This window comes from Bradyrhizobium sp. S69, assembly GCF_009766005.1.
GTDB lineage: Bacteria > Pseudomonadota > Alphaproteobacteria > Rhizobiales > Xanthobacteraceae > Bradyrhizobium.
Genome location: NZ_LMUK01000016.1, coordinates 49,355 through 103,699 on the forward strand (window position 1 = coordinate 49,355; position 54,345 = coordinate 103,699).

General features: G+C 61.3%; 57 protein-coding genes and 1 tRNA gene (1 of these 58 running past the window's edge). 35 read left to right on the forward strand and 23 right to left on the reverse strand.

Going from position 1 to position 54,345, the window contains the following annotated elements:
* Position 1: 1 nt before the first annotated feature.
* A complete protein-coding gene (locus GSQ88_RS05200) occupies positions 2 to 310 on the forward strand; it encodes an NIPSNAP family protein (protein ID WP_159006320.1) in 309 nt (102 codons plus the stop codon).
* Between the two features lie 69 nt (positions 311 to 379).
* Positions 380 to 1,195, forward strand: a complete 816-nt coding sequence (locus GSQ88_RS05205; RefSeq protein ID WP_159006321.1) for an isocitrate lyase/PEP mutase family protein — start codon at positions 380 to 382, stop codon at positions 1,193 to 1,195.
* Positions 1,196 to 1,263: 68 nt separating this feature from the next.
* Here GSQ88_RS05205 and GSQ88_RS05210 read toward each other — a convergent pair whose 3' ends face one another.
* Complete coding sequence (locus GSQ88_RS05210) at positions 1,264 to 1,683, reverse strand: hypothetical protein (protein ID WP_159006322.1); 420 nt, start codon at positions 1,681 to 1,683, stop codon at positions 1,264 to 1,266.
* A 177-nt stretch (positions 1,684 to 1,860) separates the two neighbouring features.
* On the opposite strand from GSQ88_RS05210, the gene GSQ88_RS05215 reads away from it, so the two are divergent.
* Positions 1,861 to 2,502 carry a trimeric intracellular cation channel family protein gene (locus GSQ88_RS05215; RefSeq protein WP_159006323.1) on the forward strand — a complete coding sequence of 214 codons (642 nt, stop codon included), beginning with the start codon at positions 1,861 to 1,863 and terminating at the stop codon, positions 2,500 to 2,502.
* 10 nt (positions 2,503 to 2,512) lie between these two features.
* Here GSQ88_RS05215 and GSQ88_RS05220 read toward each other — a convergent pair whose 3' ends face one another.
* On the reverse strand, positions 2,513 to 3,742 hold the full coding sequence (locus tag GSQ88_RS05220) for a cytochrome c (protein WP_159006324.1): 1,230 nt from the start codon (positions 3,740 to 3,742) through the stop codon (positions 2,513 to 2,515).
* Positions 3,743 to 4,032: 290 nt separating this feature from the next.
* On the opposite strand from GSQ88_RS05220, the gene GSQ88_RS05225 reads away from it, so the two are divergent.
* Together GSQ88_RS05225 and GSQ88_RS05230 are read left to right on the forward strand one after the other, a co-directional pair.
* Entirely contained in the window at positions 4,033 to 7,524 is a 3,492-nt protein-coding gene (locus GSQ88_RS05225) for an indolepyruvate ferredoxin oxidoreductase family protein (RefSeq protein WP_159006325.1), read from the forward strand.
* A 113-nt stretch (positions 7,525 to 7,637) separates the two neighbouring features.
* Positions 7,638 to 8,012, forward strand: coding sequence for a hypothetical protein (locus tag GSQ88_RS05230; protein WP_159006326.1), 375 nt, complete (start codon positions 7,638 to 7,640; stop codon positions 8,010 to 8,012).
* Between the two features lie 475 nt (positions 8,013 to 8,487).
* Here GSQ88_RS05230 and GSQ88_RS05235 read toward each other — a convergent pair whose 3' ends face one another.
* Positions 8,488 to 10,167, reverse strand: coding sequence for a carbamoyltransferase family protein (locus tag GSQ88_RS05235; RefSeq protein ID WP_246735064.1), 1,680 nt, complete (start codon positions 10,165 to 10,167; stop codon positions 8,488 to 8,490).
* A gap of 946 nt (positions 10,168 to 11,113) precedes the next feature.
* Here GSQ88_RS05235 and GSQ88_RS05240 point away from each other — a divergent pair.
* From GSQ88_RS05240 to GSQ88_RS05280, 9 genes are all read left to right on the forward strand, one after another.
* Entirely contained in the window at positions 11,114 to 12,262 is a 1,149-nt protein-coding gene (locus GSQ88_RS05240; protein WP_159006328.1) for a thiolase family protein, read from the forward strand.
* Complete coding sequence (locus tag GSQ88_RS05245) at positions 12,262 to 12,651, forward strand: Zn-ribbon domain-containing OB-fold protein (RefSeq protein ID WP_159006329.1); 390 nt, start codon at positions 12,262 to 12,264, stop codon at positions 12,649 to 12,651. The genes GSQ88_RS05240 and GSQ88_RS05245 overlap by 1 nt, the downstream gene beginning before the upstream one ends.
* 179 nt (positions 12,652 to 12,830) lie before the next feature.
* Positions 12,831 to 13,691, forward strand: coding sequence for a MaoC family dehydratase (locus GSQ88_RS05250; protein WP_159006330.1), 861 nt, complete (start codon positions 12,831 to 12,833; stop codon positions 13,689 to 13,691).
* A gap of 156 nt (positions 13,692 to 13,847) precedes the next feature.
* Positions 13,848 to 14,726: an SDR family oxidoreductase gene (locus GSQ88_RS05255; protein WP_159006331.1), complete on the forward strand. Its 879-nt coding sequence runs from the start codon at positions 13,848 to 13,850 to the stop codon at positions 14,724 to 14,726.
* Positions 14,727 to 14,816: 90 nt separating this feature from the next.
* Positions 14,817 to 15,773 carry a dihydrodipicolinate synthase family protein gene (locus tag GSQ88_RS05260; protein ID WP_159006332.1) on the forward strand — a complete coding sequence of 319 codons (957 nt, stop codon included), beginning with the start codon at positions 14,817 to 14,819 and terminating at the stop codon, positions 15,771 to 15,773.
* A 197-nt stretch (positions 15,774 to 15,970) separates the two neighbouring features.
* Positions 15,971 to 16,771 carry an NUDIX hydrolase gene (locus GSQ88_RS05265; protein ID WP_159006333.1) on the forward strand — a complete coding sequence of 267 codons (801 nt, stop codon included), beginning with the start codon at positions 15,971 to 15,973 and terminating at the stop codon, positions 16,769 to 16,771.
* Positions 16,772 to 16,901: 130 nt separating this feature from the next.
* Complete coding sequence (locus tag GSQ88_RS05270; protein WP_159006334.1) at positions 16,902 to 17,813, forward strand: DMT family transporter; 912 nt, start codon at positions 16,902 to 16,904, stop codon at positions 17,811 to 17,813.
* A gap of 99 nt (positions 17,814 to 17,912) precedes the next feature.
* Complete coding sequence (locus GSQ88_RS05275) at positions 17,913 to 18,890, forward strand: Bug family tripartite tricarboxylate transporter substrate binding protein (protein WP_159006335.1); 978 nt, start codon at positions 17,913 to 17,915, stop codon at positions 18,888 to 18,890.
* 141 nt (positions 18,891 to 19,031) lie between these two features.
* Complete coding sequence (locus GSQ88_RS05280; RefSeq protein ID WP_159006336.1) at positions 19,032 to 21,707, forward strand: PAS domain S-box protein; 2,676 nt, start codon at positions 19,032 to 19,034, stop codon at positions 21,705 to 21,707.
* 36 nt (positions 21,708 to 21,743) lie between these two features.
* Here GSQ88_RS05280 and GSQ88_RS05285 read toward each other — a convergent pair whose 3' ends face one another.
* Positions 21,744 to 22,091 (reverse strand): GrlR family regulatory protein, encoded by a 348-nt coding sequence (locus GSQ88_RS05285; RefSeq protein ID WP_159006337.1) that lies wholly within the window; start codon positions 22,089 to 22,091, stop codon positions 21,744 to 21,746.
* 264 nt (positions 22,092 to 22,355) lie between these two features.
* On the reverse strand, positions 22,356 to 22,739 hold the full coding sequence (locus GSQ88_RS05290) for a VOC family protein (RefSeq protein WP_159006338.1): 384 nt from the start codon (positions 22,737 to 22,739) through the stop codon (positions 22,356 to 22,358).
* Positions 22,740 to 22,989: 250 nt separating this feature from the next.
* Here GSQ88_RS05290 and GSQ88_RS05295 point away from each other — a divergent pair, with 250 nt between their 5' ends.
* Positions 22,990 to 23,592 carry a hypothetical protein gene (locus GSQ88_RS05295; protein ID WP_159006339.1) on the forward strand — a complete coding sequence of 201 codons (603 nt, stop codon included), beginning with the start codon at positions 22,990 to 22,992 and terminating at the stop codon, positions 23,590 to 23,592.
* Positions 23,593 to 23,719: 127 nt separating this feature from the next.
* The gene (locus GSQ88_RS05300) at positions 23,720 to 24,172 is read left to right on the forward strand and encodes a hypothetical protein (RefSeq protein WP_159006340.1); all 453 of its coding nucleotides are present in this window, start codon (positions 23,720 to 23,722) and stop codon (positions 24,170 to 24,172) included.
* A 234-nt stretch (positions 24,173 to 24,406) separates the two neighbouring features.
* Here the strand turns inward: GSQ88_RS05300 and GSQ88_RS34890 are convergent, their stop codons facing one another.
* The 6 genes from GSQ88_RS34890 to csgH all read right to left on the reverse strand — a co-directional run bounded on the left by GSQ88_RS34890 (position 24,407) and on the right by csgH (position 27,933).
* Positions 24,407 to 24,562, reverse strand: coding sequence for a hypothetical protein (locus GSQ88_RS34890; RefSeq protein ID WP_174247922.1), 156 nt, complete (start codon positions 24,560 to 24,562; stop codon positions 24,407 to 24,409).
* Positions 24,563 to 24,676: 114 nt separating this feature from the next.
* The gene (locus GSQ88_RS35510; RefSeq protein ID WP_159006341.1) at positions 24,677 to 25,624 is read right to left on the reverse strand and encodes a lytic transglycosylase domain-containing protein; all 948 of its coding nucleotides are present in this window, start codon (positions 25,622 to 25,624) and stop codon (positions 24,677 to 24,679) included.
* Positions 25,625 to 25,925: 301 nt separating this feature from the next.
* On the reverse strand, positions 25,926 to 26,726 hold the full coding sequence (locus GSQ88_RS05310) for a CsgG/HfaB family protein (protein WP_246735065.1): 801 nt from the start codon (positions 26,724 to 26,726) through the stop codon (positions 25,926 to 25,928).
* 107 nt (positions 26,727 to 26,833) lie between these two features.
* Positions 26,834 to 27,118: a curli assembly protein CsgF gene (locus GSQ88_RS05315; RefSeq protein ID WP_159006343.1), complete on the reverse strand. Its 285-nt coding sequence runs from the start codon at positions 27,116 to 27,118 to the stop codon at positions 26,834 to 26,836.
* Positions 27,119 to 27,148: 30 nt separating this feature from the next.
* A complete protein-coding gene (locus GSQ88_RS05320) occupies positions 27,149 to 27,649 on the reverse strand; it encodes a hypothetical protein (protein ID WP_159006344.1) in 501 nt (166 codons plus the stop codon).
* Positions 27,634 to 27,933 carry a curli-like amyloid fiber formation chaperone CsgH gene (csgH, locus tag GSQ88_RS05325; RefSeq protein ID WP_159006345.1) on the reverse strand — a complete coding sequence of 100 codons (300 nt, stop codon included), beginning with the start codon at positions 27,931 to 27,933 and terminating at the stop codon, positions 27,634 to 27,636. Before csgH ends, GSQ88_RS05320 begins: the two co-directional genes overlap by 16 nt.
* A gap of 248 nt (positions 27,934 to 28,181) precedes the next feature.
* Here csgH and GSQ88_RS05330 point away from each other — a divergent pair, with 248 nt between their 5' ends.
* Positions 28,182 to 28,682, forward strand: coding sequence for a hypothetical protein (locus tag GSQ88_RS05330; RefSeq protein WP_246735066.1), 501 nt, complete (start codon positions 28,182 to 28,184; stop codon positions 28,680 to 28,682).
* The gene (locus tag GSQ88_RS05335) at positions 28,663 to 29,016 is read left to right on the forward strand and encodes a helix-turn-helix domain-containing protein (RefSeq protein WP_246735068.1); all 354 of its coding nucleotides are present in this window, start codon (positions 28,663 to 28,665) and stop codon (positions 29,014 to 29,016) included. Before GSQ88_RS05330 ends, GSQ88_RS05335 begins: the two co-directional genes overlap by 20 nt.
* Before the next feature lie 113 nt (positions 29,017 to 29,129).
* Here GSQ88_RS05335 and GSQ88_RS05340 read toward each other — a convergent pair whose 3' ends face one another.
* The 3 genes from GSQ88_RS05340 to GSQ88_RS35515 all read right to left on the reverse strand — a co-directional run bounded on the left by GSQ88_RS05340 (position 29,130) and on the right by GSQ88_RS35515 (position 31,898).
* Entirely contained in the window at positions 29,130 to 30,518 is a 1,389-nt protein-coding gene (locus GSQ88_RS05340; protein ID WP_159006347.1) for a beta strand repeat-containing protein, read from the reverse strand.
* A 194-nt stretch (positions 30,519 to 30,712) separates the two neighbouring features.
* Positions 30,713 to 31,153 carry a hypothetical protein gene (locus GSQ88_RS05345; protein WP_159006348.1) on the reverse strand — a complete coding sequence of 147 codons (441 nt, stop codon included), beginning with the start codon at positions 31,151 to 31,153 and terminating at the stop codon, positions 30,713 to 30,715.
* A gap of 226 nt (positions 31,154 to 31,379) precedes the next feature.
* Complete coding sequence (locus GSQ88_RS35515) at positions 31,380 to 31,898, reverse strand: hypothetical protein (protein WP_246735067.1); 519 nt, start codon at positions 31,896 to 31,898, stop codon at positions 31,380 to 31,382.
* Between the two features lie 145 nt (positions 31,899 to 32,043).
* Here GSQ88_RS35515 and fabA point away from each other — a divergent pair, with 145 nt between their 5' ends.
* Positions 32,044 to 32,574, forward strand: a complete 531-nt coding sequence (gene fabA, locus GSQ88_RS05355) for a bifunctional 3-hydroxydecanoyl-ACP dehydratase/trans-2-decenoyl-ACP isomerase (protein WP_159006393.1) — start codon at positions 32,044 to 32,046, stop codon at positions 32,572 to 32,574.
* A gap of 223 nt (positions 32,575 to 32,797) precedes the next feature.
* The gene (locus GSQ88_RS05360; RefSeq protein WP_159006349.1) at positions 32,798 to 33,460 is read left to right on the forward strand and encodes a protein-tyrosine phosphatase family protein; all 663 of its coding nucleotides are present in this window, start codon (positions 32,798 to 32,800) and stop codon (positions 33,458 to 33,460) included.
* Between the two features lie 437 nt (positions 33,461 to 33,897).
* Here GSQ88_RS05360 and GSQ88_RS05365 read toward each other — a convergent pair whose 3' ends face one another.
* Together GSQ88_RS05365 and GSQ88_RS05370 are read right to left on the reverse strand one after the other, a co-directional pair.
* Positions 33,898 to 34,374, reverse strand: a complete 477-nt coding sequence (locus GSQ88_RS05365) for a hypothetical protein (RefSeq protein WP_159006350.1) — start codon at positions 34,372 to 34,374, stop codon at positions 33,898 to 33,900.
* Between the two features lie 51 nt (positions 34,375 to 34,425).
* Positions 34,426 to 34,755, reverse strand: a complete 330-nt coding sequence (locus GSQ88_RS05370) for a hypothetical protein (RefSeq protein WP_159006351.1) — start codon at positions 34,753 to 34,755, stop codon at positions 34,426 to 34,428.
* Positions 34,756 to 35,270: 515 nt separating this feature from the next.
* On the opposite strand from GSQ88_RS05370, the gene GSQ88_RS05375 reads away from it, so the two are divergent.
* The 8 genes from GSQ88_RS05375 (at position 35,271) to GSQ88_RS05410 (ending at position 43,834) form a co-directional block, all read left to right on the forward strand.
* Entirely contained in the window at positions 35,271 to 35,627 is a 357-nt protein-coding gene (locus GSQ88_RS05375) for a hypothetical protein (protein WP_159006352.1), read from the forward strand.
* 779 nt (positions 35,628 to 36,406) lie between these two features.
* Positions 36,407 to 37,507, forward strand: coding sequence for a dimethylsulfone monooxygenase SfnG (gene sfnG, locus GSQ88_RS05380; RefSeq protein WP_159006353.1), 1,101 nt, complete (start codon positions 36,407 to 36,409; stop codon positions 37,505 to 37,507).
* A gap of 21 nt (positions 37,508 to 37,528) precedes the next feature.
* On the forward strand, positions 37,529 to 38,440 hold the full coding sequence (locus GSQ88_RS05385; RefSeq protein ID WP_159006354.1) for an ABC transporter ATP-binding protein: 912 nt from the start codon (positions 37,529 to 37,531) through the stop codon (positions 38,438 to 38,440).
* Positions 38,440 to 39,330 (forward strand): branched-chain amino acid ABC transporter permease, encoded by an 891-nt coding sequence (locus GSQ88_RS05390; protein WP_159006394.1) that lies wholly within the window; start codon positions 38,440 to 38,442, stop codon positions 39,328 to 39,330. The genes GSQ88_RS05385 and GSQ88_RS05390 overlap by 1 nt, the downstream gene beginning before the upstream one ends.
* A 2-nt stretch (positions 39,331 to 39,332) precedes the next feature.
* Entirely contained in the window at positions 39,333 to 40,382 is a 1,050-nt protein-coding gene (locus tag GSQ88_RS05395) for a branched-chain amino acid ABC transporter permease (protein ID WP_159006355.1), read from the forward strand.
* 34 nt (positions 40,383 to 40,416) lie between these two features.
* Positions 40,417 to 41,745, forward strand: coding sequence for an ABC transporter substrate-binding protein (locus GSQ88_RS05400; protein WP_159006356.1), 1,329 nt, complete (start codon positions 40,417 to 40,419; stop codon positions 41,743 to 41,745).
* Positions 41,746 to 41,820: 75 nt separating this feature from the next.
* Entirely contained in the window at positions 41,821 to 42,612 is a 792-nt protein-coding gene (locus GSQ88_RS05405; RefSeq protein WP_159006357.1) for an ABC transporter ATP-binding protein, read from the forward strand.
* A 25-nt stretch (positions 42,613 to 42,637) separates the two neighbouring features.
* On the forward strand, positions 42,638 to 43,834 hold the full coding sequence (locus GSQ88_RS05410; protein WP_159006358.1) for an acyl-CoA dehydrogenase family protein: 1,197 nt from the start codon (positions 42,638 to 42,640) through the stop codon (positions 43,832 to 43,834).
* A gap of 20 nt (positions 43,835 to 43,854) precedes the next feature.
* Here the strand turns inward: GSQ88_RS05410 and GSQ88_RS05415 are convergent.
* Positions 43,855 to 43,931, reverse strand: a tRNA-Arg gene (locus tag GSQ88_RS05415).
* A gap of 303 nt (positions 43,932 to 44,234) precedes the next feature.
* A complete protein-coding gene (locus GSQ88_RS05420) occupies positions 44,235 to 44,711 on the reverse strand; it encodes a hypothetical protein (protein WP_210253750.1) in 477 nt (158 codons plus the stop codon).
* Positions 44,712 to 44,802: 91 nt separating this feature from the next.
* Between GSQ88_RS05420 and GSQ88_RS35160 the strand changes: the two genes are divergently transcribed.
* The 3 genes from GSQ88_RS35160 to GSQ88_RS05440 all read left to right on the forward strand — a co-directional run bounded on the left by GSQ88_RS35160 (position 44,803) and on the right by GSQ88_RS05440 (position 47,344).
* Entirely contained in the window at positions 44,803 to 45,276 is a 474-nt protein-coding gene (locus tag GSQ88_RS35160) for a hypothetical protein (protein ID WP_210253751.1), read from the forward strand.
* A 560-nt stretch (positions 45,277 to 45,836) separates the two neighbouring features.
* Complete coding sequence (locus tag GSQ88_RS05435) at positions 45,837 to 46,304, forward strand: hypothetical protein (RefSeq protein WP_159006361.1); 468 nt, start codon at positions 45,837 to 45,839, stop codon at positions 46,302 to 46,304.
* The gene (locus tag GSQ88_RS05440) at positions 46,301 to 47,344 is read left to right on the forward strand and encodes a serine/threonine-protein kinase (RefSeq protein ID WP_159006362.1); all 1,044 of its coding nucleotides are present in this window, start codon (positions 46,301 to 46,303) and stop codon (positions 47,342 to 47,344) included. Before GSQ88_RS05435 ends, GSQ88_RS05440 begins: the two co-directional genes overlap by 4 nt.
* Positions 47,345 to 47,765: 421 nt before the next feature.
* Here GSQ88_RS05440 and GSQ88_RS05445 read toward each other — a convergent pair whose 3' ends face one another.
* Both GSQ88_RS05445 and GSQ88_RS05450 read right to left on the reverse strand, forming a co-directional pair.
* Positions 47,766 to 48,215, reverse strand: coding sequence for a hypothetical protein (locus GSQ88_RS05445; protein ID WP_159006363.1), 450 nt, complete (start codon positions 48,213 to 48,215; stop codon positions 47,766 to 47,768).
* Between the two features lie 131 nt (positions 48,216 to 48,346).
* Complete coding sequence (locus tag GSQ88_RS05450; RefSeq protein ID WP_159006364.1) at positions 48,347 to 48,679, reverse strand: hypothetical protein; 333 nt, start codon at positions 48,677 to 48,679, stop codon at positions 48,347 to 48,349.
* A gap of 522 nt (positions 48,680 to 49,201) precedes the next feature.
* Between GSQ88_RS05450 and GSQ88_RS05455 the strand changes: the two genes are divergently transcribed.
* Entirely contained in the window at positions 49,202 to 49,663 is a 462-nt protein-coding gene (locus GSQ88_RS05455) for a hypothetical protein (RefSeq protein ID WP_159006365.1), read from the forward strand.
* Between the two features lie 185 nt (positions 49,664 to 49,848).
* Here GSQ88_RS05455 and GSQ88_RS05460 read toward each other — a convergent pair whose 3' ends face one another.
* Both GSQ88_RS05460 and GSQ88_RS05465 read right to left on the reverse strand, forming a co-directional pair.
* Positions 49,849 to 50,133 (reverse strand): histone, encoded by a 285-nt coding sequence (locus tag GSQ88_RS05460; RefSeq protein ID WP_159006366.1) that lies wholly within the window; start codon positions 50,131 to 50,133, stop codon positions 49,849 to 49,851.
* A gap of 85 nt (positions 50,134 to 50,218) precedes the next feature.
* Entirely contained in the window at positions 50,219 to 51,685 is a 1,467-nt protein-coding gene (locus GSQ88_RS05465) for a cryptochrome/photolyase family protein (protein WP_159006367.1), read from the reverse strand.
* 116 nt (positions 51,686 to 51,801) lie between these two features.
* Between GSQ88_RS05465 and GSQ88_RS05470 the strand changes: the two genes are divergently transcribed.
* The gene (locus GSQ88_RS05470) at positions 51,802 to 52,203 is read left to right on the forward strand and encodes a DUF2177 family protein (protein ID WP_159006368.1); all 402 of its coding nucleotides are present in this window, start codon (positions 51,802 to 51,804) and stop codon (positions 52,201 to 52,203) included.
* 118 nt (positions 52,204 to 52,321) lie between these two features.
* Here GSQ88_RS05470 and GSQ88_RS05475 read toward each other — a convergent pair whose 3' ends face one another.
* Entirely contained in the window at positions 52,322 to 52,981 is a 660-nt protein-coding gene (locus GSQ88_RS05475) for a peroxiredoxin (RefSeq protein ID WP_159006369.1), read from the reverse strand.
* 381 nt (positions 52,982 to 53,362) lie between these two features.
* On the opposite strand from GSQ88_RS05475, the gene GSQ88_RS05480 reads away from it, so the two are divergent.
* Together GSQ88_RS05480 and GSQ88_RS05485 are read left to right on the forward strand one after the other, a co-directional pair.
* On the forward strand, positions 53,363 to 53,944 hold the full coding sequence (locus GSQ88_RS05480; RefSeq protein WP_159006370.1) for a hypothetical protein: 582 nt from the start codon (positions 53,363 to 53,365) through the stop codon (positions 53,942 to 53,944).
* A gap of 105 nt (positions 53,945 to 54,049) precedes the next feature.
* Positions 54,050 to 54,345, forward strand: partial view of a type II toxin-antitoxin system HigB family toxin gene (locus GSQ88_RS05485; protein ID WP_159006371.1) — the 5' portion only. The gene runs 7 nt beyond the window's last position; only the first 296 of its 303 coding nucleotides appear in the window; the start codon lies at positions 54,050 to 54,052; the stop codon falls past the right edge of the window.

A 54,345-nucleotide genomic window follows, 5' to 3' on the forward strand; every position in this document is an offset into this window, starting at 1 on the left:
CGTGACCATCACCGTTTTCATCCGCTACCAGATCGATCCGTTCAAGCGCGCATTGTTCGAGGAATATTCCAAACGCTGGCTCACGATCATCCCGAAGGCGGGTGGCGATCTGCTCGGTTACTGGATGCCGCACGAGGGCACCAACAACATCGCGTTCGCGCTGATTTCCTTCGAAAGCCTGGCGGCTTACGAGAGCTACCGCGCGCGGCTGCGCAGCGACAGCGAAGGCATGGCGAATTTTGCCTTTGCCGAGGAACATCAATTCATCCTGGCGGAAGAGCGGACGTTTTTGCGCAAGGTCGTCGCATAGCGCGGCGCTGGCGCCCGATGCCGCGCGTCGCTATCTTGGCGGGCAGATCACAACAAGGGAGAAAAAGCCATGGCGGTCACCACAGCCGACAAGCGGGCGACATTCCGCAACATGCATCAATCCGGATGTTTCGTGCTGCCCAATCCCTGGGACGTCGGCAGCGCTTTGGCCTTACAGCATCTGGGCTTCAAGGCGCTCGCGTCCACCAGTGCGGGCTTTGCCTGGTCAATCGGCAAATCCGACAACCGCGTGACGCTCGAGGATGTGTTGCAGCATCTCGACGCGCTCTGTGGCGCGGTCGATCTGCCCGTCAACGCCGATTTCGAGGGCGGCTTCGCGCACGAGGCTGACAAGGTCGGCATCAACGTCGCGCGCGCCGTCAGGACGGGCGTTGCCGGATTGTCGATCGAGGATTCGACCGGCGATGCCGAAAAGCCGCTCTACGAGCGCGAACTCGCGATTGCGCGCATCAAGGCGGCGCGGGCCGCGATCGACGCCGACCAGAGCGGCGTGCTGCTGACTGGCCGCTGCGAGGGTTTTCTGGTCGGCCGCGACGATCTCGACATGGTGATCGACCGGCTCAAGGCGTATGCGGAGGCCGGCGCGGATTGCCTCTACGCGCCCGGCATCAAGACGCGAGAACAGATATCGGCGGTGGTGAAGGCGGTGCATCCGAAGCCGGTCAATCTTCTGATCGGCGCGTCCGGTCTCTCGGTCAAGCAGGCCGAAGAACTCGGCGTGCGCCGCATCAGCGTCGGCGGTTCGCTGGCGCGCACGGCGTGGGCCGGTTTTATGCGCGCGGCGCGCGAGATGGCGGAGCATGGGACGTTCGCCGAGCTTGCCAATGGCTATTCCGGCGGCGAATTGAACAAGATGTTCAAGTAGTACGCCGTCCACAACAGCGCGGCGGGCGGTGAAACGCCCGCTGCGTCAATTCAGGCGGCTCTTATCCGCTACCGCTGTTCCGAGTGATTGAAGGGGTTGGCCCTCTGGGTCGTGTCGCTCGGGGTGGGGCTCGGCGGCGGCGGACGATTGGCGGCAGCGCCCGTGGTGACACCCGGCGCGGAGTTGGCGCGCGGCGTCACGTCACGCATGCCCGGAGGCGCCGGCGGCGGTTGCGTATTGTCCTGCGCCGTCGCGGCGACCGGCGTAGTGCCGGCCTGTTCGACCGAAGAATTGTTCAAGCCATAAAATACCGCGCCAAGCACGACGGCGATGCCCACGGCGAAGATCGCGATCTTGCCGCCGCTGGCCCGGCCCTCCGCGAGTTCGGGATCAGGCTGCAATCGATTGTCGAGGCGCGTGGGGTCGCGCAAATCGTCGCCGGCAAGCGGCGGACGCATGAGCTCGTCCGGAATGCGTTGGTTGGCCATCGATGGGTTCCTCCGTTGGCTTCCGTTACTAACGGCCGCGGCCCGCCCCAGGTTCCTGAGCGCGTCCGATTTCCGGGCCTGTTCAGGATGGAACCCGCGACGTAAGTTCCAGCTCCAGTTCCAAACTCAGTTCCAAGCTCAGTTCCAAGCTCAGTTCCAAGCTCTTGGGGGATTGCGATGCGGGCTCTGCCGCCGGGCGATATCGTTCTCTACGGCCTGTCGCTGGTGGCGATCGCGGCACAGGCGATGACCGCGGCGCTGGCTGCGGGGCGGCGCAGCATGGACTGGGTCGGCGTCTGCCTTTTGGGCTCGATCACCGCGCTCGGCGGCGGCACCATCCGCGACGTCCTGCTCGGGCATTACCCGCTGCTGTGGGTGGAGAACCCGTCTTATCTCGCCCTGACCGGGCTTGCCGCCTTCGTGACCATCCTGGTCGCGCGGCTGGTGCATCGGTTGAACCTGGCGTTTCTGGTGCTCGACGCCATCGGGCTTGTGGTGTTCACGATGGCCGGCTGCGATGTCGCCTGGCAGATGAACGAGCCGCTGACGATCGTGATCGTGTCGGGGATGATCACCGGCTGCGCCGGCGGCGTGTTGCGCGACATCCTGTGCAACGACGTGCCGCTGCTGTTTCGCTCCGAACTTTACGCCAGCGTCTCCGTGGTCACCGGGCTGTTCTACGCCACCGCGTTCGGACTGAAATTGAACGACGAGACCTGGACCACGCTGACCTTTGTGCTCGGCCTGTCGTTTCGCCTGCTGGCGATCCGCTACAAATGGCAAATGCCGAAATTCGTCTTCAACGAGGACGGGCGGTAAGGGGGCACGGTCATTTGCGCGCGGCCGCCACCTGCGAAGCCGTCACCGCGGAGGCGGAGTTGCCCCAGGAATTGCGGACATAGGTCGCGACATCGGCGATCTCCTGATCCGACAAATCCTTCGCGTAAGCCGGCATCGATCCGGTATTGGGCGCGCGCGGCGTAGTTACGGTCTGCGCGCCCTCAAGGATGATGCGCAGCGTGTTGGCGGGGATCGCCGATTGCAGATTGGCATTGCCGGGCAGCGGCGGATAGATCCGCGGCGCGCCGGAGCCATCGACTTCATGGCAGGCGATGCAGGCGCGCTTGTAGATCCGCGCACCGTCGCTCATTTGCGTCGCCGCGGGCGGCACGACATTCGGCTCCGGCGCGCCGGCCGGCAAATCCTTCAGGTAGACCGCCATCGCACGAACATCGCCATCGCTCATGTTGGAGGTCGAATCGACCACGACCTCGGCCATCAATCCGCCGGCATGGCTGCGGCCGTTGCGGCCGCTTTGTAGATACTCGACGATATCGTCGACGCTCCACGATTTCAGTCCGCTGCGTTCCGCGCCATCGAGCCGCGGCGCGAACTGGTCCTGCACCAGTCCACCACTGAGCGCGCGGGCGGGCTTGTCGGCGCCGAACACGTCCTTGGTGGTGTGGCAGGCGCCGCAATGGGCCGCACCTTCGACCAGGTAGCGGCCGCGATTCCACTCCGCGCTCTTGTGCTGGTCGGGCTGGAGGATACCGGGCTGGAAGAACAGCCAGTCCCAGCCGCGCATCACCACGCGATAGTTCAGCGGCCAGCGCAGTTGCGGCGGCGATGGTGCGTTCGTGACCGGCGCCAATGTCGCCAGATAAGCCTTGATCGCCAGAATGTCCTGGCGGGTCATTTTGCTGAAATAGGGATAAGGGAACGCCGGGTAATAGCGCGAACCGTTCGGCGCCACGCCGTTACGCAGCGCTTGATAGAAGTCCTCGTCGCTCCAGCCGCCGAGGCCGGTCGCGCGATCCGGCGTCAGATTGGCCGAATAGATGCCGCCGAATGGCGTCTCGATCCGCTTGCCCCCGGCGAACGGTTTTAAGGGATCGGCGGTATGGCAGCCCGCGCAATCCCCCGCAGTGGCCAGCGCCTTGCCGCGCGCGAGGGTGTCGGCGGAGGTTTGGGCCTGAGCGGCTTGGGCCCGGGCTTCGCCCAAGGCGAACTTCGTGCCGAACGCAGTGCACAAAAGCAGAGCCGGCAGAATCGCTCGCATCGCACCGTATCGTCGCTGCACCAATAAAATCTCCCAAACCTCATTATAACGCAAAACCGGGACGAACGATCGCGCCACGCCATTTCGTGGCCAAGCGCCGTTACGACACAAACCGAAATAAAACGCCGCTATTCCCGGCACGAAATTGCGATCTGCTTCCTGCGGGTCTCCATTGCCCAGATTTCTGATGCGCGGCCTGCGAAAACCGACATAGACTGGTTCTAAGGAATTGAACAATTACATAAAAACCCGCAAGCGGCCGCTGCTTGCCCGGGTTTAAAGAGGGTGGAATGGGAATCAACCAAGGTCCGATCAGTCTCGATCAGAAATACACCCAGGGCTCCGGCCACGTCTTCCTGACCGGGATTCAGGCGCTGGTCCGGCTGCCGATGGCGCAGATCCGCCGCGACCGCGCCGCAGGCCTCAATACCGCGGGCTTCATCTCCGGCTATCGCGGGTCGCCGCTCGGCGGCTATGACCAGCAATTGTTCGCCGCGCGGAAACATCTCGAACAGTACAACGTCAAGTTCCAGCCCGGCGTGAACGAAGACCTCGCGGCCACCGCGATCTGGGGCTCGCAGCAGCTCAATCTGTCGCCCGGCGCCAACCATGATGGCGTGGTCGGCATCTGGTACGGCAAGGGCCCCGGCGTCGATCGTTGCGGCGACGTGTTCCGCCACGGCAATGCGGCGGGCTCGGCCAAGAATGGCGGCGTCCTGTGTCTGGCCGGCGACGATCACGGTGCCAAATCCTCCACCGTGCCGCATCAGTCCGACCACGCCTTCATCTCGGCGCTGATGCCCTATCTCTATCCCTCGAGCATCCATGAAATGATCGAGATGGGGCTGCTCGGGATCGCGATGTCGCGCTATTCCGGCTGCTGGGTCGGCATGAAGGTGATCACCGAAACCGTGGAGACCACGGCGGAGATCGACCTCTCCGACGAGATGAAGCCCTTCATCATTCCGACCGATTTCGAGATGCCGCCGGGTGGCCTGAACCTGCGCTGGCCCGACGACCGTTACGACCAGGACCGGCGCTTGCAGGACTACAAGGGCTTTGCCGCGATCGCGTTCGCGCGCGCCAACAAGGTCAACCGTATCACCATGGATTCGCCGAACGCGCGCTTCGGCATCATGGCGTCGGGCAAGAGCTACGAGGATATCCGCCAGGCGCTGCGCGAATTGGGGATCACCGAGGAAGTCGCCGCCAAGATCGGCTTGCGGCTCTACAAGATCGGCATGCCCTGGCCGCTGGAGCCGCAAGGCGTGCGCGAGTTCGCGGTCGGCCTTGAAGAGATTTTAATCGTCGAAGAGCGCCGCGAGATCGTCGAGAATCAAGTCAAGCAGGAATTGTTCAACTGGCGCGACGACGTCCGCCCGCGCATCATCGGCAAGATGGACGATCACGACAAGCGCTTTTTGCCCTTCGCGGAAGAACTCAGCGTGGCGTCACTGGCGAGCTCGCTGACCGAGCGCCTGCTTCGACTTAATCTCAATCCCGAAATCGCAGCCATGCTGCGCGCCAAGGCCGACTGGTTCAACGGCCGCCAGGCCAGCCAGATGCAGGCGGTGGCGCCGATCACCCGCACGCCGTATTTCTGCTCGGGCTGTCCGCACAATACCTCGACCAAGGTGCCGGAAGGATCCCGCGCGTTCGCCGGCATCGGCTGCCATTTCATGGCGCTGTGGATGGACCGCTCGACCGAGACGTTTACCCATATGGGCGGCGAGGGCGTGCCCTGGGTCGGCGTCGCGCCCTTCACCAAGGAAGAGCACGTGTTCGCCAATCTCGGCGACGGCACTTATTTCCATTCCGGCAGCTTGGCGATCCGTCAGGCGGTCGCCTCCAAGGCCAACATCACTTACAAGATCCTCTACAACGATGCGACCGCGATGACCGGCGGCCAGCACGTCGACGGCGAACTCTCGCCGCAGCAGATCACCTTCCAGCTTCACTCCGAGGGCATCCGCGACATCTATCTGGTGTCGGAAAATCCCGACGCCTATCCGGCCTCCGAGATCGCGCCCGGCACCAAGACCGCGCATCGCGATGAGCTCGATGCGGTCCAGAAGACGTTGCGCCAGGTCAAGGGCGCTTCCGCTATCGTGTTCGTGCAGACCTGCGCCGCCGAAAAACGTCGCCGCCGCAAGCGCGGCACCATGGAGGATCCGGCGCGCCGGGTGCTGATCAACCCGGCGGTCTGCGAAGGCTGCGGCGACTGTTCGGTGCAGTCGAACTGCATCTCGGTCGAGCCGCTGGAGACCGAGATGGGGCGCAAGCGCGCCATCAACCAATCGACCTGCAACAAGGATTATTCCTGCGTCAAAGGTTTTTGCCCCTCCTTTGTCACCGTCGATGGCGGCAAGCTGCGCAAGCGCGCGCCGGCCGGCGTCGGCGATATCGGCGAACTGCCGGAACCGGCGTCGCGTCCGTCGCTGGAGCGTCCCTATAACGTCGCGGTTGGCGGCGTCGGCGGCACCGGCGTCCTGACCATCGGCGCGCTGCTCGGCATGGCCGCCCATATCGAGGGCAAGGCCAGCATGATCCTCGACATGTCGGGGCTGGCGCAAAAGGGCGGCGCGGTGCTGAGCCACGTTCGGCTCTCGGAGCACACTGCGGACGTGACCTGTTCGCGCATCGTCACCGGCACCGCCGATCTGGTGCTCGCGGCCGACGAGGTGGTGGCCGCCGCCAAGGAAACCATCACGCTGTGCGAATCCGACCGCACCACCGGAATCATCAACACGCATCTGATTCCGATCGCGGATTTTATCCTGAACCGCGATTTCAACTTCCAGGCGCGCAAGGTCAATCACGTGCTGGAGACCGCGCTGCGCAAGGATTCCTCGTTCTTCGATTTCACAAAACCAGCCGAAACCCTGCTCGGCGATTCCATCGCCACCAACATGATGATGATGGGCTTTGCCTATCAGAAGGGGCTGCTGCCGCTGTCGGCGCAATCGATCCAGCAGGCGATCGAAGTCAACGGCGTCGCGGTCAAGATGAACATGCAAGCCTTCCAGTTGGGGCGTCTGGCGGCGGCCGATCCGACGCGGCTCGCCTCGATGATGAAGGGCCAGGACGAGACGGTAGCGCCGAAGACGCTGGATGCAATGTCGCTCGATGACATCATCGCGCATCGCTCGACATTATTGACCGAGTATCAGAACGAAAAGCTTAGCGTCCGTTATCGCAAGCTGGTGTCGCAGGTGCGCAGCGCCACGACCGATCTCGGCTTCGGCGACGAGTTGCCGCGCGCGGTCGCGATCAACTACGCCAAGCTGCTCGCCTACAAGGACGAATACGAGGTGGCGCGTCTCTACACCGACGGCCGATTTGAAAAGCAACTGCGCGACCAGTTCGACGGCGACTTCAAGATCAATTTTAACCTCGCGCCGCCGCTCCTGGGCGGTGGCACCGACGCGCTGGGGCGGCCGAAGAAGCGCGCGTTCGGCGCGTGGATGATGCCGGTGTTTCGTAACCTGGCGAAAATGCGCAACCTGCGCGGCACGGCATTCGACATTTTCGGCTACAGCCCCGACCGCAAGCTCGAGCGCGAGCTGATCACGGCTTACGAAAAGGATGTCGCCTCCGTGCTCGTCGCGCTGTCGGCGATCACGCTCGATACCGCGATCGAATTGCTGTCGCTGCCCGATCGCATCCGAGGCTACGGCCCGGTGAAGGAAAAGGCCGCGCACGACGCCAGGACCCGCCACACGCAACTGACCGCCGACCTCGCCAACCCGCCGCCGGCACCGCGGCAGATCGCGGCGGAGTAAATCGGCGGCGTTATCGGGGAGTTTCAACGGGCAGATCGGTTTCGAATTGCCGGAGTTGGTGGTTGCCCTCGAAAAGAAATCATTTCAATTCTGAAACCTTTCCGGATTGGCCAATGACAACGGATCGCGAGGAACTCATTTCAAAGCTGGCTGTGGGAGATATGTTTCACGCTTCGTTTTCAAATGAAGCGGTAAGAATGTGCATTGTGACGTCGGTGAATAGTGCGGCTGTGATGGCAAGGGCAGTTACGACCCAGGAAATTTTTTCTTTTGATCGAGTTTTCGGGAGGGCGCAATCGATAAGAGGAGCAATTTGTACCATCGACTCGGTTTATCGCCTGCCTGGTGAGATTCGAGATGTCTTGTTGGAGATTGATCGGCGTTACGGAGGGGAGCCGGCTCCCTACGGCCTGCCCCTTAGCATTATTGAGCGCCGCGCTCTTCTCGATGCAATGGAACTGTTCTCGTCAAACCCATTGCCGCTTTGATTACAGCAATTGGTCACAGACAAGAAGTAGGCACATCCGCGCGGTCAGCCCGATCGGCGGATCTGCAAGTTCGTCACCTCGCCCTGCTTGCGGCAGATCGCGGCGGAGTAGGCTCGAAGATTTCGTCATGCCCGGGCTTGTCCCGGGCATCCACGTCTTGGGAGTTTCAAGCAAGCGAGACGTGGATGGCCGGGACAAGCCCGGCCATGACGGATAGCGAGATGTTCGAGGAAGCCATCCTGCGAGACGCGGCCACGCGGCCGCTCCTCAGAGCCTGCGAAGTTATCTCAGGCGTCATCCTGAGGTGCGAGCCATTGCGAGCCTCGAAGGATGTTGTTCTGCGCGGCGCATGGCCGCAAGTACTGCGCTGAACACCATCCTTCGAGGCTCGCTGCGCTCGCACCTCAGGATGACGGCGGAGCTTATCATCGGGCCGCGCTTTGCGCGGCCTGCAGCCCTCAGCACGAGCCGCCCGCTAGCCTTCCGCCGTCAAACACACATTCTCCATGAACAGCGCGTCGATGCCGGATTTGCGGAAGGTGACGATGGCGTCGGCGGGGGTGCAGACGATGGGTTCGCTGTCGTTGAAGGATGTATTGACGACCATCGGCACGCCGGTTCGCTGATGGAAACAGGACAGCAACTCGTGAAAGCGCGGATTTGATTCCCGCCGCACCAGTTGCAGCCGCGCGGTGCCGTCGTGGTGCAGCACGGCGGGGATGCGATCGCGCAAGCCGGCCTTGACGGCGGATGCGAACAGCATGAATTCATGGCTCTTGGTATGGGCGCCGATCTCGAACCATTCGTCGGCGTGTTCGGCCATCACGCTCGGCGCAAAGGGGCGAAAATCCTCGCGGTGCTCGACCATTTGATTGAGGATGTTGCGCATGTCCGGCCGGCGCGGGTCGGCCAGCAGCGACCGGTTGCCCAGCGCCCGCGGCCCGAACTCCATGCGGCCCTGAAACCAGGCGACGATCTTGCCGGCGGCAATCATCTCGGCGGCGTCGCGCGCCGGGTTTTTGCTGATGCTGGCGGTGAGACCGGCGGTTTTGACCGCCGCGAGAATCTCGCGACGGCTGAACGCCGGCCCGAGATACGGCGTGGCGTTGCCGCGCTCGGGAGCCGTTTTCTGTTTGGCGCAATGCACCGCATAGGCGGCGCCGATCGCGGTGCCCGCATCATGCGGGGCCGAAGGGATGAACACATCGGAAAATTCGCCGGATTGCCGGACCAGATCGTTGGTCACGCAATTGAGCGCAACGCCGCCGGCAAAGCACAGATGGTCGAACGGTACCTTGCGTTTGATGCGGCGGACCAGCGCCATCACCGCCGCGCTGGTGGCTTCCTGGAGGGCGGCGGCAATATCGGCATCGCGCTGCTGAAGCTCTGCATCCGGGTCCCGCGGCGGACCGAGCAAACTCTCTATCCGGGGTTCCCTAGCCGATAGAAAGCCGATCGCCTCGGGGTCTATCGCATAATCCTGCTCACCGACGTGGATCATCTCCTGCAATTGGCGACGGAAGGTTTTCGGATTGCCGTAGGCCGCGAGCCCCATCAGCTTCGAGGCATCGAACACGGCAAAGCCGAGATAAGCGCAGATCACTTCCCATGCGAAACCAAGCGAGTGGGGATACTCGAATGTTTCGACTTGGTCGATACGCGTGCCCACAGCCTTCGCCAAGGTCGAACCGGCGGCCTCGCCGATGCCATCGACGGTGAGGATGGCCGCGCGATCGAAGCCGGACGGGAAATAGGCCGAGGCGGCATGGGCGAGATGGTGCGGCACGAAGTGAAATGTCTGCCGCAGCTTGCGCCGGAAAAGTTCGTCGGCGACACCGCGCACCTGGCCGAGCCGCAGCAGGAAGACCTCTTCGGCCCGCGGGTCCGGCCACCACTCCGCGCGGTAGCGCGTTTGGCGCAGCCGGGGGTCGAACGAGTAGGCGACGTGATCGATATCGTCGGCGGTGAGCCCGGCATGATCCAGGCAGAAACGGATCGCACGCTCGGGCAATTGATGCGGGTTGTCGACGTCCGGCAGCTTGCCGTATTTGATGCGATTGAAGCGTTCTTCCTCGACGGCTGCGACCAGCACGCCATCGACGAGCAGTGCCGCGGCTGAATCGTGATAGACCGCGTTGATGCCGAGAATGTTCACGGCCACACCCCCCACATGGGCTGCAGAATACCGAGCCATTCGCGATCGGCCATACGGCAGCATGCCGCAGCCTCCGTGAGGGTGCCTCGGATGGTCACGATGCATATGTCGAGTGATGCTCATAACAGGTTCAGGCAGCGCGGGTTCCGGCAACCGCTTGCCCGACGGGCAAATCACCTTCGCGCGCGGAATCCTGTCCAGCCCGTCAGCGAAAAATATTCCGCTTTGTTTTTGACCCAAATCAGTTGCGCATTCGGTGCGTCCTACCCGACAAGAGGGGCGTTGCGCACGTCACGAAACGCGCGGTGGGATGCGGTGGACGTAAGATTATCGCCAGACGAGCGATAGTCGTGCGTACGGCAAAGTCGTGTGGTCCTGACGCCCCGATGGCAGGTGTCAAGTTCGCAAGCAGCTCACGCTTCTTGGGGGCGACGGTGACAAACAAGCTATGGTCTCACCGGGGAGAGCACGGAATAAGCCGTCAAACCATTGCGCAGGGAAGGCCGGACTGCTTCCGCTGAACCTGTATGCTCATGTGCGTTTTTCTATCTACCCGTGCACATGAGACCGCGGGTGCAGCGTGCACCCGGTCTTCCCTGCGCCCTCTCTGTTTAGAGGGCATCGTTCTTGCAAAACTCGGGCGCATGCTGTCGCGAGAATGCGAAGTCGCATCCGGTCGTCGTCCCGGCCTTGAGCCGGGACCCATAGTCCCTGGCGTCAATTGTAACAGAAGGCATCTGCTCCAGTGCTAAAACGAGAACACACGGCGTATGGGTCCCGGCTCAAGGCCGGGACGACGACGTGAATTTGCAAAACTCGGGCAAATGGCACCGCGAGAATGCGGAGGTATGCGCCGTCTCGCGGGACGGAATATTTCCGCGCTTGCCAAGCCGCCCCCGACAGGCGAGAAAATGGCTGGAAATAAGAAACGCCAGCGGAGATCAATTTGACCATCAAGGGCAAGGCCTACATTGCCGGGATCTATGAACATCCGACCCGGCACGCACCCGATAAATCCACAGCCCAGCTGCACGCCGAGGTCGCCAAGGGGGCGATCGAGGATGCGGGGCTGACCAAAGCCGATATCGACGGCTATTTCTGCGCCGGCGATGCGCCAGGCGGGGTGATGCCGATGGTCGACTACCTCGGCCTCAAGGTTCGCCATTTCGATTCCACGGATACCGGCGGTTGTTCCTATCTGGTGCATCTCGGCCACGCCGCCGAAGCGATCGCCGCGGGGAAGTGCTCGATCGCGCTGGTGACGTTGGCTGGCAAGCCGCGCACCGGTGCGATGCCGCCGCGCAGCGCCGGAGCCGAGGCCGATTTCGAACTGGCTTACGGGGCGACCACCCATAACGTCTACGGCATGTGTGCCATGCGCCACATGCACGACTATGGCACCACCAGCGAGCAACTGGCCTGGATCAAGGTCGCGGCCTCCCATCATGCGCAGTACAATCCGCATGCGATGCTCAAGGAGGTCGTCACGGTCGAGGATGTGCTGAACTCGCCGATGATTTCCGATCCCTTGCACCGGATGGATTGCTGCGTCGTCACCGACGGCGGCGGCGCCATGATCGTCACCACGCCCGAGATCGCGAAAAGCCTGAAGAAGCCGCTGGTGCGCCTGATCGGCCATGGCGAAGCGATGAAGGGGCCGCGCGGCGGCAAGGATCTCGATCTGACTTATTCCGCAGGCGTCTGGTCCGGACCTCGCGCGTTCGAGGAAGCGGGCATCACGCCGAAGGATATCAAATACGCCTCGATCTACGACAGTTTTACGATCACCGTGCTGATGCAGCTCGAGGATATCGGCTTCTGCAAAAAGGGCGAGGGCGGCAAGTTCGTCGCCGACGGCAATTTGATTTCCGGCGTCGGCAAGCTGCCGTTCAACACCGATGGCGGCGGCCTTTGCAGCAACCATCCGGTCAACCGCGGTGGCATGACCAAAATCCTCGAAGCGGTGCGGCAGTTGCGCGGCGAAGCGCATCCGAAGGTGCAGGTGCCGAATTGCGATCTCGCGATCGCCCACGGCACCGGCGGACTGCTCGGCGTGCGTCATGCCGCCTCAACCTGCATTCTGGAGCGCGTGTGATGGCTGAAGCAAAGAAATATCCGGCGCCGCAAGGCAATCCCGAAAGCGCTGCGTTCTGGGAAGCCGCCAAGCAGGGCAAGTTCATGATCAAGCGCTGCACCGCCTGCGGCGAGCCGCATTATTTCCCGCGCTCGATCTGCCCGTTCTGTTTTTCCGACAAGACGGTGTGGGAGGAGAGCTCGGGCGAGGCCACGATCTACACCTTCAGCCTGATGCGCAAATCCCCGACCGGGCCTTTTGCGATTGCCTACGTCACCTTGAAGGAAGGCCCGTCGCTGCAGACCAACATCGTCGACTGCGACATCGACAAGCTCAAGATCGGCCAGAAGGTGAAGCTGGTGTGGAAGCCGACCGAAGGCGCGCCGTTGCCGTTCTTTACGGCGGCGTAATTTTTTTCCCTCTCCCCTTGTGGGAGAGGGTGGCGCGGACGAAGTCCGTGCCGGGTGAGGGGTATTGCTCTGCACCGACCCCTCACCGAGCAACGTCTTTTGCAGGTGCCGTGCAGCCCTCTCCCACAAGGGGAGAGGGCGCAGTAACGGGCGCTGAAAAAAATAACGGGAGGATCGCGATGCCGATCAAGTACGACGAGTTGATGGCGCTGAAAAATCTCGGACAGAAATACGCCTACACCGATCGCGAAGTGATGCTCTACGCGTACGGCATCGGGTTGGGCGCGGACCCGATGGATGAGAAGGAACTGGCGTTCGTCAATGAGGGCACGGCGACGCCGCGTCCGCTCAAGGTGGTGCCGACGTTTGCTTCGGTCGCGGCCTGGGGGGCCGGACCCGGTGAGATGAATCTCAACCGCGTGATGGTGGTCGATGGCGAGCGCGACATCACGTTCCACAAGCCGTTCGCGGTGGCGGCCCACATCACCGCAGATTCGACCGTGCTCGATGCCTTCGACAAGGGCAAGGACAAGGGCGCGGTGATCCGTCATCAGACCGTGCTGAAGGACGACAAGGGCGAGAAGCTCGCAACCCTGATTGCCTCGCGTTTTGCGCGCGGCGACGGCGGCTTTGGCGGGCCGTCCGAAGGCCAGCCCGAACCGCACAAGGTGCCGAGCCGCAGCCCCGACAGGACGGTCGACATCACCACCCGGCCGGACCAGGCGCTGATCTACCGGCTCTGCGGCGACCGCAATCCGTTGCATTCCGATCCCGAATTCGCCAAGCGTGCCGGCTTTCCGCGGCCGATCCTGCACGGCATGTGCACCTACGGCATCACCTGCCGCGGCGTGTTGCAGACCTATGCCGACTACGATCCCACAGCCTTCAAACAACACGCCGCGCGATTCTCATCGCCGGTGTTTCCCGGCGAGACCGTCACGATGGATCTGTGGAAGGACGGCCATGTGATTTCGTTCGAAGCCAAGGTGAAATCGCGCGACGTCACCGTGATCAAGAGCGGCCGGACGGTGCTGGGGTGAAGTCGTCGCTGGGAGCGAACTGAGGGTTTCGTCATGCCCGGCCTTGTGCCGGGCATCCACGTCTTTCCTTCGTGAGGCGAAGTAAGACGTGGATGGCCGGGACAAGCCCGGCCATGACGGCGGATAAACAGAAAACCGGTCAACGGAGAAACCACCATGGGATTGCTCGACGGCAAGGTTGCGATCATCACCGGCGCGGGCGGAGGGCTTGGCGAGGCCTATGCCAAATTGTTCGCACGCGAAGGTGCGGGGGTCGTCGTCAACGACCTCGGCGGCCCGCGCGATGGCTCGGGCGGCGACCAGAGCATGGCGCAGAAAGTCGTCGAGGCGATCAAGGTCGAAGGCGGCCGGGCGGTGGCCAATGGCGCCGACATCTCGACCCTGGCGGGCGGCCAATCGGTATTCGACGACGCCATCAAGAACTTTGGCCGCGCCGATATCCTGGTCAACAATGCCGGCATCCTGCTCGACGAGACCTTTGCCAAGGCCAAGGAGGCCAATTGGGACAAGGTGATAAAAGTGCATCTGAAAGGCACGTTCTGCTGCACCCAGCCGGTGTTCCGCTGGATGCGTGACAATGGCGGCGGCGTCATCGTCAATACCTCCTCGACCTCGGGCCTGATCGGTAATTTCGGCCAGACCAATTACGGCGCCGCCAAGGGTGGTATCTGGGGACTGTCGAATGTGCTGGCGATCGAGGGCCGCAAATACAACATCCGGATCTGGACGCTCGCCCCGGGCGCATTGACCCGGATGACCGCCGACCTGCCGCGCTACAAGGAAAATCCCGGCTTGGCCTTGGGACCGGACGGCATCGCGCCGGCCGTGCTGTACATGGTCAGCGACCTCTCGGGCGACCAGACCGGCAAGGTTTTGGGCGTTTCCGGCCCCCGTGGCGTCCGCGAGATGAAGATGATGGAAATGGACGGCTGGAAGCCGCCGCATTCGGGCTGGAAGGCGCAGGACTTGGTCGAGCATGCCAAGGAGATTTTCTTCTCCGACGAGCAGATCAAGATGGGCGCCCGGCGGTTCTGACGCTTCCGTAATTCCGTGGTGCGGGTATAAAGCCGTCACGCCGGGTTTGCTCCAAAGGGGCGTCCCGGAATGACGAAGAGAGAGACACACATGACAAAACTCACCGCACAAGCCGCCGGCACCTTCGCCATTGCGCCCACGCCGTTCCACGAGGACGGCCGCATCGATCATACCTCGATCGACCGGCTGACCGATTTCTACGCCGAGGTCGGATGCGACGGCGTGACCGTGCTCGGCATTCTCGGTGAGGCGCCGAAGCTCGATGCGGCGGAAGCCGAGGCCGTGGCGATCCGCTTCGTCAAGCGCGCCAAGACCATGCAGATCATCGTCGGCGTGTCGGCGCCGGGCTTTGCCACCATGCGCTCGCTGGCCAAGGCCTCGATGGATGCCGGTGCTGCCGGCGTCATGATCGCGCCGCCGCCGCATCTGCGCACGGATGACCAGATTATCAGCTATTTCAAGCAGGCCCAGGAAGCGATCGGCGACGATATTCCGTGGGTGCTACAGGATTATCCGTTGACCTTGTCGGTGGTGTTCACGCCCGCGGTGATCCGCAAGATCGTGATGGACTCACCGTCCTGCGTGATGCTCAAGCATGAGGATTGGCCGGGGCTGGAAAAGATCTCGACCTTGCGCGGATACCAGAAGGACGCCTCGCTGAAGCCGATGTCGATTTTAGTGGGCAATGGCGGTCTGTTCCTGGATTTCGAAATGGAGCGCGGCGCCGACGGCGCGATGACCGGCTACGCCTTCCCTGAGCTTTTGATCGACGTGGTCAAACTGTCGAAGGCCGGCAAGCGCGATGCCGCGCACGATCTGTTCGACGCCCATCTGCCGCTGATCCGCTACGAGCAGCAGCCCGGCGCCGGGCTGGCGGTGCGCAAATACGTGCTGCAGAAGCGCGGCATCATCGCCACCAGCGCGCAGCGCAAGCCGGGCGCGACCATCACCGCCGCGGCGAAGGCCGAGGTGGAATATCTGCTGTCGCGAGTCGCCCGCGTCGACAAGCGCGCCAATCTGCAGCCGCAAGCCAGCGCGGCGGAGTAACACGATCCTCATGGTGAGGAGGCGCGCTCCCCGCAGCGCTCTTGCGCTGTCCGGCGGCGTCGCCTCGAACCGTGAGAGCTGAACATTCATCCTTCGAGACGCGGCCAAGAGGCCGCTCCTCAGGATGAGGTGGACCTCATGGTGAGGAGGCGCGTTAGCGCCGTCTCGAACCATGAGATGTTTGTTGGAGTGATTGCATGGCTGAAGCTGCTGCCCCGCGTCCGGCGTCCACGATACTGCTGTTGCGGGACAATGCCGCGCGGAAGGAAATCGAGGTCTTCATGATGGTGCGCCATTACGAGATCGATTTTAACTCGGGTGCGCTGGTGTTTCCCGGCGGCAGCGTCGACGCGAGCGACAAGGAAATCATCGCGCGGCCGGAGCTTTATTCCGGCGGCGAGGGGCTCGATGCCGCGGACTTAAGCTTCCGCATCGCGGCGGTTCGTGAAACGTTTGAGGAAAGCGGCATTCTGCTGGCGCGGCCGCAAGGAGCGACCGCGCTGGTCGATGCCAAGCGCGCCGCCGAGATCGAGGCCGGCCATCGCGCCGCGCTGTGCGAGAGCAAGACGAATTTTCCAAAAGTGCTGGCCGACAGCGGACTGTCGCTGGCGCTCGACGAACTGGTGCCTTACGCGCACTGGATCACGCCGGAAGGCATGCCGAAGCGGTTCGATACCTGGTTCTTCGTGGCGTCCGCGCCGCCGGCGCAGCTGGGTGCGCATGACGGCAAGGAATCCACCGACTCGATCTGGCTGTCGCCACGCGAGGCGCTGGAGGGCGGCGAGAGCGGGCGGTTCAAGCTGCCATTTCCAACCACGCGCAATCTGATCCGGCTCGGCAAGCAGCCCAATGTCCAGGCCGCGCTCGATGAAATGAAGGGCAAGCCAATCGTCACGGTGATGCCGGTGATGACAAAACTCAATGGCGGCCGTCAGCTGCGTATTCCCAAAGAGGCTGGTTACGACGGCGAGCTGTTTGAAGTCGGCGCGCTCGGCTGAGAGTCCTAGCGGGCCTGTCCTCCGTCATGGTGGTCTTTGACGACATCACACTTCGTTACGTAACGAAGTATATTGGTTCTCCAGCCGTGTAGGTTTGTTTCCCGACTGCATCGGGAAGGGAACGATCCGGATGAGCGAATCTGACGTGCGACCTCGCAACTTGGCTTTCGAGCTTGTGCTACTGCTCGTGCTCGCAACGCTGTGGGGCGCGTCCTACACGTTTATAAAGCTTGGCGTCGCGACCATCCCGCCGATTACGTTGATCGCAGCGCGGACGACGATTGCCGCGGGGTTGCTGCTTGCGATCATGCGCTGGCGGGGTGTTCGGTTGCCGCGCGACGCTGCGACCTGGCGGCGCTTCCTGTTTCAGGCCTGCCTCAACAGCGTTGTCCCCTGGACGATGCTGGCCTGGGGCGAACGTTCGCTCAACGCCGGGCTTTCGACGATTCTGAATTCGACGTCACCGATCTTCACCTTCTTCCTCACGCTCGCCGTTGCCCGCCACGAAGCGCCGACGGCCCGAAAATTGTTCGGCGTTGCCGCTGGAATGGCCGGCATCTGTCTGATCGTCGGCGTGCAGGCCTTGTCCGGTCTCGGCGAGCAATTGGCCGCGCAGATCGTCATCGTACTCGCCGCGATCTGCTACGCGGGCGCGGCGATCTTCAGCCGCGGTTTCAGAAATCTCGATCCGATCGCGCCGGCGGCGGGCTCGCTGATCTCTGGCGCGGCGATCCTGATTCCGATGAGCCTGGTGATCGATCGCCCCTGGACGATTACGCCATCGACGGGCTCGCTGCTGGCGCTGCTCGGTCTTTCTGTATTCTCCACCGCCTGCGCCTTCGTGATCTATTTCCGGCTGATCCAGACCGTCGGATCGGTGGGCACCACCGCGCAGGCCTATTTGCGTGTGCCGATCGGGGTCGCACTCGGCGTCGTGTTCCTCGGCGAAAGCCTGACCTCGACCGCGTGGATTGGGCTCGCTTGCGTGGTCGCCGGTGTCGCGGCGATGACGATTCCGGCGCGCAAGGCCGCGATGGCCTGAAAACCCTCGTGCCCTTGCTGTATCGGAATAATCCCGGCATCCTGTCGTCAAATCCGAGCGCCGCAACGGCGCCGAAAAAGACATGGCAGGGCACGCATCATGAGGATCGGACGCATCGGCGTTCTCATCGGCGCATGCTTGATATGGCTCGCTGCGCCCGACGCCGGCAGGGCGCAGGAGAACTTCCCCAACCGCCCGATCCGCATGATCATTCCTTATTCGGTCGGCAGCGTGGTCGACGTGTTCGGGCGCATCGTCGCGCAAAACATCGCCGAGCAGTGGAAGGGGACGATTCTGAGCGAATCGAAATCCGGCGGCAACGGTTCGATCGCCGCGGAGGAGGTCGCACGCGCGGCGCCTGACGGATACACGTGGCTGATGGTGACGACGTTCTTCACCGCGAGCCCGTCGCTCAATGTCGCGCTGCGCTGGGATCCGGTGCGCGATTTCACCCCGATCGGGCAAATCTGCGGTGCGCCGAATTTCTTCATCGTGCCGACGACGCTGCCGGTGAACAACGTCGCGGAATATGTCGCGCTGGCCAGGGAAAAGCCCGGCAAGCTGAATTACAGCCATCCCGGCAAGGGATCGACCGGGCATCTGGGGTTTGAACTGTTCAAGCGGCTGGCCGGCATCGATGTGCCCGGCATCGGCTATCGCGGCTATCCGCAGATGGTGGCGGATATCTCCAGCGGTCTGATCACCTCGAGCTTCCTGTCCGCCAACCAGGCGCTGGCGCAGGTGCAGACCGGCACCATCCGGATCATCGGCGCGATCAACGACGGCCGGTCGAAATATTTCCCCGACGTGCCGACCATGGCCGAGCAGGGCTATCCCGGCGCCCAGGTGACGCCATGGTTCGGCATCGTGGTTCCCGCCGGCACGCCCGAGCCGATCGTCGATCGCATCAGCAAGGCGCTCGACGCGGCATTGGCGGCGCCGGACGTGCAGCAGAAGCTCGACCTCGCCGGATGTCCGCCAAAACCGGCCTCGCGGGCGGAGTTCGCCGGGATCATCAAGAATGACGTCGCGCTGTGGGCGAAGGTCGTCAGAGACGCCGGAATCCCCCCAGATTGAGGGGGCGGAAGCGGGCTCTGGCCCAGGGCTGGCGAAAGTCTTGTGAACGCCTCGTGAAGGGCTCGCCCGGGGGAGCCGCTTGTTCCCCTTGGGACCGATTCCAGCGTATAAAGCGGGCTGCCCGGAGCCGGTCACGAACCCATGCCCTTTGCCGCTATCGTCCAACGGATACGGTCGTTCTCGCTATCGATCGGTCAATTGACCTTTGGCGGCTTCCTGCTGGTCCTGGTGGTCATCATGGCGACCAGCATGGCCAGCGTGATCGCCATTCGCCATATCGACGCGACCTTCGGCGAATTGCAGCGGCTGCAGGATGTCGGTGATCTCTCCGAAGAGATCGACCGCCGGGTCGCGGAACTGCGGCTCGCCGCCCGCGATTTTGTGACCGATCCGAACGCGCAGTCCGATCGGGTCAGCGAGGCGGTTTCAGCGTTGAGCGCGCTCTTGAAAAAGACCCGGCTGGAACTGGCTCCCGAGCAGCAGGACATGATCGACGGCGTGGCGCAGCGCTTTGCGAATTATCGCGAAGGCATCGAGCATGTCGGCGCGCTGATTGCGCGCCGCGACGCACTTGTCGCGGCGTTGTCGCCGCTGCGCGAGCGGTTCGAAGCAGCACTTCCGGAGGAGCCCGATCGGCTCGTCGCCGGAAGCCTGTTTCGGGCGCAGAACCAAATCTCGTCGGCGTTGCTGGCACACGATCCCGTTTCCGCCGAGCGGTCGGCGCGGCAGATGCGGGCGCTGGCGATCGATAGTCCGGCGCTTCGTTCGGCAACCGACGGCTACGCCGATGCGATCAGTTCGATTTCGGATGCGGAAGCCGAGATTGCCAAACTCGACAAGGACGTGCTCGGCAATGAAGGCCGGCAGATCGGACGGGTGACCGACCTGCTGCGCGACGCCAGTGCGCGCAGGGGCCGTGTCCTGGCCAACGATTTCGCCAGGACGCTGCGGGACGACAAATGGCAAAGCATCATCCTCGGTATCGGAGGCGTGCTGGCGGGGCTTGCCGCGGCGCTGTTCGTGGTGCGCCGGACCGTTCGGCCGCTGAAGTTGATCGCCAGATCCATGCGCGCGCTCGCCGGCGGCGAGAAACATGCTTCGATCCCGGCGACCGATGTCGCTAACGAGATCGGCGACATCGCCCGCGCCGCCGAGGTATTCCGCCGTTCGCTGGTTGATGCCGACGCCGCGCGCGAGGCGGCGATCCACGCGCTTGGGGAGCAGCGGCTCGCCGAGGAAAGCTATCGCAAGCTGTTCGAGGGCTCGGTCGATGGAATTTATGTGACGACGCCCGCCGGCGCGCTGCTCAACGCCAATCCGGCGCTGGCGCGGATGATGGGATACGGCACGCCGGAAGAATTGATCGGACTGGTCAGCGATATCTCCCACAACATCTACGTGCATCCGGAGGCGCGAGAGCAGTATCGCGCGTTGATGGCGCGTGACGGCATGGTGCGCGAATTCGAATATCAGGTGCGCCAGCGTGGCGGCGCGATCCTTTGGATATCCGACAGCGCCACGGTGGTGCGTGACGAGACCGGCGAGGTAGTCCGGTATGAAGGAACGATCCGCGACATCACCGATCAGAAACGGGCCGAGGACGCCATCGCCGAAGGCCGTCGGCTGTTGCAGCAGGTGATCGACACCGTGCCCGCCGTGATCAACGTCAAGAACAAGGAACTGCGTTACGTCCTGATGAACCGTTACATGGCCGGTATTTTCGGCATCGAGCAGGCGGACGCGATCGGCCGCACCACCTCCGATCTGATGTCGCGCTACGGCGCGCAAAAGACCGACGAGAACGACAAGCGGGTGTTGGCGACCAGCAGGGGGCTCGGATTCTACGAGGAGGAATACATGGATGCCGCCGGCAGTATGCGGCAATGGCTGGTCAACAAGCTGCCGCTGCTCGACGCCGAAGGCGAGATTGAACGCATCGTCACCGTCGCGCTCGATATCGGTGAACGCAAGCGCGGCGAACAGGAGATGCGCAAAGCCAAGGATGCCGCCGAAGCCGCGTTGCGCAACTTGCGGGAAACCCAGAACTCGCTGATCGAGGCGGAAAAGCTCGCCGCGCTGGGACGGCTGGTGGCGGGCGTCGCCCATGAGGTCAACAACCCCGTCGGCATCAGCCTGACGGTGGCCTCGTCGCTGGAGCGCAAGACGGCGATTTTCACCGCCGAAGTGGAGCGCGGCGATCTCAGGCGCTCCCGGCTGACCGATTTTCTCGAAACCAGCCGCGATGCGTCATCGCAATTGGTAGCGAACCTCAACCGCGCGGCCGAGCTGATCCAGTCCTTCAAGCAGGTGGCCGCCGACCGGAATTACTCCGATCAGCGCAGCTTCGATCTTGGCGACCTGACCGAGCAGGTGGTGATGAGCCTGCGGCCCGGATTGCGAAAGCACCATCTGACGCTCAATGTCGACTGCCAACCCAATCTCACCATGAACAGCTATCCGGGCCCCTACGGTCAGGTGCTCACCAATCTCTTCCTCAACGCGGTGGCGCACGCCTTCCCCGAAGGCAGGCCCGGAGCGGTCGATATTCTGGTGAGGGAAGCCGGCACGGACAATGTCGAGATCATCTTTTCGGACAATGGCTGCGGCATGAGCCTCGACGTCCGGCGTCGCGCCTTCGACCCGTTCTTCACCACGCGACGCGACCAGGGCGGCACCGGGCTCGGTCTGCACATCGTCTACAATATCGTGACCAATCGCCTCGGCGGCCGGCTCGACCTTGAATCCCAGCCCGGCAAGGGGACGCGAATCCAGATCATCCTTCCCAAGGTGGCGCCGCTGGAGCAGGCGGCGGAATAGACGCCAATAGACGTCGGTCGACAGCCGTCTGGCTAGCTAGTCGCTCTCGGCCAGAAAGCGCAGCGTCGCCTTGAAGATCTGGCTGGCCTTGCCGACCAGCGCCGTGCCGTCCATGACGGCCCTGGTGTCGGTGAACGTGCCGGAAACGCCGACGCCGACCGGGCTCGGCCCGCCAAACAGCGGATTGGCGTCGGGGCTGCTGGTATGGCGCTGGACGAGCACCTCGCCCTTGAAGGTATCGCCCTTGACGGTGTAGCTGCCGATGTAAAACAGGTAGGCGTCGCCGCCGAGGATCTTGCCATCCCGGAATATGACAACACCGCTGCCCTTGCCAGAACGCCCGTCCTGCAAGGTGACGTGTATCGAATACAGACCGTTTTTCATCGTGTCCCGACGATCCCGTTGTCCCGACGGGATCGCTGTCTGTTATGCCAAAGTTTGACGCGGCGTCAACGCGACAGGTTGCCCTCGGCGACGGCTCGGGTACGCGTTGCGGCCTCGCGCACAGGCTTTTCCGGGCCATATCTGTCGTATGACAGAAACATGACATGACCCGGCGAGGCAGCTATGCCCGCGGCGGCATCGGCTAGGACGGGGCGTCTGGTGTCCAAGCACAGCGGACAGCCATCGCCGGTGAGACCGCGTGCCTCAGGCGTATTTCTTGTCGCGCTCGAGCAGTTCGATCGAAATGCCCTGCGGCCCGCGAATAAAGCAGATGCGCACGCCCGGTCGGATGGTGGTGGGCTCCTTGGTGAACTCCACGCCCTTGGCTTTGATCTCGGCAGCCACCGCGTCGATATCCTTCACCGTAAGCCCGAAATGATCGAGCCCCTGATAGGGCGTTACCGGCGGGGTGTGGACGCCGTCGCCTGCGGCGACCGGCGCGATGAACACATTGGCGCCACCGAGCTTCACGTCAATTCGCCCGGGGCCGCGGATGATCTCGCCGCCCAGGATATCCGCGAGCCAGGCGGCCATCGCTTCCGGGTCGGGACTGCGCAAATGGACATGGTCCCAGGTAACTGTCGGCATCGTCGGTCTCCCCTTGAGGGTTTACGCGTCGCTTGTCGCGACGCTTCTGGCGTTCGCCTGTCGCGCGCAATTTAGCGGCCCCGTTCCAGCAAGACCATCCCCCAGTGCCGCCGACCGATCCCCGCGGCCCGCCAACATTGTCGTGGGTGGCTGCAACTATTTCCGATTTGACGGATTATGCAATTTGACGGGGAAACCCGCCATTGGCGCTCGTTGTTGGAGCCACGCGGCGCAACGCGATGGGGTCACGATGAATACCGGGCTGTATCGCCTCGACCTGACCAGGCTAGCCGCGTTCGGTGGCCGTTTTGCCGATAGGCCGGATAAAGCCGCGGCCGACCGTCCGAATTATCCCAGGCTCGGGCTTCTTGGGTTGGCGGTGGTTGTGGTGGCCGGCTTTGGCGGCTGGATGGCTTGGTCGGAGGATGGCGAAGGAGCGGCCGAGGGCGAGCCGGTAGAGTTGGCGACGGCCGCCGTGCCGGAAAGCGTGTTGCCGGCTGCCACGGCCGGCGCGCAACAGGGCGCATTGCCGGAGACGCAGGCCGTGTCCCGCGAAGTACCACCGGCCGACGGCCTGAAGATATCATCGCAGCACTGGCGGCGGGGAGGTCTGGGGTCGAATGCCCTGGTCACCTTCACGCTTCGCAACGGCAACGACTACGCGGTCAGGGACATCGAGATTTCCTGCACTTTCAGCCGCGGAGACGGAAGCCATCTGACCGACCGCACGCGGGTGATCCACGACACCGTCCCGCGGAAGGGGCGGAAGACCTTCGCCCACCTGCATGTCGGCTTCGTCAACGTTAACGCCGATCGGGCCAGGTGCGCACCGGTGACGGCCAGCCATATTTAGCTAAATCACGTTCACAAAGAAGCGATTGAGGCGGCGTTGAACCTAACGGTGGCGGCCGGAACCAACTACATGACAACCAGTTGTGAAGGTGTGATCCGCGCGACAGGGCGGATGGAGCGACCCAGAAATGCCCCTAATGCGATACTTTCTCTATGTCGGCGCGGCGCTGCTCGCGTTGCTGTTTGTTGCTGGGGAGGCATTTCCGACGTTGCCGGTGGCGCCGGTAGCCGAGGCGGCCAACACGGCGGCTGATGTGCCGATGATCCGGATCCACACCGACCGCAAATGGCCGGAGCGGGTGGTTTTCGATACCAGCGCCCCGACAATCGTTCCCGCCCAGACACACATAGCAACGAATGAAGCCGGCGTTGCAGCTCCGGTGACAGTGGCCGACGCCTCGATCAAGGTGACGGCGCGGGATGCATTCGCTCAGCTTGTGCCGACCGATCTGAAAAAGCCCAGCCCGAAACCTCAGCAAAAGCGCAAGGTCGCGAAGCGGCGCGTTGTCCCGCCAACCGCGCCAACGATGTTGGTCGCGCAGCGTCCGCAATTTGGGCTGTTCGCCAACAACATCTGGTAGGTCGGTTGGCGCTGGTGGTAGGTCGGTTGGCGCTGGCGGGCTCGTTTGCCTCGCGTTCGGCAACGGCTTTCAAACCATTTCAACAGTATCTTTTGATTTTCATGTTGAGCGATCGGCCGCGATCCTGTGACGCGGCCTCGATGTCATAGTCGTCGCCGTGGCAGCGCCGGCCCGCGAATTGCGGTCCGCGCGACGGGGCGGCCGTTAGAAAAGTCGTCGTCAGAAAAGTCGTCGTCAGAAAAGTCCTGGGCTGAGATCCAGGCCATAGGTCATCATCAGCAGCGATACCAACAGTCCGGCGCCGCAAAATAGCGCCAGCTGTTTGAGGATTTCGATCTCGATCGACTCTTTGGGAAGAGCGCGTGCGAGAACCCTCACGATGGCAGCCATTAGCGACCTCCAAATTCAGGGGCCCGCGGGAAGCGGGCGGTGTCGCTGATGTAGCCTTCATTTCGCGTAGCCGATGTGAAGCAGATCACACCGGGCCACGGTTCCGGTGCTGATCTAATAAGCCGATTGCAGGATGCACTGTGAACACAACGACGCTTCGCCGGCTTTTGGACGTAAAACCGGCGTGGCCGCTACGGCGGATCCGTTTGTCGATGCGGCTTGAAGTGTTGCCAGTAGCTGGGCTTCCCAGGACAGGCGGTTGACGCGCGGACGTAGCTGGGACCACGACCCAAGCGCGTCTGCGCTGAGATTGATCGCGAGATCGTTCGACCTCGCCCAGTCCGCGGCGTCATGCCCCGTGATCACGCGGACATAGTCGATCGTCTCCTGAGGCAATTGGCTTTTGCCGGTGAGCCATTGGTGAACACGTTCGGGACCGGCGTTGTAGGCGGCCGCCGCCAAGCCCAGATTGCCAAAATGATCCCTGAGCTCGTTCAGCAGTTCGGCGGATTTCGGCAAGGCTTCGGCGGGATCGAACGGATCCTTCAGGCCACGGTCGTAGGCCGTGGCGGGCATGAACTGGGCAATGCCTTGCGCGCCAGCCCGGCTGACGGAGTTCGGGTTAAATCCGCTCTCTTGCCGGATCAGCCGCAGGAAATAGTCGATCGGCAACGTATGTGCTGTCGCAGCGTCCTCGGCCATTTTCCTGAGCGTGGAATCCGACTCCGCGTGTGAGTGTATCACAGCGACGGTTTGCTGGCGCCGTTTGAAACGCAACGTCGTGCCCGGAGGTACCTGCGCAATCGAAACCTCGCCGCCGCCGATATGCGATGGCTTTGAGAAGCTGGTGCTCGAACATAGGATCGATGCGAGCAAGGTGGCGAACACCGCCGATGGCGCGCGTATGACGACACGACGATGGCTTGGCCCGCGATCGTGTTTGCGTCTCCGGCAAAATCCGCTATCGCCACGGCAGCTATTTTGTGTAAAGCGGATTTGGTAGATACCTTCTGCGTTGATGTATCTTTCGAACAGAGAGCCGAGCGATGAGAACACGATCATGGATATGGCTCGCCATCGCGGTGCTGCCGGCGGCGTTTTCGGATCATGCGATCGCGCAATCCGCGCCGTCGGCAACGCCGCCTGCCGCGTCCGACGTCTATATTCAACAGTCACATGGCAGCGTGGGGGCTGGCACCAGAACCCCGAGTAAGGTAACTCCGGAATTGACGGGGGTTGTCGCTCCGGCCGCAACAGGCCCGACGGCTCCGGTAACCTGCAATGCCCAGAATGCATCATCGCAAGCCTGCTATACCGCGACCCAGCAAGCGCGGCCGGGAGCGCGGTAATTTCGCTATGCCATTCAGGTTTTCGGCGCATCCTGCGCGTTGGCCTGGATGAAGCTGGCTTTTCGCTGCTTCTCGAGTTCATGCATGAATGCATCTCCCGCGGCTCGATCCTTGAACTGCCAAAGATTGTTCTTCACGCCCTCGAAAATCAGCGCATAGACCGCGAGTTGCACGCCTTCCCGGACTCCCAGTGTGGCCGGCGAATTCTTGGTGAACCCAAGTTCTGCCTGCAGCAACTCGTCGACCGCGGCGAACATGACCGCGGAGCCCTGGATCTGGAGTGAATAGATCGTCTTGGTGGTCGTCACGGAGGCCAGCACGCGGCCGCTTTGCACGCTGACGGCCCGCAGCGCGACCGTGATGATATCCTGCCGATATTGGATGTTGGGGCCAACTCCCAGGTAGTTTGCGCCGATACCGCCGGTAGATTCATCGCTGTCGTAACCGACGATGCCGCCCTCCAGCAAGATGCCGGCAAAGCGCAACGGTGGCAGGCTCGGCGCCTTGTCGCCCTCGGCGGCCGTGCGGGTATTCTGGATGATCTGGCGCTCCTGCAGCAGTGGTTGCAGGTCGTTGCGTTCGACCACGTCGAACCACGCGCCGCCGCCGGCTTTGGTCAGCACGTCGATCAGGACGGCGCCGGCGCCTTGAGTCAGCGCGCGTGAGAATTCCGCGAAGTTGTCGTTCGGCTTGTTCTGGCCGGTCAGGTCGGGAAAATTGTAGACCGAAACGTCGAGCTTGCGCCGCGGCGCGGGCAGGCTGTCCAGCACGATCCCAGTCTTGGTGTTGGGAACGAGCGTAGCCGCGTGCGCCATTGGATCGTCAGCAGATCCTGTGATGCAGCCGCCCAAGCTTAGCGCGAGCATCGCAATCCCCGCGATGCTCCGGAGGTATCTGTTCATTGTTTGAAATCCAGGCGAGCTTAGTTGCCGCCGCCACCGGTGCCCGTGTTGTTGGGGCTGACGACGATCGTCTGTCCGAGATTACTCAACGCATTGGTCAGACCCGACAGATCCGGCGACTGCGCGCCGGATTTCGTGCCTTGTCCCTGCGCCTGTGCGGTCGAGAGCAGAAAGCTTCCATTGAGCGGATTGCCGCCGAAGGTCGGATTGACCGGGTGATAGACCAGCTCGGAAGCGAAGGCAGGCGCCGATGCCGTGACGCCGATCGCGATGATCGCCGCAATTGTCCAAGATCGCTTGCTCATGACTGGTACCTCGATTCGAATGACGGTGGCTTATCGTTTGATGAGCAAGCTGCCATTGGGCAGTTTTGCGATCAGCATGTTGAGCGGCGCTGCACCCGGGGGCTGAAACACGCCGACGGAATATCCCTGCATATTGATCAGGCCGATGTTCGACTGATCCTTGCCGCCTTGAAACACGCCGACATTATTGTTGGTGCCGCCGACCACACCGACATTGGAGAAATTGTTGCCGCCGGACTGCGACTGCAGAACCCGGTTGTAGCTGCCGATCTCCAGGGTCTGTGCAATGTTGCCGTTGCGCGCCGTCTGAGCGGTTTCCGGGGTCGGAACGAAGGCCGTTTGGCGCGGCGCGTTTTGCGAAACCGGTATCAGTTGGATCGACGGAGAAGCTGTCGATGTGAAGCCGGAAGAATTCGGGTTCGCTTGCGTGATGTAGGCGCTCTGCGCCGATGCGGGCGCAGACGCCGCCAACATCGATGCGCCGATCAAACCAGCTTGCAGCGACATCAAGGATTTCAAGGTGAGGTGCATGTGAATCTCCCGCGGTCGGATTGCAGTGATAGCTCGGCGCGATAGTGCCCGATGGCCGAGCGATCCAGAATGAGGGTCGTCAAAACCTTTTCAGGCTCGTTCTGCAAAGCGAAGCTGCCGCTCTGCGTGTTGTTGGTGCTGCCGGTGGAACTCTGCTTGGCGATGACGAAGCTGTATTGTCCCGAAACCGGCGCGTCGGATCGCACGACGGCCTCAAGCCGGAGGAAATCCTTTTCCGGTTGAGCGCGAATCACACATTCTACTGCGACGGGAGTTATCGGCATTTTATTCGGTTCTAGGTCGTCATTGGATCGGACGATTGCCAGGCAATCGTTGAATCAGGTCTTGCGTAGGAGTTCCGGGTTCGTCTCTTCGGTACGGGTGTGCCTCTGTTTTTTGTGACAGCGATGGCATCTTCAGTTGCTGCGATCAGACATCTAGAGAGCATTCGTAACAGTTGTGTAACAGTGCCGATCACAATGAAATTGCATAACAACTACCGTCAGCGAGTGTGGTGTTTTTCCTGAAAACGATGATCGTTCAGCCCATGCCGACCATTACAGATCTCGTGAACAATGGCGCGATAGTAAAAATCGACGTCGAGCTTGCACCGCATGACCAACCGCTTCGGTTGCTCTACGGCACGCCGCAGTTCATTGCGTGGTTGCAGGAGATTCTCGACGGCGCCGGGCCGGCGCGGCTGCTTGGCCAACCCTCGCCCGCGGAGCAAATCGACGATCTCTTTCATTCGTTCTTGAGCGGAGAGCATCTGGTCTTTACAAGGCAATTTCGCGCGGTGCGGGCGGAAGAGAACGCCGTCTGGGAACTGAAGACGCCGGACGTCCGGATCTTCGGGTGGTTCATGGCGAAGGATTGCTTTGTAGCCGTGTTTGGCAATTGGACTGACATCATCAAGGACCATGATCTCTACCGAGGGTATCGGATTGCAATCCGGCGGTTGCGGCGCGAGTTGGATATCGATGCGACGTTGTGTGTGAGGGGAGTTGCGCCTGATGACGTTCTTTCGGTTTGATATCGGCGCGCGATCCCGAACCGCGGGCAGGCTGATGGGGCGGGTACGCCGGGAACTGCTGCGGGCCGTAACGGAAGAAAAGCAGGCCGGGCTGACCCAGCAGGAACTAGCGCGGCGGCTTCAGAGCGGGCGTTCGAACGTCAATCGACAATTGTCGGGTGAGGCCGAGATAACCCTGCGATCGCTTGCCGACCTGGCGTGGGCGCTGGATCGTGAGATCACTTTTGAGTTGCGCCGTCCGGACCAAGCGGCGGGACAGAATATCGCGCCGCAGACGTCGACCATCGGTCACAAGCCGATCCGGATCATCGCGCCGAAAAGCCCGGAAGAGTAGGTCCGGGTCGATCCAGCGAATCCGACTTACGAAAAAATCCGACTTACGAGAATCCGGCTTGCGAAAATGCTGCGAAAAAGCAGGCGGCGGGCAGGGCCCGCCGCCTGAATTGATTACTTCTGCGAAACCACGGCGACGTTGTGCGAGCCGTACTGCGCGGTAACCGAGGTGTTCGAGACGTTCGCGCCGGTCGCCTGGCCGACCGTGGCGATATTGCCGGTTCCAACTTGCAGGGCGACCTGCGTGTTGTTGCCAGCGCTCGCCTGCTGCCCGGTGGTCTGTGCGGAGTTGACGACGTTGGACCCGCCGATCTGGGTGACGAACGAGTTGTTGTTGCCAAGCGCCAACGGCACCGCCATCGCCTGATTGACAGTCGCCTTGTTCGCGGTGCCGGTCTGCGAGGTCGCAGCGTTGTTGTTGCCGCCGCCGGTACCGAAGGTCTGCGTGGCCTGGTTGACGGTGGCGGTGTTCAGGGAGCCGACCTGGACGGTCGCCTGGGTGTTGCCGCCGTTCGCCTGGTTCACATTGGCACCGTTCTGCGAGCCGGTCTGGCTGACATACGAGCCGTTGGTATCGTTGGCGGCCTGCGCTGCCGTCGTCGCACCGAAATTGCCCGCGGTGTTGCCGCCTTGCTTGACCGAGACCACGTTGCTGTCGCCGATCTGAAGCGTCGCGGAGGCGTTGAAGGTGCCATCGGCGGTGTTGGCCGATCCGTTCTGCTTGATCGTGGCCATATTGCCGGTGCCGTATTGCAGCGAAGCCGAGGTGTTGCCATAGCCATCTTGAGGGCCGAATCCGCCGCTGACGTCGGCGGTCTTTTGCGTCGTGGTGACGATGTTGTTGTCGCCGTACTGCCCCGTGAACGAGGTGTTGGCGCCGCCGACCACCGGGCCGACCGCCGGAGTGATGGCCTTGTCGGATTGCGTGGCCGTCGCGAGGTTATCGTCGCCGGCCTGGACCGCGCTCTGGTTGTTCTGGCCGCCGGTCTGCTTGGCGTTGACGGTGTTGCCGGTGCCGTACTGGGCGCTGAGCGAGTCGTTGGCGTAGCTGACGCTGGTCGCAAGCGGATTCGGCGCCGAGTTGGTCTGGGTGGTCATGGCGGTGTTGAAGTCGCCGACCTGAACGCTACCCGAGTTGTTCTGGCCCGTGGGAAGCTTGCTGACCTGCGACGTAACCACTGCGTTGGCCCGGCCAGTCTGGGACGTGGCCTGGTTGTTGCTGCCGTTCTTCTGGGAGATTGCCGCGGTGTTGTCGTTGCCGATCTGGACGTTGGCCGAGTTGTTCGGCGTGGCACCGGCGGCGGCGCCGTTCTGCGCGCTCAACACCGAGTTGAACTGACCGGTCTGCACTGTCGCCTGGTTGTTGTTGCCGTTCTTCTGGCCGACCGTTGCGGTGTTGCTGGTGCCGATCTGCTCGATGAAGGACTCGTTGAGGTTCGAGCCGGCGGCATAGGCAGCCGGCGCGCTCGCGAGCACGAGCGCCAAAGCGGTCATCATTTTCATGGAAAGGTCTTTCTTTGTTTTCCAAAGCGGGGCCGGCGGGTATCGCCGCCCTCGGCGCGCGTTAAAACACTGTTAACCTAACGGGCGGATGACAGTTTTGATTTAGCGTTTGTTAACGTTTACGCGCGCGCGGGGTACGGAGTCGCGCGCACGTATATGCGCGCGCGATCGTCAACGGCAGATCGGTCTGTCGATCAGGAAGCTTGTTCGATACGCAGCGAGCCGAGCCGCAATTCCTGATCGGCATCGATCAGGGCCCGAACGCGCATCAGCCCCGGGCTGCGCAGCTTCAACGGTGCGAAGATCAAACTGGTGGCCGCGACGATAATCAGCGGCGCATCGGTATCGGTCTTCAGATTGGCTACCAGTTCGGTCTGGTCGTGACGTTCCGGGGTTTCAACCGGCTCCTCGGAAAACGGCTTGTCGTCACCGGGGAGATAGCATCGCACGTCGATCGAACTGAAGGGACGCGAGGCCGGCGAGAGAATATGGATGTGCACGCATAATTTCGGCAGCACCAGCGGGAAGGTTTCCGAAATAAAAATCACGCCGTTGTAGCAACCGACGAAGCTGAGTTTGCCGCCCGCCTCGTTGCGAATATCGTCACAAAAGATCGAGTATCCGTAGCGATCCATGCGTTGAAGCCACTAGGTTCCATATTATTCGGTTGGCAGAACCGTTCTGCATCCCAGTCCGCCGTCTTGTCGCAGGAGTGTGACAGCAAGATTACGATGGGGTGCGTTTGCCGGCACCAGAATGATCTTGCATGGAACGGAGGCGACCTTATCCACAATTGCCGCGTCAGCGGGTGGGTGATGCCACCGCTGGAATGCCGCGCTGGCGCTTACAGCGCTGGCGCCTTCAACCGTTTCGCTCGGGGTCCGTCAACGTGTTGATGGGCCACATTGTTGTTCCGGTCGCGCTGTCCTGGTCGGAAAGCGGCGTTGCATGCGCCGACGCCTGATCTTGCTTTTCGGTGCTGCCCAGCGGGGCGCGCGACCTCGGGTTCGGGCTTCGCGCCGACAAAGGATACGCCAATTTTCGCCAACTCTCGCCGGAACGATAACGGCGCCAATGCAGCACGGCACCGGCGATCAGTGCAGGCGCCAATGCCCCGGCGATGATGAAAGAAGGCAACGGCTTCGGCGATATCCATCCGATCGCAATCGCGGCTGCCAGCCAAAACGTCGCCAATATCATCGCAAAATCGATCATCGGAAATTGCAAATAATAACAGAGGCCGACAACGACCGCGGCCGGCGCCGTGGCGGCGGCGATCATGTAAACCGTCAATTCCTTGGGCGTCAAAACGTCGATGACCATCGATCCCAACAGCCACAGGACTCCAAACATGGTCGCGACATCGATGGGACGACGCATAGATTAACCTCCCAAAAACCCGGGAATTGCAGGTATGATCTCAGGACCACGCCGGCTCCTGAGTCAATTGGGAGTTGCGGAAAGAAGCGGGTTGACTCGAAAAAGCGCGGTACGGCTAATCGCACATCGCCAGAGGTCAGTTGTCATGTCAAACCCACACGATTTTCACACGCCGCAATCGTCCTACACCAAGGAAGATCTGCTCAAATCAGGCGAAGGCGGCTATTTCGGCCCGGGCAATGCGCAGCTGCCGGCGCCGCCGATGCTGATGATGGACCGCATCACCGAGATCAGCATGGACGGCGGCGAATTCGGAAAGGGCCATATCATCGGCGAGTTGGACATTACGCCGAGCCTCTGGTTCTTTGATTGTCACTTTCCCGGCGACCCGGTGATGCCGGGATGTCTCGGCCTGGACGCGATGTGGCAGATCATCGGCTACTGGCTTGGCTGGTCCGGTTCGCCGGGCAAGGGCCGCGCCATCGGCGTGGGTGAGGTGAAGTTCAAGGGGCATATCACGCCGGACATCAGACGCGTGCGTTACGAAGTTGATATGCGCCAGGTAAGGCGCGGCAGACTGGCGCTTGGAATTGCCAACGGCCGGGTATTTGCGGATGACGCATGCGTCTATCTTGCGAAAGATATGAGGGTCGGCCTGATCAGGCCCGCAATCTGAGGATGATGGCGGCGGCATTTTTGGCATCGGTCGCTGCGGCACCATTGATATCGCCGTGAACTGCTGACATATTCGATCTTAAGTTGTGTCGTTCCGCGCAAGGTTAAAGAGCGGAGCGTGAGCGCCAACCTTCAACCATTTCCTTCCCTAGATGTCAGCGCCGGAGCAAATGACAATGGATACCGGCTCGCTGCGCTTCGTCGACAAGGTCGGCCAGAATTTATTGTTTCGCGGCGGCAAGCCGATCACCAACGGTGCGTTCGACCCGGCGCTCAAGGCCGCGCTCGCAACGGCTTACGACGGGATGATGCCGGCGCAATATTATCTTGTCGTGATCTGCCTGCTGCACACCAACTCCGACGATAGCCCGGACATCGCTGCTGAGCTCGGATATTTCGAGAACAATCCGGGGGAGATCCACCTCTGGGACACCCTGGGCACGGAGCTCTGTTGTTTCGATCGTGCACCTGCCGAGCGCGATCGCCTGGTCAAAACGCTTGATCAATGGCTGGGCGATCCTTTGATCTGGCGCGTCGCCACGCTGCGACAATGGCTCGAGACGTCTCAGCTGCCGTTTGGGCCGCAACCCGATTTGCCGTGCGTGTTCTACGTTCATTGCAGTGGCGGTTGCGATCGCACCGGCGAACTGATCGGCGCTTACCGGTTGCGCTATATGGGCGCATCCTGGCTGGACATGTGGAGCGAACAACCCTGTAGACGGCCGATGGGATGCAGCAACTATCGTGCGCTGCAATGGTACGCGTTCTGGCTCAATGAAACCTTCGGGCTCGCGATTTCGGGGATCGGCGAGGACGGCGGCTGTTTCGACGGAAATGTAGTAGACCGCCCCTGTTCGCCGATCTTGCGGCCTTTCGCTCACGGCTGAAGCGTCACGTCGAAGCACCTCGGCGAGGATGACTTCAGGCAGCTCGCTTGGGCAATCGACGCCCGTCCGGCGATCCCAGTGCCTGGTCCTGGAGTTGCTGAGACTGGCTCGAACGATAGTTATAGGCGGCGCCGCTGTGTTCGGCCGAGGCCGCGCGGGCACAGTCGTCGCATTCCCTAGCATAGGCTTCAACGAGCGCGGCGTCCCGTGGAGACAACATGCCGGCTATCCGGCGGGCTTGTCCCGCACGGGCGTGCCACCTGAGAATCTCTGACAGGCCAATCTGGGTCATAACGAGAATCACCCACCGTTCGATATCGGAAGGCTGACGCCCCAATCGTCAAAGTTCAATGCTTGAAATTATGCCGGAATCGAGTCCGCGTAAGTGATTCTCGCAAACGGTTTTCGACGCTCGAGGGCTGGCGTCGTTCTAGCTGTTAGTGATCGGCCGGTGCCGGATCCGTTTCCGCCGGCTGCGGCGCTTCCGCGGGCGGCTTGCGCGACGCTGCGGGCGGCGGCCTTCTCGCGACGGGCACAGCAGGACGCGGCAGCGCGTCAACCTTGGCGGCGAGACCCGCCACCGCGTCGGAAAGAGCCTTCGAGGTCGTTTGCAACGAGATCAGCACCTGAAGCGCCGTGTCCAGCTGGTCCGACGTTCGTTTCTCGGAAGCTTGCAAATCCCTGATAAGAGCGAGTTGCTGGTCGTTGGGCGGCGTCGCGGACGGGAACTCGTTCGCGGAGAACCTTGGTGCTTCCTCTTCGCGGGACATTCCGAGTTGGGAACGAAGCTCGTCGCCGTAAAAATTCCAGGCAACGGCGCCGCTCGAGGCCGCGAGCAGCATCAGGATCAGCACCACGCCAGGGCGCGTCCCCCGCCGACCTTCCACGAGTAGACCAAACTCCTGCTCCGTCATCAAACCGCTCCCACCGACCACTCTTCGTTCGCGAAAATTCGGCGTCGCGGGCTACCGCTGCGTGCGAGTGGGTTGCGAATTGCAGCTCACCAAAACCACATAGTCCGGCTTGCTGCTGGTTATTCCGTAAATCTCGGTGTTGATGGTGTTCTGCCCGATGACCCGCGCGGCAGGACATTGCGGTCGTATCACCCGCAGCGCCATGCGCTTGCGGTCGTCGGAGACTTCCGGATTGTATCCATAGGTCGGGACGTTTGCGACGTGCACCACCATGTCGTAAGGCGTTCCGGCGGACGCCTGCTCGATGCGAACTTCGCCGGAAGCGCTGGCCGAGCCGGCCACGGCGACGGAAAATGCGGCAACCAAAACACCGAACTTCATTTTTGCTTTCCCTTCAGCCCCCATCCCCACAGCTCGATGAATGGCTTCGGAGCGGCACGGCTTGTAAGCCTTGGTAACCCTCGGGCACGGGCGCTTTCCATGGCTTGCCCGGCGTCCTCGGTCTAACCAGCCACGCCGCGTTACCGGCCTTGCCCTATTGTCCATGAGAAACCCCGCCCGATGGGGATCAAGGGGCGGGGCCACTCATTTCAGGAGTAAGCGGCATGTCTGGGGAGACGCCACCTGACGCATAGCCTAAGATCCGATCCGCGAGTCGCAAGGCGAAGATTCAGTCAAATCCTGACACCAGGCTTACATCAAACATCTCGTGCTCAGATCCATCCGTGAATGGCCAACAATTAATGATGCGAGCAGGCCCGTGCCACTAACGTGGCGGTGATGCGGGGGATCGCTGTATCGAGGCGGAGAGGGGGCGGCCCGCAAAATATCGTACGTCTCGGATTCTTTGCGGGCACAAGCGTGGTATAGATCGGGGAAACTAAAGGGAGCACCCCATGCATGTTCTTCGCGTCGCGGCCATTCTTGCGCTGCTGACAGGGCCGGTTTGCGCACAGACGTTGATACAGAGCTTCGATCAGAAGACGCCCCAGCAGAAGGCCGACGAGGAGCTAAGGGAAAAGTTCTCCAAAGAACAGCAATCGCACCAGCAAGTACCGGAAGCCGCCCCCAAGACGTCCGTCGATGCATGGGGCAACGTTCGCACTGGAGATGCGGCCAAGACGGCTGCTTCCAAGACGGCAGCTTCCAAGACGGCTGCTGCCAAGGCGTCCACGCCCAAGGCCTCTGGTTCCACGGCCAAGACGGTCACCTCGGTAAAGCCGTCGAACAAAACCGGCGCCGACGCAGACTAAACCATCTCGGCTTGGATCAAACCAGCGAAGCGAAAGCCGGAAAGACCGCGCTTCACAAGCCTGATCGATCGCGCGCTCGGAGAGAGACGAATTGATCTCTAGCCGGCTGGCAAGCGCGGTTGAAAGCGCCGACCCTTCGAGATCATTGGAAAATGTGTCGCATCCGGTAGGTGGAATTGGAAATTTTATCTCCGGAGAAAATTTTTTCGCAGCGAAAATGCAACGATGATGTAAGGGCAGCGCGTTCCGACGCCGACCTGTTGCCGCGGGTGGAACTAAGTTCCGTGACCTGCTGCGTTCGCACGCAAAACCGCGGGCCTCACGAATAGGCCGTGACGGTCAGAAAAAATAAGCGGCGCGCCAATCAAAAAAATAAACAACCTAATTCTTCGCTTGCTGTGAAAAACAGTCGGTATTGGACTCGCTCATTCTTTCAGTTCTGCGAAACTTGCTCATCGATTGTCGATGTCGCTTCTCGCGAGGGCCCAATGAAACGTGATAGCCTGCCTGAGTGTTGGTCAGACGCGGCCGCGCGCGCGGTGCCGGTCTCGTTAAGCGCGCGAACTTCGGAGAAGATCGAGCGCTGTCGGAGCCGTCGAGCTACTTGATTTGACGCGCGTGAGTCGACCGCTTCAAACCGACCGGTAAATCATTGACGTAAATTAGCTATCTGCGATGCGCCTCGCCATCGAGAGCGTAAACGACGATCCGCGAGTCCACGCGCGCTGGATTCGCCGATCGCACTGTCCTGCTTTCTCTTAACACCGAGGTGAAGTTCCATGACCGCATTGCGTGATCAGCTCAAGTTTGCCTACTGGGTTCCGAACGTGTCCGGCGGGCTTGTCATCAGCAAGATAGAACAACGCACCGGTTGGGACATCAATTACAACCGGCGCCTGGCGCAGATCGCCGAAGACAGCGGCTTTGACTACGCCTTGAGCCAGATCCGGTTCACAGCGGGCTACGGTGCCGAATTCCAGCACGAGTCGGTCGCCTTCAGTCACGCGCTGCTCGCGGCGACGAAGAAGTTGAAAGTCATCGCTGCGCTGCTTCCCGGACCATGGAATCCGGCGCTTGCGGCCAAGCAGATCGCAACGATCAGTCATCTTTCCGAAGGGCGCGTGGCCGTCAACGTCGTCAGCGGGTGGTTCCGCGGAGAGTTCACGGCGATCGGCGAGCCGTGGCTCGATCACGATGAACGCTATCGTCGATCCGAGGAATTCATTCGCGCGTTGCGCGGAATCTGGTCGCAGGACAATTTTACATTCCGCGGCGATTTCTATCGCTTCAGCGACTATACGCTGAAACCGAAGCCGCTTGATCCGCAACCCGAAATTTTCCAGGGAGGAAGCTCGCGCGCTGCGCGTGACATGGCTTCGCGGGTGTCCGACTGGTATTTCACCAATGGAAACTCGCCTGAAGAGATCAAGAAGCAGGTCGATGACATCCGCGCCAAGGCAAAAGCCAACGGGCATTCCGTCAAGATCGGCGTCAACGCGTTTGCGATCGCCCGAGAGACCGAGGCCGAGGCGCGCAGCGTCCTCAGTGAGATTATCGAGAAGGCCGATCCCGATGCCGTAGGCGCGTTCGCCCATGAGGTCAAGAACGCCGGCAAGGCTTCGCCGGAGGGGCAGGGAAATTGGGCGAAGTCGACCTTCGAGGATCTCGTTCAATACAATGATGGCTTCAAGACCAACCTGATCGGCACACCTCAGCAGATTGCCGAGCGCATTGTCGCGCTGAAGGATGTCGGTGTTGACCTCATCCTCCTTGGCTTCCTGCATTTCCAGGAAGAGGTCGAGTATTTCGGAAAGCACGTGATTCCGCTGGTCCGCGCGCTCGAAGAGAAGGTTGGGTTGCGAGTTGAGGCGGCTGAGTAGGCGCGGCGCGGGCAGATTCCGATGAGTGCGGTCGCAACGGCCAATGCTAAAACCTTGCCTCTTACGGGCGAAGGTGTCGAAGAAGCGCGGGTTGTTCCAGCGGTTGCCGGATGGAGACCGGCAAGTGCCGCGCTGCGTGCGGCTGTTCCGGTGCTGGCGTTGGAGGATATCTCGGTAAGTTTCGGCGGCGTAGTTGCGTTGCGCGATGTCGATCTGCGGGTCGCGGAGGGTGAAATTCGGGCGGTCATTGGCCCGAATGGAGCCGGCAAAAGTTCGCTTCTGAACGTCGTGAGCGGATTGTATCGGCCGGATCGCGGCCGTGTGCAGCTTGGCGACAGGCATTTTTCGCATGTGCCGACATCGCGCCTCGCAGGTTTTGGCGTGGCGCGGACCTTTCAGAATCTGGCGTTGTTCAAGGGTCTGTCGGTGCTCGACAACGTGATGATGGGCCTGGTGCACCGGCGGCGTGCCGGCTTCCTGCAACAGATCGCCGGCACGCCCTGGGCGCGGCGGGAGGAGGCGGCCAATCGTGCCGCCGCGGAGGAGATCGTGGGCTTCCTTCATCTCACGGAAGCGAGCGAGCGGATTGCCGGAACACTGCCGTATGGCTTGCAGAAGCGGGTCGAATTGGCCCGTGCTCTTGTCGCCCGTCCGAAGCTTCTGCTGCTGGACGAACCGTTGGCCGGCATGACGCTGACCGAAAAGCAGGAGCTCTCGCGCCACATACGCAATGCGCGTGACAGCTACGGTACCACGATCGTCCTGATCGAGCATGATATCGGCGTGGTGATGGATCTTTCCGACAGCATCACGGTGCTCGACCACGGATGCAAGATCGCCGACGGCACGCCGGATCAGGTGCGCGCCAACCAGGCCGTCATCGACGCCTATCTCGGGGTGGCGCATGGCGACGAAACGGAGCTGGCGAGCTGATGTTCGATTATCAGTTTTTCATCGAGGTTCTGGTCGGCGGCCTGTTGTCCGGCGTGATGTATTCGCTGGTCGCCATCGGATTCGTGCTCATCTACAAGACATCAGGTGTTCTGAATTTCGCGCAAGGCGCGATGATCTTGTTCGCGGCGCTCACGTTTGTCAGCCTGCTCGAACGCGGCGTTCCGTTTCCCCTGGCGTTGCTGGCGACCCTTGCGGTCATGGTTGTACTGGGCATCGCGGTCGAGCGGTTCGTGCTGAGGCCGCTGGTCAACCAGCCGCCGATCACACTTTTCATGGCGACGCTGGGGTTGTCCTACGTGATCGAGGGCGCGGCGCAGCTCTTGTGGGGCGCGCAGGTGCACGGTCTCGATCTGGGGATCAGCGACACGCCATTCGACGTCGCGGGCGTCCTCATCAGCCAGTTCGACCTGTTCGCCGCCGCCGTCGCCGGCGCACTGGTGGCGCTGTTTGCGCTGTTTTTCCGGTACACGCGCACGGGGCTGGCGTTCCGGGCCGTCGCTGACGATCAGTTTGCCGCGCTCGCGGTCGGCCTGCGTCTGCCGCGGGTATGGGCCGCGGTATGGACAGCGGCGGGAATCGTCGCGGTCGTTGCCGGCTTGCTCTGGGGGGCGCGGCTCGGTGTGCAGTTTTCGCTTTCGTTGATTGTGCTCAAGGCGCTGCCCGTACTGGTCCTCGGTGGGTTCGATTCGATTGCAGGCGCCATCGTTGGCGGCCTGCTGATCGGTGCGATCGAAAAGCTCGCTGAAGTTTATGTCGGACCGTTCTTCGGCGGGGGCATCGAGGCATGGGCCGCGTACGTCGTCGCCCTCGGCTTCTTGCTGGTGCGGCCATCGGGCCTGTTCGGCCAGAAACTCGTAGAGAGAGTTTGAGTATGCCCGCGCCATCCATCAGAGCGAGCCGGTTGACGTCGAACCACATTGGCATCGCGCTTCTGCTCGGTGTTGCCTATGGCATCGTCCCCTTTACCGGGTCGGAATATCTGCTGGACGCGATCCTGACGCCGTTCCTGGCGCTTGCGCTGGCCGCGGTCGGGCTCAACGTGCTCACGGGCTATGCCGGGCAGGTGTCGCTCGGTTCGGCTGCGTTTCTCGCGGTCGGCGCCTATGCGGCCTACAACTTCAACCTGCGGATTCCGGAACTGCCGTTTCTGGTCAGCCTGCTGCTGGCCGGCCTCGTCGCGGCGCTGGTGGGTCTCGTCTTCGGCCTGCCGAGCCTGCGCCTGCGTGGATTCTATCTCGCGGTGTCGACACTCGCCGCGCAGTTCTTCGTGCAATGGGCCTTGACGAAATTCGGATGGTTCTCGAACGACAATCCGTCAGGCGTGATCGATGCGCCGACGCTCAACATCGCGGGCATTCCGGTTTCGGGAGCCGAGCGGCGATATGTCTTCTCGTTGACGATCGTGCTGATCGCCACGTTCCTGACGGTTCGGCTGCTGGCGTCCCAATCGGGGCGAAACTTCATCGCTGTTCGCGATCATGAGATCGCCGCCAAGGTCATTGGCGTTCCGCTGTTGCGGACCAAGCTGCTTGCTTTTGGCATTTCGTCCTTCCTGATCGGCATTGCGGGCGTGCTGTGGGCGTTCGCTTATCTGCGCACTGTGGAGCCGGCCGGTTTCAACCTGGATCGCTCTTTCCAGATCCTCTTCATCATCATCATCGGCGGCCTGGCATCGATCAGGGGATCGTTTTTGGGGGCAGCCTTCATTGTCGTATTTCCGCTGCTGCTGTCGCGTGTCGGTGCCGCACTTTTGGGGAATGTGTTTGATTCCGGAGTGCTGGAGATGAGCCAGCGCATCGTGATCGGCGGTCTCATCATCGGACTTCTGATCGCAGAACCGCGCGGGCTGATCGCTCTGCTGGACCGCTTCTCAATCAGGGTCTTTCGCAAACCACGGCACGCCAATCAGCAACCAAATTAGCCATCGAACCATCGTCAACCAAAGGGGTCATGTGATGAAAATATTCAAGCCTTTTAGACTAGCGGCGGTGGCCTCGGCCATCGCCATTGCCTCCCTGCTTCCCGCGAAAGCGGACGAGCAATTCTTTCCGCTACAGAGCTATCGCGTCGGGCCGTATGCGGCCGGCGGCACCGGTTTCTTCGGCGGCTTCATCGACTATCTCAATCTCATCAATATCCGCGATGGTGGCGTCAACGGCGTCAAGCTGACGTGGGACGAGGGCGAGACCCAATACGAGGTCGAGCGCGGCGTCGAAGTCTACGAGCGCCTTAAAAATCGTCCCGGCGTGGCGGCGTGGAATCCGCTGTCGGTCGGCATCGCCTATGCCATGATCGACCGCATCACCAAAGACAAGGTGCCACTCATCACGATCAACCACGGCAGGACCGACTCCACCGACGGCCGCGTGTTTCCCTACGTGTTCCCGCTGCTGCTCAACCCTTACAGCGAAACGTCGGGCATCGTGAACTATATCGCGACGCGCGAGGGCGGCCCCGAGAAACTCAAGGGCAAGAAGATCGTGGTGCTCTATCACGGTTCGCCGTACGGCAAGGAAACCATCCCGATCTACAAGTTGCTCGCCGACAAGCTCGGCTTTGAGCTTGAGCAGATCGAGGTGCCGCATCCCGGCAACGAGCAACAATCGCAATGGCTGTCGATCCGCCGGGCGAAAGCCGACTATGTGGTGCTGCGCGGTTGGGGCGTGATGAACCCGGTGGCGCTGAAAACAGCGCAGAAGGTCGGTTTCCCGGTCGATCACATCGTCGGAAATGTCTGGTCCAATTCTGAAGAGGACGTCATTCCGGCGGGCGACGCGGCGAAAGGCTATGTCGCGATCACGACGCAGGCGTCGGGCGCCCAGTATCCGGTGCTCCAGGAGATCATCAAGACCGTCTATGGCGCGGGCAAGGGCAATCTGGACGACAAGAAACGCATCGGCAGCGTCTACCACAACCTCGGAATCGTTAACGGCATCCTGAACGTCGAAGCCATCCGGATCGCGCAGGCAAAATTCGGCCATCGCACGCTGACGGGCGACGAGGTGCGCTGGGGTTTCGAGCATCTCCAGCTCGATCCGGCGCGGGTTGAGGCGTTGGGCGCAAAGGACCTGTTCCACTCGATCAACGTCACCTGGGACAATCACGAAGGCGATGGCCGCGTCACGTTCCAGCAGTGGGACGGTACAAAATGGAAGGTCGTCTCCGACTGGATATCGCCGGATTGGGCGTTCCTGCGCCCGATCATCGAGAAGTCCTCAACCGCCTACGCGGCCGAGCACAACATCAAGATCCGGACATCCGACGACGCTCCGCTCAGTCAGTAGCGACCTTATGGCAAAGGCGGAGGAGATGGCTTGGCCTGCTCCTCCGCCGGTATCAAACCTCACGGGTATAAATGCATGAGCGATCTGCTTCTCTCGGTCGAAGCTCTGGCGGCGACATACAATCATGCCATTCGGGCGCTCTCGGGCGTTTCGCTCACGGTGCGGCGTGGTGAGATCGTAGCCTTGCTCGGTGCCAACGGAGCGGGCAAGTCGACCGTGCTGAAGGCGGTGTCGAATCTGCTGTACGCCCAGCGCGGCCAGATCACGGAAGGTCAAATTCATTTCGATGGCGGTGCCGTCACCACCATTTCGTCCGCGGACCTGGTGCGGCGCGGACTGGTGCCGGTGCTCGAGGGCCGCCATTGCTTCCATTCGCTGACCGTCGAAGAGAATTTGATCGTCGGTGCGATCGGGCGCGACGCGCGTCGCAGTGAGATTGCGAGCGATCTCGACCGCATCTATGCGCTGTTTCCTGGTCTGAAGCAGCGGCGGAAGTCTCTCTCCGGGTTCACCTCCGGCGGGGAGCAGCAGATGACCGCGATTGGGCGCGCGCTGATGTCGCGCCCGCGGTTGCTGGTGCTGGACGAGCCGTCGATGGGCCTGGCGCCGCTGGTGGTCGAAAGCATTTTTCGCACGCTGAAACAACTCAACGTGAGCGAGGGACTGTCGATCCTCGTCGCGGAACAGAATTCGACGGTGGCGCTGCGGTTCGCCGATCGCGCCACGGTTCTCGAAAACGGCCGGACGGTTCTCGGCGGCTCGGCGCTGGAGTTGCGCCAGCGCGCCGACATCAAGGCGCTCTATCTCGGAAGCCCGAGCGAGAGCGCTGCACGTGTTTCATCTTCATCCAACAGGGCGGTTGCCTGATTTTCAGATCAACAGGAGGGTTACCATGACCAAGGACAATCTCGCGCGCGTAGTCGATGAGGATCACTATTCCAGGCTCGATGCCATCATCGAGAGCACGGTGAAGGCCAATGCCGACCGTAACGATCTCGAAGGCCGCTTTCCCAGAGACAATCTCGACGCGCTCGCCGCCGCCGGCTGGACCGGTGTGCTCAATGAGCCTCGTTTCGGCGGGCTCGGGCTCTCACATGTCGATTTTGCAGAAGCCGCATACCGTATCGGGCAGGCTGACGCATCGACCGGATTGATCTATGTCATGCATGTCGGCGCGGCCCAGACGATCAATCTTTTCGGCAATGACGACCAGAAGGAACGATGGCTCAAGGCGAACAACGGCGGGCTGCTCGGCACCTATTCGACCAGCGAGCGCGCCTCCGGCGGCCACTGGTGGTACAATTTTTCCGAAGCCGGGCGCGATGGCGCGGACTACGTCGTCAATGCTGAAAAGTCCTTTACCACGAGTTCGGGCCAAGCCGATTTCTACCTGGTTCAGACCCGCGCGCCCGGCGCCAAGGACCAAACCGATATTATCTTTTTCATCGTGGACGGGAAGGCAAAGGGGATCGAATCCAGCGCATGGGATGCGCTCGGCGTGCGCGCCAATCATTCCGGCGCGATCCGCTACAACGCCGTGAAGGTCCCCGCCGCGGACCGGCTCGGCGCCGAAGGGCAGGGCAAGGAAATCATCTATGACGGCGTCTCTCCGGTGTATCTGATCGGGCTAGGCGCGGTCTGGGAGGGCGTTGCCCGTGGTGCCTTGAACGCAGCGGTCGCGCATACCACGAGCTTTGTCCACAAGGACAAGAACAAGAGCCTGTCGGACTATCAGGCGATTCGTCAGGAACTCGGCGCGGCGAAGGTGCTGGTGGAAACGCTGCGTCCCTGGCGCAACGAACTCGCGGCAAAACTCGACGATCTCTGGCGTGCCGGCAAGCCGCAAAGCGAGATTCTGATTCCGCTGACGGAGTTCAAGGTTCACGCGGCGGAGGTCGCCAACAAGGTTGCGGCCGCAGCACTCACCGTAACCGGCGGCTACGGCTATCGTCGCGGACCGATCGAGCGGTCCTATCGCGACGCGCGCGCGGCGATCGCGATGGGCCCTTCCAACGTCATCGCACGCGACTGGATCGGAAAATCGCTCGTCGGCCTGCCGCTGGAGCTGTTCTACGAGGGTGGCGAGTAGGTTGTCGTGGGGGAAGGGGCTGGCGCGCTCGGAGAGATTCGAACTCCCGGCCCTCGGAATCGAAATCCGATGCTCTATCCAGCTGAGCTACGAGCGCTTCCATAGTAAAATCAGCGACTTACCGCCGATCTGCCGCCTTGAAATCTGACACGAATTTGGGCCTGAGTAAACGGTTGAGTAAACGAAGGCCGATCCGGGCGGGGTAGGGCGTCATTAGAGCAAGTGCGGGCGGCCCGTCAACGAGGGGGCTCGTGGATGCGTGCGGGATTGTAGAGGGTGGTTCGCCCTAGGCCTAGGAGATCAGACGCACCGGCAGTGCGCTAGGGCTGATCCTGCGAGCCTTGGGTGGGTACGTGCTCGGGCCGGGTTGTGGACTGGCCGCGTCAGCGTCTTGCTATCTTCATGGCTGTGGCGACGGGGTCGACGGGTTGGGTTCGGCGTTCGGTTTGACAGGTTTCTGTTGTGGAGTTGGTGAACTCAAAGCACCTGCTTGCGGCACTTGAGCAGGATAAAGAGTTCTGACTTGTGGAGTTTCGGAAGCGGCAATACCGGGCTGCGAGGCGGTCGACGATGTCGTTTCTCTGAGAGTGTACACATCGAGGACGAAAACCATAAAAAAAGCGAACGAAACAAAAAGTATCACGAGCCCCACTACGGAGGATTTGAAACTCACTGCGTCTTTAGAGTACGAGATTTCCCCACCTCCCGACAGTTCGCCTCTTCCTAAAACTGCAAGCTTATATGACGCGAGCAACTGAAGACCGGCCAAGGCAACGCCCGAAAGCGTGATCACTACGACCATAAAGAGCAAGATGATATTCTCACGCCTCTGAAAAACGAAATTGTCTTTTCGGATATTTTCTTCGTCGACGAGCAATTGCGATCTGGTTGAATTATAACAAAAGCCATTCAATCTATTTAAGGCATCAAGATCAGCAGGCGTTGCTTTCTTTTCCCTATATGTTTCAATGCAGTCCGAAATGACATTTTGCTCAGGAGATGAGCTTCGCGACCTGTTTTCTTGCAGCAGAGAAGCACTTAGGTACGTTACGGCTGCGACAACTATTGCGGTTAAAAGGCAAGCCCAAAACGTCATCCTCCAATTCATTGCGCTGTTCCAAAGTAAGTATTTCCGATTCCATCCGTACACGCACAGTTTGAACCGGAATATTCAACGGTGGGGCAATTACCAGCTTGCGTTACGCAAACAGGCGGCGGAGGAAAATTTTGCTGCTGCTGCTGCTGCTGCGGAAATTGCTGCTGCGGAAATTGCTGTTGGGGAAACTGTTGTTGAGGAAACTGGGGAGGGAATTGCTGCGTCTGCTGTGGGAATTGCTGCTGTCCTGGGACTTGCGCGGGCATCTGGGGAAGTTGTTGTTGTTTGGAAACACCGCTGCGCGGTGGGCACCTTGTCGTCGCGGGATTACAGTATTGTCCCGTAGCGGGATCAACCATCGCCAGTCCCGCGATCAGGCTGACAAACACTTCCAGATAGCGTTGCACAAAAGAGCCCTCCCGCATTCTAATTTGACGTGTAGAGATAAACGATACGAGTTGTGGTTGTTTTGTCAATAAGTCAGATCGTGGCCGCCGCCTCATTCGTCGTACCAATCTTTCCGGTCAGGCGGCAGCGTCTTGACCGCCTCCAGCAGCCGCCCGCGCGCATATCCCCTGGAGACCGCAGCGCGCAACCTCTCCATGTCGGTCTCAAGAATGTGGTTGGTAGCGATCAGCGCCCTGACCGCCTCGCGCGCCCATCACCGCCGCACGCCGCTATGGCCTGATCGACATGCACCTTCGTCAACCGACTGGATTAGTGCACGTTGGGTGATCCGTGTTGACGGCATCAGAGGTCGTGCTTGGTCTGTTCTCATGGAGCAAGGCGCCCTTTATCCTCTCTAGCCTTCATCGATCACGATCAACGCGCGAGTCACGTAATAGTCTTTGTCGCTGAATCACAACCACTGATATACAGTCACGAATCACGCAAATTGGGGGGAATATGGCCAGTCGTTGGTTGGGTGTCGTCGTGTCGGGCGACAAGGTCACTATTGTCGACGCGGAGGTTCCCGATACAGGGCCTCTCGTTATTCAAGCCGATGAATCTTGGCCGCTGCAACAAGGCGAGCGTGTGCCTGCCTACGTGGTAATGGCGCAACAGGTCTCAAATTATGTAACTGAGAACCGCATCAAGCTCGCGGTCGTGAAAGCGAGCGCTGTGAGCCTTGGAGGGACGAAAAAAGCGCACTTGGAGTCCGCCGAACTGCGCGGCGTTGTGATGGCGGCTCTTGGTACGATCACAAACGTTGAACTTCGATCGAAAGGCGTGATCAGCAAAACGTTCGGCAAACGCAAGGTCGATGCCTATGTCAAAGATGATGGCTTTTGGCAAAAGGAATGCGTCGGACAATTGCGAAGTGGCAGTCGTGAGGCGGCCATGGTTCTTTTGGCCGCAAGGAAACCAAAATGACCTTGCGTTCGAACCTCAAAATCGGACCCCCGATTGGCGCCGGCTTTTTTGGCGAGGTCTTTTCAGCGACCGATGACGCCCATGGCACTGTCGCTGTAAAGATTCAAGGTAAACTGCCGTTCGAGGCCGATGCAGATTGGCAGTTGCGGAGAAACTCTCATTTGGCCGAAGGCCAGCGATTGAGCCGGGCGAAACATGCGAATGTTGTGCAGATACACACGATACTTGAGGATGATGCGAGCGACGCAGTGTTGATTGTGATGGACCTCTGCCCCGGTGGTTCGCTGCAGAGCCGATTCGAGCTTGACCCTATGTCGTTAGCGGAGGTGCGCAAATATACAACTCAAGTCACTATGGGCCTCGTCGCGCTGCACTCACGGCAAATGCTACATCGCGATATTAAGCCAGGAAATATTCTGCTGAACAGACAAGGGACGGCGCAGATTGGAGACTTCGGCCTCGTCACCGACAACATCATATTAGGTTACGGCTCAGCCACTGGGTATTCCGATCATCTTTCGCCCGAAGTGCTCAACGGTGGAGGCACAAGCGTGAAATCAGACATTTGGGCTCTCGGTATGACGATGTACAGATTGCTGCACGGCAGTGAATGGTATTCAAAATTACCTTTTCCTCCCCGGAACGTTGTAGGTAAGGGTGGGTTTGCAAAATCGTTGCCTTGGCTTCCACATATTCCGCAAGCTTGGCGTACCGTAATCCGAACAATGATGAATGACGATCCGGGGGCGCGATATCAGAATGGGAGTGGTGTGCTTAGAGCCTTTGCCCGGCTCGTCACTACGCCCCAATGGCAATGCAGTGTTAGGCCAGGGCAAATAACGTGGCGGCACCAAGCAAAGGGACGCAACTATTTCGTTGATTGGACAGAAACTAGTTCAAGGAAATACGACTGGGCGGCTTGGAGTGAGCCCGTTGGACAGGGCAATCGGCGCTCATTCGGCAAATCCAAAAACTTGGACTACGGCGCCGCGGAACGAGAGTTGAATAGGCTCTTCGCGACGAAGCTCGCGAACGTCTAGCCGGATTTCCTCAATCGGCGCGGCAACAGGTATGGTCCACTGAAATCCGTGTCCTTCAAAGTCCGAAGACCGAGTTTCTGCTTTGCAAGCTCCTTGCGATTCTTGCGACAATGATTGCAATAGGATTGGTCCGCAACGACGCCGAGGCGTGGTTTCCAATGTCGCCCGCAGTGTCTGCATTTCGGAAGCTCAAACATGGTGGTTGCTCCCTTGGTAGGTAAATGCAAGATGAGAACATAATAAGAACATTCGAGTCGGTCAACCCTTAGGGGATATTTCTCTACAGAGCGTTTAGGGACAGGATTAACTTCCTGTTAGCTTTCCGTGCTTGGAGTGACGCTGCGTAACGGTGACGCCACTGATCTGCACAGCCGAAGGGGCTGAAGGTTGCGGTCCGACCCACGCTAAGATTTGAGGTCGATCAGGTCGTCGAGATTGGCATCGGGATCCCGCTCCGGCCGCTCGCGCCTTGCATCCAGAACTTCGAGCGCGCGATCCTCGTCTCGGTGACGTTGTGCGTCATGGTGACGAACTCGCTCGGACCAGGGGCGGGGCCGGTGCTCACGTTAAAACCCGGCGCCGTGATCGGGATGGGCAATCCGGTCGTCATCATGTCGGCGTGCCCCGTCGCCACGAGGGCGTTCGCGATGCCGCAGAGCGCGTCGTACGAGCGCGAGAGTTCGGCAAAGGCGTCGTTGTACTTCGTGTGCTCGTCACGTGCGCCTGTCTTCAGATACACGATCACGGCGTCGAACTTCACCGCCTCCAGCCTGATTACCTCCGCGCGGGCCTTGGCGAGCATGTCCTGGACGCTAAGCAGCGCGTCCTTTGCTGCGCTCGCCGCCTTGTTCGTGTTCTCCTTCGTGGCCACGAGCTTGGCGATGGGCTGGTCGCCAGCGCCGTAGGTGGCTTGGTAACGACCACGGCGTCGCGGCGCCAGTTGTTGGCATTTGGCCGCGAACTTTTCATCCCGCGCGCGCGCGGGGCGGCGGAACGGCGCCTTCAGGAGGACGCCTTGGGCGCCTTGTCGGCCTTCTTTTTGACGGCCTTCTTGGCGGGTTTTTTGGGCAGCGGCTGCTCGGCGGCATGCTTGATGGCCCGCAGGTAGCTGTCGGCGGCATTATCGGCCGAGTTCTGGATGCGCTTGGCGGCGGCGGTCGCGAACTCCAGGGTGTTCTTCGCCGTCAGCTTGTGACGTTCCCTTGTGTCTTTGTTGGCGGCTTTGGCCGCCATCGCCATGTATTTGCCGCGTCGCTTTTTCGCGGCATCGATCAGGTTTTTGGTCGCCTTCTTGGCAATCGATCGGATCAGGACGTCCAGGTCTGCTTCAGCCATTTCCCACCTTGATAAATTCGCAAGTCACGGGTTGTGCTACACCGATTGCGCGTCGCCAATCCAGCGCTGAAATAAAGGACCGCGGCCGGCGCGTGCAAACAGCGGTACGCCGGGCGCGGTGACTAAAGCATGATGAGATTGGGTTAGGTAGCGACGTCGAGCCCTTTTTCGCGTGCCATTCTACTTTGCATGGGGTTGTTTTCGCGATTTTGTGTTTGGCCCCTCCGGAGCATCCAGATCGGCTGTGCTGGCTGGCGCTGACGGCGATCGATTCAACCCCAACCCGTCATGCTCTAGGCCGCGGGGCCGCGGGGCGCGGGCAGGGCCGGGTTGGGCAGGTCTTTCAGGCCGCGGCCCGCGGATTTGGGCGGGAAGGCCCCGACAATTACCGCCCGCAGCCGGATTTTGCCCGGATTCGGATGCTTAACGGATTTCAAACACAGTATGGCCAGAGTCGTACCGTCTGGTCCTTCAACCGACCGTTCAGTGTCCCCGAAGGCTCTCTCCGGTTCCCCGATCGACATGCGCATCACGTCTGCCGCCCTGCTGTTGCTCTCGCTGTCGTTGCCTTGGCTTAACGTGACGCCGGCACGCGCCGACCTGCATATCACCGGCGATCACGGCGGTTACGTCGAAGAGTACAAGGCCAAATACCAGCGCATCCGCGATCGCCACGAGCGCGTCATCATCGACGGCGTCTGCAATTCCGCCTGCACCCTTGTGTTCGGCATCGTGCCGCTGAACAAGATTTGCGTGACGCCGCGCGCCAGTGTCGGCTTCCACCAGGCCTATTACGACAAGGCCTTCACCTTCGGCATCAAGGTCACCAGCGTCGAGGGGACGGCGGATCTGATGTCCTATTACCCCGACACGGTACGGGACTGGATTCGCCGCAACGGCGGCCTGACCACCGACATGAAGAAGATCAAGAACGGCATTGATCTCTGGAAGATCGTCGATCCCTGTCCGCAAGAGTTTTTCTAACAGCCGTTTTTCGGCATTGCCCCGGGCAGCCTCTGTCGGAGCCACCCTTCGTCAGAGCCACCCTTGCGGGCGAATCAACCGGGTTGACCGGCCTATGCCGGAGCCCGACTTCGACGCCAGCAGCAGCCGACTGCAAAATAAAAGCCTCCGGGCCGTTAGCCGGAGGCTTTTGCGCGCGTCAGAGCTTAGCGCTTCGACTTCTTCGCCTTCTTTTTCTTGGCCTTCTTCGCGGTCTTTTTGGCGGTTTTCTTCACAGCTTTTTTGGCCTTCTTGGCTGATTTCTTCGCAGCCTTCTTGGCCTTCTTCGCTGTCTTGGCCTTCTTCGCCGTCACCTTCTTGGCGGTTTTCTTCGCGGCTTTTTTGGCGGCCTTCTTCTTCGCCTTCTTGACCACCGGCTTGGCGGCTTCGGTGATCGCAGGTGCAGCGGTCGCCTCGGTGACGTGCTCGAGAACCGGTTTATCGTCGTCCATGTCATCCCCCAGAGTTTTACGAAGTCATGACGATAGCGAGATTTTTTCGCACGTCAAACAGACGCGCCAAAGAGACGTGTCCAATTCACGCGTTGCGGACCTTGGCGTAGGCGGCGAGCGCTCGCGCGCGACCGTCTCTGTGATCGATGATCGGGAGGGGATAGGTGTTGCCAAGTTCCACGCCGGCGCTCGCGAGTTCGAGCGGGGTCGCACTCCATGGCTGGTGGATCATGCTGTCGGGCAACGAGCCGAGCTCCGGCACCCAGCGCCTGACATAGGCGCCATCGGAATCGAACTTCTCGCCCTGCAGGATCGGATTGAACACCCGGAAATACGGCGCCGCATCGGCGCCGCAGCCCGCGACCCACTGCCAATTGGCGGGATTGCTGCCGGCATCGGCATCGACCAGCGTGTCCCAAAACCATTTTTCCCCCTCGCGCCAGTCGATCAGGAGATGCTTGACCAGGAACGAGGCCACCACCATGCGCACCCGGTTGTGCATCACGCCGGTGTGCCAGAGTTCGCGCATCCCGGCATCGACGATAGGGTAGCCGGTCCGGCCGCGTTGCCACGCCGCGAACGCCGCGTCGTCCTGCTTCCAGGCAAACGCATCGAACGACGGCTGCAGGTTCCGCGTTGCGAGGTCGGGCACGTCGAACAGCAGATGACGGCAGAACTCGCGCCAGCCGACTTCACTGAGGAATTTATCGATATCGCCGGCGAGCGCGTGCCGCTCGGCGGCGGCGAAGCGGGCGGCGTGCCAGATTTGGCGGGGGCTGATCTCGCCAAAGCGCAGATGCGGCGACAGGCCCGAGGTGCCGGGGCGGTCGGGCCGGTCACGATTGCCGGAATAGCCCGCCGCGTGACTTTTCAGAAAGGCGCTGAGGCTGGCCTGCGCGGACTTCTCGCCGGGGGTCCAATGCTCGCGCAGGCCGCCCGCCCAATCCGGACGCCGGGGTTCAAGGCCCCAGTCTTCGAGGCGATCGCTTGGGATGTCTGACGCGGACCCCAGTCGCTTCGGCGCCGGCAGCGGCTTTGGCGGATCGCCCAACGCTTGCACCCGCTTCCAGAACGGCGTGAACACCCGCAGGCCGCGGCCTTCCTTGTTGCGGATGTGGAGCGGGGACACCAGCAGGTCGCCCGGAAATCGCTGCGCGGTGACGCCGATCGCTTCCAGCTCAGCGGCCACGTGATCCGCTTGCGCCTGACACGGCGCCTGCGCGATGTCGTTCCAGTAGACGGCCTGGGCGCCGGTCTCCCGCGCCAGGGCGGCGATGATCCTGGCCGCCGGCCCCTGGCGCAGCACCAGCGATGAACCGATCGCCTGCAGGCTCGCTTGCAAGGCCCGCAGCGATTGTGCCAGCCACCAGCGCACCGCGCCGCCGAGCGGACGCGCGTTGGGGCCTTGAGGTTGGTCGAGCACGTAAAGACAGATCACCGGCGCGCCGGTCTCCGCGTGGACTTTGGCGGCGGCATGCAGAGCAGGGTGGTCGGAAAGGCGGAGATCGTCGCGAAACCAGACGATGCAGGGAGGGGAGGACTGGCTGGGCATCAGGCGGTTAACTCGGCTGGCGCGGGTTGGGTCCATGCGCCCGGGGAGACGTTGCAACTCCGACAGACCTCAGACGTACTACATGAGGTCACCAACAGAAACGGCTGGAGGCCACATTGAACCGGACTGTCGTGCTCTATCTGGCGACGTTGATCGTGCTGATCCCGATCGATTTTCTGTTTCTCGGGCTGGTCGCCAAGGGCTTCTTTACCTCGCAGGTCGGCGACATGCTGGGCGAGATCAGGCTCGCGCCGGCGATCCTGTTTTACCTGCTGTATGTGGCCGGCATCCTGGTCTTCGTCAGTGGTTCGGTCACGGCCGCCTGGCCGTCGACCCTGCTGTACGGCGCCCTGTTTGGCTTGTTCTGTTATGCGACGTTCGAGCTGACATCGTTGTCGCTGCTCAAGCACTGGACATGGGCTGTCGTGCTGGTCGACGTGTCCTGGGGGACGTTTGTCACGGCGGTGGCGTCGACGCTGGGGCTGCTGATTGCCGATTGGCTGGCGCCGAGGGTGTGACCCGTCATTGCGAGGAGCCGACGGGTCGCGCGAATGCGCAGGCTCCGCGACGAAGCAATCCAGTCCTTTCCTCGGCTCTGGATTGCTTCGCTGCGCTCGCAATGACGATGAAGAATCCCTACTTCGGCTGCGGCACGATCCGGATGTAGGGCTTCGGCGATTTCCACCCCTGCGGGTAGATCGTCTTGGCCTCGTCGTCGCTGACGGAGCCGGCGATGATGACGTCCTCGCCCTGTTTCCAGTCGGCCGGGGTGGCGACCCGATGTTTGGCGGTCAGCTGCAGGGAATCGATCACCCGCAATATTTCCTGGAAGTTGCGGCCCGTGGTCATCGGGTAGACCAGCACCAGTTTGATCTTCTTGTCCGGCCCGATGATGAAGACATTGCGGACGGTCTGGTTGTCGGCCGCGGTACGCGTCCCGGCGTCGCCGGAGGTGGCGGCCGGCAGCATGTCGTAGAGCTTCGATACGTTGAAATCGGTGTCGCCGATCATCGGGTAATTCGGCGCTGTGCCTTGCGTCTCCTTGATGTCCTCCGACCATTTCGAATGTCGCTCGACGGGATCGACGCTCAATCCGATCAGCTTGACGCCGCGTCTGTCGAATTCCGGTTTCAGCTTGGCCAGCGCGCCCAGTTCGGTGGTGCAAACCGGGGTAAAATCCTTGGGATGCGAGAACAACAGCGCCCAACTGCCGCCGATCCAGTCGTGGAATTTAATTTTCCCGTCGGTGGTTTCGGCCTCGAAGTCCGGGGCTATCGCGCCTATCTGCAGAGCCATGTGTTGTCCTCATGTCATTCAAGTTACAGGTAAAATCGGCGCCTCGATTATAGAGGGAGATACCGCCGAACGGAACGGTTTCTCAAAAAGGATAAAATCCTTCTCCGGGGCAGGGTGTTCCTGGCGTCTTCCTGTCGTCCGGACCGCCTGCGGCGAAATGGCCACAATGGATCGAAAACGGCGATATGCCCCGATATCGCCGCTTATGCCGCCCATCACCACCGGCCGGCTTACTATAGCAATGAACCGTGACAGAGATCACAGCGACCAATTGGCAACCATTTAAAAAAGTCGCGATCCAAGTTTCGAATCGTTAACCACTCGTTTACGCCCGCATGGAAATGCTGGCCCAGAACAAAAAACTGAAAAGAGCAACTTCCAATGTCCGCCCCGTTTGTTGAACTTGTCGAACCCGTCTCCGCTGTCGAACCCTCGAAGATTTCCTGCCGCGATACCGCGGCGCAAGCCCTGGGCGTGGTGCGCGATGGCGTCATCACCGGAGAAGGCCCCACCACCAAGGGCCGTGTTCATTTTTCCCGCGAACTGGACGCCGCCGACGCCGCCTGGTGCGCCCGCATCCTGACCGCGACCGCCGTCGAGCATCAGCCGGTCAGCCGCGCCGAAGCCGAAGCCCTGTTCGAGATCAACGATGCCGCGGCCGAGCGTAGCGACAATGGCCGCTTCGACGACCTCCTGGCCAAGGCCGTGGTGCACCACGCAGCTTCCGCGTCGGGCCTGCCGGTGCCGCCGCGCACCGTTGCGCTGTCGCCGGAAACGTTGATCGAAAGCTGGGCGCCCACCCGGTCGGTCGGCGTCAATACCGAAGTGCTGGAGTGGATCGCAAGCCAGATGCGCGGCAAGCACCGCAGCAACCGCACCCTGATGAGGCTGGTTGCGACCCTGGTCGGCGTGGCCTCGCTGCCGCTGGTTCACCTGCCGAACGTGTTCGACATCGGCATGTAACCGGCCGGCAATGCACGGGCTTTACGACGGCGGGACTATTGTCCCGCCGTTTTTGTTTTGTCTGGGCCATTGCGCTGTTCCCATTTTGGGAACATATTGGTTGGCATGAGAATTATCGCCTGGAGCGTGTTGGCTTCGTACGCCGAAAGGCACCCGGAAACAGAGGCCCCGCTTCATCGATGGAGAACGCTGCTCAAGGCCGCCAGATGGAAGTCGATGGATGATGTCCGCTTTGCCGCGCCGAATGCAAAAATTTTGAATGGCGAACGTGCGCGGTTTGAAATCGCTGGGGGCAATTTTCGGATGATCGTGGCTTTCGATTTTGGCAGAGGTATCGCGTTCGTCAAATTCATTGGGACGCACGCCGAGTACGACAGGATCAATGCCTTGACGGTTTCGCT

What these genes read in the sequence shown, in the direction of transcription:
- GSQ88_RS05215 (WP_159006323.1), top strand. Translation starts at nt 1,861, where the DNA reads ATGCGGGCTCTGCCGCCGGGCGATATCGTTCTCTACGGCCTGTCGCTG.
- GSQ88_RS35515 (WP_246735067.1), bottom strand. Translation starts at nt 31,898, where the DNA reads ATGCGTCGTCCCATCGATGTCGCGACCATGTTTGGAGTCCTGTGGCTG.
- GSQ88_RS05455 (WP_159006365.1), top strand. Translation starts at nt 49,202, where the DNA reads ATGCGCATCACGTCTGCCGCCCTGCTGTTGCTCTCGCTGTCGTTGCCT.
- GSQ88_RS05250 (WP_159006330.1), top strand. Translation starts at nt 12,831, where the DNA reads ATGCCGATCAAGTACGACGAGTTGATGGCGCTGAAAAATCTCGGACAG.
- GSQ88_RS05410 (WP_159006358.1), top strand. Translation starts at nt 42,638, where the DNA reads ATGACCAAGGACAATCTCGCGCGCGTAGTCGATGAGGATCACTATTCC.
- GSQ88_RS05370 (WP_159006351.1), bottom strand. Translation starts at nt 34,755, where the DNA reads ATGAAGTTCGGTGTTTTGGTTGCCGCATTTTCCGTCGCCGTGGCCGGC.
- GSQ88_RS05400 (WP_159006356.1), top strand. Translation starts at nt 40,417, where the DNA reads ATGAAAATATTCAAGCCTTTTAGACTAGCGGCGGTGGCCTCGGCCATC.
- GSQ88_RS05395 (WP_159006355.1), top strand. Translation starts at nt 39,333, where the DNA reads ATGCCCGCGCCATCCATCAGAGCGAGCCGGTTGACGTCGAACCACATT.
- csgH (WP_159006345.1), bottom strand. Translation starts at nt 27,933, where the DNA reads ATGCCGATAACTCCCGTCGCAGTAGAATGTGTGATTCGCGCTCAACCG.
- GSQ88_RS05340 (WP_159006347.1), bottom strand. Translation starts at nt 30,518, where the DNA reads ATGAAAATGATGACCGCTTTGGCGCTCGTGCTCGCGAGCGCGCCGGCT.
- GSQ88_RS05460 (WP_159006366.1), bottom strand. Translation starts at nt 50,133, where the DNA reads ATGGACGACGATAAACCGGTTCTCGAGCACGTCACCGAGGCGACCGCT.
- GSQ88_RS05365 (WP_159006350.1), bottom strand. Translation starts at nt 34,374, where the DNA reads ATGACGGAGCAGGAGTTTGGTCTACTCGTGGAAGGTCGGCGGGGGACG.
- GSQ88_RS05225 (WP_159006325.1), top strand. Translation starts at nt 4,033, where the DNA reads ATGGGAATCAACCAAGGTCCGATCAGTCTCGATCAGAAATACACCCAG.
- GSQ88_RS05260 (WP_159006332.1), top strand. Translation starts at nt 14,817, where the DNA reads ATGACAAAACTCACCGCACAAGCCGCCGGCACCTTCGCCATTGCGCCC.
- GSQ88_RS05290 (WP_159006338.1), bottom strand. Translation starts at nt 22,739, where the DNA reads ATGCCGACAGTTACCTGGGACCATGTCCATTTGCGCAGTCCCGACCCG.
- GSQ88_RS05450 (WP_159006364.1), bottom strand. Translation starts at nt 48,679, where the DNA reads ATGGCTGAAGCAGACCTGGACGTCCTGATCCGATCGATTGCCAAGAAG.
- GSQ88_RS05205 (WP_159006321.1), top strand. Translation starts at nt 380, where the DNA reads ATGGCGGTCACCACAGCCGACAAGCGGGCGACATTCCGCAACATGCAT.
- GSQ88_RS05220 (WP_159006324.1), bottom strand. Translation starts at nt 3,742, where the DNA reads ATGCGAGCGATTCTGCCGGCTCTGCTTTTGTGCACTGCGTTCGGCACG.
- GSQ88_RS05265 (WP_159006333.1), top strand. Translation starts at nt 15,971, where the DNA reads ATGGCTGAAGCTGCTGCCCCGCGTCCGGCGTCCACGATACTGCTGTTG.
- GSQ88_RS35160 (WP_210253751.1), top strand. Translation starts at nt 44,803, where the DNA reads ATGCAGTCCGAAATGACATTTTGCTCAGGAGATGAGCTTCGCGACCTG.
- GSQ88_RS05300 (WP_159006340.1), top strand. Translation starts at nt 23,720, where the DNA reads ATGCCCCTAATGCGATACTTTCTCTATGTCGGCGCGGCGCTGCTCGCG.
- GSQ88_RS05320 (WP_159006344.1), bottom strand. Translation starts at nt 27,649, where the DNA reads ATGCACCTCACCTTGAAATCCTTGATGTCGCTGCAAGCTGGTTTGATC.
- sfnG (WP_159006353.1), top strand. Translation starts at nt 36,407, where the DNA reads ATGACCGCATTGCGTGATCAGCTCAAGTTTGCCTACTGGGTTCCGAAC.
- GSQ88_RS05280 (WP_159006336.1), top strand. Translation starts at nt 19,032, where the DNA reads ATGCCCTTTGCCGCTATCGTCCAACGGATACGGTCGTTCTCGCTATCG.
- GSQ88_RS05440 (WP_159006362.1), top strand. Translation starts at nt 46,301, where the DNA reads ATGACCTTGCGTTCGAACCTCAAAATCGGACCCCCGATTGGCGCCGGC.
- GSQ88_RS05230 (WP_159006326.1), top strand. Translation starts at nt 7,638, where the DNA reads ATGACAACGGATCGCGAGGAACTCATTTCAAAGCTGGCTGTGGGAGAT.
- GSQ88_RS05335 (WP_246735068.1), top strand. Translation starts at nt 28,663, where the DNA reads ATGACGTTCTTTCGGTTTGATATCGGCGCGCGATCCCGAACCGCGGGC.
- GSQ88_RS05275 (WP_159006335.1), top strand. Translation starts at nt 17,913, where the DNA reads ATGAGGATCGGACGCATCGGCGTTCTCATCGGCGCATGCTTGATATGG.
- GSQ88_RS05465 (WP_159006367.1), bottom strand. Translation starts at nt 51,685, where the DNA reads ATGCCCAGCCAGTCCTCCCCTCCCTGCATCGTCTGGTTTCGCGACGAT.
- GSQ88_RS05295 (WP_159006339.1), top strand. Translation starts at nt 22,990, where the DNA reads ATGAATACCGGGCTGTATCGCCTCGACCTGACCAGGCTAGCCGCGTTC.
- GSQ88_RS05270 (WP_159006334.1), top strand. Translation starts at nt 16,902, where the DNA reads ATGAGCGAATCTGACGTGCGACCTCGCAACTTGGCTTTCGAGCTTGTG.
- GSQ88_RS05345 (WP_159006348.1), bottom strand. Translation starts at nt 31,153, where the DNA reads ATGGATCGCTACGGATACTCGATCTTTTGTGACGATATTCGCAACGAG.
- GSQ88_RS05405 (WP_159006357.1), top strand. Translation starts at nt 41,821, where the DNA reads ATGAGCGATCTGCTTCTCTCGGTCGAAGCTCTGGCGGCGACATACAAT.
- GSQ88_RS05390 (WP_159006394.1), top strand. Translation starts at nt 38,440, where the DNA reads ATGTTCGATTATCAGTTTTTCATCGAGGTTCTGGTCGGCGGCCTGTTG.
- fabA (WP_159006393.1), top strand. Translation starts at nt 32,044, where the DNA reads ATGTCAAACCCACACGATTTTCACACGCCGCAATCGTCCTACACCAAG.
- GSQ88_RS05375 (WP_159006352.1), top strand. Translation starts at nt 35,271, where the DNA reads ATGCATGTTCTTCGCGTCGCGGCCATTCTTGCGCTGCTGACAGGGCCG.
- GSQ88_RS34890 (WP_174247922.1), bottom strand. Translation starts at nt 24,562, where the DNA reads ATGGCTGCCATCGTGAGGGTTCTCGCACGCGCTCTTCCCAAAGAGTCG.
- GSQ88_RS05385 (WP_159006354.1), top strand. Translation starts at nt 37,529, where the DNA reads ATGAGTGCGGTCGCAACGGCCAATGCTAAAACCTTGCCTCTTACGGGC.
- GSQ88_RS05480 (WP_159006370.1), top strand. Translation starts at nt 53,363, where the DNA reads ATGTCCGCCCCGTTTGTTGAACTTGTCGAACCCGTCTCCGCTGTCGAA.
- GSQ88_RS05475 (WP_159006369.1), bottom strand. Translation starts at nt 52,981, where the DNA reads ATGGCTCTGCAGATAGGCGCGATAGCCCCGGACTTCGAGGCCGAAACC.
- GSQ88_RS05330 (WP_246735066.1), top strand. Translation starts at nt 28,182, where the DNA reads ATGATCGTTCAGCCCATGCCGACCATTACAGATCTCGTGAACAATGGC.
- GSQ88_RS05255 (WP_159006331.1), top strand. Translation starts at nt 13,848, where the DNA reads ATGGGATTGCTCGACGGCAAGGTTGCGATCATCACCGGCGCGGGCGGA.
- GSQ88_RS35510 (WP_159006341.1), bottom strand. Translation starts at nt 25,624, where the DNA reads ATGATCGTGTTCTCATCGCTCGGCTCTCTGTTCGAAAGATACATCAAC.
- GSQ88_RS05435 (WP_159006361.1), top strand. Translation starts at nt 45,837, where the DNA reads ATGGCCAGTCGTTGGTTGGGTGTCGTCGTGTCGGGCGACAAGGTCACT.
- GSQ88_RS05315 (WP_159006343.1), bottom strand. Translation starts at nt 27,118, where the DNA reads ATGAGCAAGCGATCTTGGACAATTGCGGCGATCATCGCGATCGGCGTC.
- GSQ88_RS05245 (WP_159006329.1), top strand. Translation starts at nt 12,262, where the DNA reads ATGGCTGAAGCAAAGAAATATCCGGCGCCGCAAGGCAATCCCGAAAGC.
- GSQ88_RS05285 (WP_159006337.1), bottom strand. Translation starts at nt 22,091, where the DNA reads ATGAAAAACGGTCTGTATTCGATACACGTCACCTTGCAGGACGGGCGT.
- GSQ88_RS05310 (WP_246735065.1), bottom strand. Translation starts at nt 26,726, where the DNA reads ATGGCGCACGCGGCTACGCTCGTTCCCAACACCAAGACTGGGATCGTG.
- GSQ88_RS05210 (WP_159006322.1), bottom strand. Translation starts at nt 1,683, where the DNA reads ATGGCCAACCAACGCATTCCGGACGAGCTCATGCGTCCGCCGCTTGCC.